At 71.6% G+C, this 57671-nt stretch carries 42 protein-coding genes and 1 pseudogene (1 of these 43 running past the window's edge); 18 read left to right on the forward strand and 25 right to left on the reverse strand.

The genetic code is table 11. The features are described 5' to 3' along the window. The coding region (locus Ato02nite_RS45660) for a copper amine oxidase (RefSeq protein ID WP_498371297.1) at positions 1 to 1024 on the reverse strand (1024 nt) is incomplete at its 3' end. Between the two features lie 163 nt (positions 1025 to 1187). Here Ato02nite_RS45660 and Ato02nite_RS45665 point away from each other — a divergent pair. Further along, entirely contained in the window at positions 1188 to 1874 is a 687-nt protein-coding gene (locus tag Ato02nite_RS45665) for a GntR family transcriptional regulator (protein WP_213012989.1), read from the forward strand. Positions 1875 to 1884: 10 nt separating this feature from the next. Here Ato02nite_RS45665 and Ato02nite_RS45670 read toward each other — a convergent pair whose 3' ends face one another. The 5 genes from Ato02nite_RS45670 to Ato02nite_RS45690 all read right to left on the reverse strand — a co-directional run bounded on the left by Ato02nite_RS45670 (position 1885) and on the right by Ato02nite_RS45690 (position 9113). Next, on the reverse strand, positions 1885 to 4161 hold the full coding sequence (locus Ato02nite_RS45670; protein ID WP_213012990.1) for an FAD-dependent oxidoreductase: 2277 nt from the start codon (positions 4159 to 4161) through the stop codon (positions 1885 to 1887). A gap of 26 nt (positions 4162 to 4187) precedes the next feature. Further along, the gene (locus Ato02nite_RS45675; RefSeq protein WP_213012991.1) at positions 4188 to 5603 is read right to left on the reverse strand and encodes an aldehyde dehydrogenase family protein; all 1416 of its coding nucleotides are present in this window, start codon (positions 5601 to 5603) and stop codon (positions 4188 to 4190) included. A 12-nt stretch (positions 5604 to 5615) separates the two neighbouring features. After that, the gene (locus tag Ato02nite_RS45680; protein WP_213012992.1) at positions 5616 to 7130 is read right to left on the reverse strand and encodes a glutamine synthetase family protein; all 1515 of its coding nucleotides are present in this window, start codon (positions 7128 to 7130) and stop codon (positions 5616 to 5618) included. After that, a complete protein-coding gene (locus Ato02nite_RS45685; protein ID WP_213012993.1) occupies positions 7123 to 8421 on the reverse strand; it encodes a Rieske 2Fe-2S domain-containing protein in 1299 nt (432 codons plus the stop codon). Before Ato02nite_RS45685 ends, Ato02nite_RS45680 begins: the two co-directional genes overlap by 8 nt. A gap of 107 nt (positions 8422 to 8528) precedes the next feature. Beyond that, positions 8529 to 9113, reverse strand: a complete 585-nt coding sequence (locus Ato02nite_RS45690; RefSeq protein WP_213012994.1) for a TetR/AcrR family transcriptional regulator — start codon at positions 9111 to 9113, stop codon at positions 8529 to 8531. A gap of 162 nt (positions 9114 to 9275) precedes the next feature. On the opposite strand from Ato02nite_RS45690, the gene Ato02nite_RS45695 reads away from it, so the two are divergent. Genes Ato02nite_RS45695 through Ato02nite_RS45725 form a run of 7 tightly spaced genes read left to right on the forward strand, consistent with a single transcriptional unit; the run spans position 9276 to position 18213 of the window. Further along, entirely contained in the window at positions 9276 to 10823 is a 1548-nt protein-coding gene (locus Ato02nite_RS45695; protein ID WP_246608134.1) for an amino acid permease, read from the forward strand. Beyond that, complete coding sequence (locus Ato02nite_RS45700) at positions 10820 to 11617, forward strand: urea amidolyase associated protein UAAP1 (RefSeq protein WP_213012996.1); 798 nt, start codon at positions 10820 to 10822, stop codon at positions 11615 to 11617. The genes Ato02nite_RS45695 and Ato02nite_RS45700 overlap by 4 nt, the downstream gene beginning before the upstream one ends. Continuing rightward, a complete protein-coding gene (locus tag Ato02nite_RS45705) occupies positions 11614 to 12216 on the forward strand; it encodes an urea amidolyase associated protein UAAP2 (RefSeq protein WP_213012997.1) in 603 nt (200 codons plus the stop codon). The genes Ato02nite_RS45700 and Ato02nite_RS45705 overlap by 4 nt, the downstream gene beginning before the upstream one ends. A 15-nt stretch (positions 12217 to 12231) precedes the next feature. Then, positions 12232 to 15723 (forward strand): 5-oxoprolinase/urea amidolyase family protein, encoded by a 3492-nt coding sequence (locus Ato02nite_RS45710; protein WP_213012998.1) that lies wholly within the window; start codon positions 12232 to 12234, stop codon positions 15721 to 15723. Further along, positions 15723 to 17360 carry an allophanate hydrolase gene (gene atzF, locus Ato02nite_RS45715; RefSeq protein ID WP_213012999.1) on the forward strand — a complete coding sequence of 546 codons (1638 nt, stop codon included), beginning with the start codon at positions 15723 to 15725 and terminating at the stop codon, positions 17358 to 17360. Before Ato02nite_RS45710 ends, atzF begins: the two co-directional genes overlap by 1 nt. Then, entirely contained in the window at positions 17360 to 17509 is a 150-nt protein-coding gene (locus tag Ato02nite_RS45720; protein ID WP_213013000.1) for a hypothetical protein, read from the forward strand. The genes atzF and Ato02nite_RS45720 overlap by 1 nt, the downstream gene beginning before the upstream one ends. Positions 17510 to 17562: 53 nt before the next feature. Continuing rightward, complete coding sequence (locus tag Ato02nite_RS45725) at positions 17563 to 18213, forward strand: adenylate kinase (RefSeq protein ID WP_213013001.1); 651 nt, start codon at positions 17563 to 17565, stop codon at positions 18211 to 18213. On the opposite strand, the gene Ato02nite_RS45730 is transcribed toward Ato02nite_RS45725, so the two are convergent. The 4 genes from Ato02nite_RS45730 to Ato02nite_RS45745 all read right to left on the reverse strand — a co-directional run bounded on the left by Ato02nite_RS45730 (position 18214) and on the right by Ato02nite_RS45745 (position 24744). Continuing rightward, a complete protein-coding gene (locus Ato02nite_RS45730; protein WP_213013002.1) occupies positions 18214 to 18540 on the reverse strand; it encodes an STAS domain-containing protein in 327 nt (108 codons plus the stop codon). It abuts the gene before it with no gap. A gap of 11 nt (positions 18541 to 18551) precedes the next feature. Further along, positions 18552 to 19013, reverse strand: a complete 462-nt coding sequence (locus Ato02nite_RS45735; protein WP_213013003.1) for an ATP-binding protein — start codon at positions 19011 to 19013, stop codon at positions 18552 to 18554. 132 nt (positions 19014 to 19145) lie between these two features. Further along, positions 19146 to 20984: a bifunctional sugar phosphate isomerase/epimerase/4-hydroxyphenylpyruvate dioxygenase family protein gene (locus Ato02nite_RS45740; protein ID WP_246608135.1), complete on the reverse strand. Its 1839-nt coding sequence runs from the start codon at positions 20982 to 20984 to the stop codon at positions 19146 to 19148. 187 nt (positions 20985 to 21171) lie between these two features. After that, positions 21172 to 24744 (reverse strand): alpha-L-rhamnosidase, encoded by a 3573-nt coding sequence (locus Ato02nite_RS45745; protein ID WP_213013004.1) that lies wholly within the window; start codon positions 24742 to 24744, stop codon positions 21172 to 21174. A gap of 166 nt (positions 24745 to 24910) precedes the next feature. On the opposite strand from Ato02nite_RS45745, the gene Ato02nite_RS45750 reads away from it, so the two are divergent. Together Ato02nite_RS45750 and Ato02nite_RS45755 are read left to right on the forward strand one after the other, a co-directional pair. Next, positions 24911 to 25414 carry a SigE family RNA polymerase sigma factor gene (locus tag Ato02nite_RS45750; protein WP_213013005.1) on the forward strand — a complete coding sequence of 168 codons (504 nt, stop codon included), beginning with the start codon at positions 24911 to 24913 and terminating at the stop codon, positions 25412 to 25414. Beyond that, positions 25411 to 26628, forward strand: a complete 1218-nt coding sequence (locus tag Ato02nite_RS45755) for a WD40 repeat domain-containing protein (protein WP_213013006.1) — start codon at positions 25411 to 25413, stop codon at positions 26626 to 26628. The genes Ato02nite_RS45750 and Ato02nite_RS45755 overlap by 4 nt, the downstream gene beginning before the upstream one ends. Before the next feature lie 29 nt (positions 26629 to 26657). On the opposite strand, the pseudogene Ato02nite_RS45760 reads toward Ato02nite_RS45755, so the two are convergent. The 15 genes and pseudogenes from Ato02nite_RS45760 to Ato02nite_RS45830 form a co-directional block, all read right to left on the reverse strand. Then, positions 26658 to 28333: pseudogene (locus Ato02nite_RS45760) on the reverse strand (S8 family serine peptidase); the annotation flags it as partial. A gap of 178 nt (positions 28334 to 28511) precedes the next feature. Further along, positions 28512 to 30314: a glycosyltransferase family 4 protein gene (locus Ato02nite_RS45765; protein ID WP_213013008.1), complete on the reverse strand. Its 1803-nt coding sequence runs from the start codon at positions 30312 to 30314 to the stop codon at positions 28512 to 28514. 40 nt (positions 30315 to 30354) lie between these two features. Beyond that, on the reverse strand, positions 30355 to 30966 hold the full coding sequence (locus Ato02nite_RS45770; protein ID WP_213013009.1) for an RBBP9/YdeN family alpha/beta hydrolase: 612 nt from the start codon (positions 30964 to 30966) through the stop codon (positions 30355 to 30357). A gap of 62 nt (positions 30967 to 31028) precedes the next feature. Next, positions 31029 to 31409 (reverse strand): hypothetical protein, encoded by a 381-nt coding sequence (locus tag Ato02nite_RS45775; protein WP_213013010.1) that lies wholly within the window; start codon positions 31407 to 31409, stop codon positions 31029 to 31031. Continuing rightward, a complete protein-coding gene (locus Ato02nite_RS45780) occupies positions 31406 to 34210 on the reverse strand; it encodes a hypothetical protein (protein ID WP_213013011.1) in 2805 nt (934 codons plus the stop codon). The genes Ato02nite_RS45775 and Ato02nite_RS45780 overlap by 4 nt, the downstream gene beginning before the upstream one ends. A gap of 56 nt (positions 34211 to 34266) precedes the next feature. Next, complete coding sequence (locus Ato02nite_RS45785) at positions 34267 to 35808, reverse strand: polyamine aminopropyltransferase (protein WP_213013012.1); 1542 nt, start codon at positions 35806 to 35808, stop codon at positions 34267 to 34269. Further along, positions 35805 to 36881 (reverse strand): L-histidine N(alpha)-methyltransferase, encoded by a 1077-nt coding sequence (locus Ato02nite_RS45790; RefSeq protein ID WP_213013013.1) that lies wholly within the window; start codon positions 36879 to 36881, stop codon positions 35805 to 35807. The genes Ato02nite_RS45785 and Ato02nite_RS45790 overlap by 4 nt, the downstream gene beginning before the upstream one ends. Positions 36882 to 36976: 95 nt before the next feature. Beyond that, positions 36977 to 37507 (reverse strand): hypothetical protein, encoded by a 531-nt coding sequence (locus Ato02nite_RS45795; protein WP_213013014.1) that lies wholly within the window; start codon positions 37505 to 37507, stop codon positions 36977 to 36979. Positions 37508 to 37585: 78 nt separating this feature from the next. Beyond that, positions 37586 to 38917 (reverse strand): lipase family protein, encoded by a 1332-nt coding sequence (locus Ato02nite_RS45800; protein ID WP_213013015.1) that lies wholly within the window; start codon positions 38915 to 38917, stop codon positions 37586 to 37588. Between the two features lie 94 nt (positions 38918 to 39011). Beyond that, on the reverse strand, positions 39012 to 39752 hold the full coding sequence (locus tag Ato02nite_RS45805) for a cellulose binding domain-containing protein (protein ID WP_213013016.1): 741 nt from the start codon (positions 39750 to 39752) through the stop codon (positions 39012 to 39014). 17 nt (positions 39753 to 39769) lie between these two features. Next, positions 39770 to 40141, reverse strand: coding sequence for a DUF742 domain-containing protein (locus tag Ato02nite_RS45810; protein ID WP_213013017.1), 372 nt, complete (start codon positions 40139 to 40141; stop codon positions 39770 to 39772). Further along, complete coding sequence (locus Ato02nite_RS45815) at positions 40138 to 40545, reverse strand: roadblock/LC7 domain-containing protein (protein WP_213013018.1); 408 nt, start codon at positions 40543 to 40545, stop codon at positions 40138 to 40140. Before Ato02nite_RS45815 ends, Ato02nite_RS45810 begins: the two co-directional genes overlap by 4 nt. Then, the gene (locus tag Ato02nite_RS45820) at positions 40542 to 42308 is read right to left on the reverse strand and encodes a sensor histidine kinase (protein WP_213013019.1); all 1767 of its coding nucleotides are present in this window, start codon (positions 42306 to 42308) and stop codon (positions 40542 to 40544) included. The genes Ato02nite_RS45815 and Ato02nite_RS45820 overlap by 4 nt, the downstream gene beginning before the upstream one ends. 76 nt (positions 42309 to 42384) lie before the next feature. Beyond that, a complete protein-coding gene (locus Ato02nite_RS45825; protein ID WP_213013020.1) occupies positions 42385 to 45156 on the reverse strand; it encodes a helix-turn-helix transcriptional regulator in 2772 nt (923 codons plus the stop codon). Next, the gene (locus Ato02nite_RS45830; RefSeq protein ID WP_213013021.1) at positions 45153 to 46346 is read right to left on the reverse strand and encodes a hypothetical protein; all 1194 of its coding nucleotides are present in this window, start codon (positions 46344 to 46346) and stop codon (positions 45153 to 45155) included. The genes Ato02nite_RS45825 and Ato02nite_RS45830 overlap by 4 nt, the downstream gene beginning before the upstream one ends. Before the next feature lie 271 nt (positions 46347 to 46617). Here Ato02nite_RS45830 and Ato02nite_RS45835 point away from each other — a divergent pair, with 271 nt between their 5' ends. The 8 genes from Ato02nite_RS45835 to Ato02nite_RS45870 form a co-directional block, all read left to right on the forward strand. Beyond that, complete coding sequence (locus Ato02nite_RS45835; RefSeq protein ID WP_213013022.1) at positions 46618 to 47550, forward strand: IniB N-terminal domain-containing protein; 933 nt, start codon at positions 46618 to 46620, stop codon at positions 47548 to 47550. A gap of 247 nt (positions 47551 to 47797) precedes the next feature. Next, positions 47798 to 49741, forward strand: coding sequence for a dynamin family protein (locus Ato02nite_RS45840; RefSeq protein WP_213013023.1), 1944 nt, complete (start codon positions 47798 to 47800; stop codon positions 49739 to 49741). Next, positions 49738 to 51147, forward strand: a complete 1410-nt coding sequence (locus Ato02nite_RS45845) for a hypothetical protein (protein WP_213013024.1) — start codon at positions 49738 to 49740, stop codon at positions 51145 to 51147. The genes Ato02nite_RS45840 and Ato02nite_RS45845 overlap by 4 nt, the downstream gene beginning before the upstream one ends. Before the next feature lie 77 nt (positions 51148 to 51224). Then, a complete protein-coding gene (locus tag Ato02nite_RS45850; protein WP_246608136.1) occupies positions 51225 to 52664 on the forward strand; it encodes a sigma-70 family RNA polymerase sigma factor in 1440 nt (479 codons plus the stop codon). 113 nt (positions 52665 to 52777) lie between these two features. Then, on the forward strand, positions 52778 to 54406 hold the full coding sequence (locus Ato02nite_RS45855; RefSeq protein WP_213013025.1) for a glycoside hydrolase family 27 protein: 1629 nt from the start codon (positions 52778 to 52780) through the stop codon (positions 54404 to 54406). Between the two features lie 88 nt (positions 54407 to 54494). Further along, positions 54495 to 55805 carry a CE1 family esterase gene (locus Ato02nite_RS45860; protein ID WP_246608137.1) on the forward strand — a complete coding sequence of 437 codons (1311 nt, stop codon included), beginning with the start codon at positions 54495 to 54497 and terminating at the stop codon, positions 55803 to 55805. 100 nt (positions 55806 to 55905) lie between these two features. Beyond that, entirely contained in the window at positions 55906 to 57639 is a 1734-nt protein-coding gene (locus Ato02nite_RS45865; protein ID WP_246608138.1) for a family 43 glycosylhydrolase, read from the forward strand. Between the two features lie 19 nt (positions 57640 to 57658). Next, positions 57659 to 57671, forward strand: partial view of a cellulose binding domain-containing protein gene (locus Ato02nite_RS45870; protein WP_213013026.1) — the 5' end (the start) only. 1061 nt of this gene lie beyond the right edge of the window; 13 of the gene's 1074 nt are visible here — the first part of the coding sequence; the start codon lies at positions 57659 to 57661; the stop codon falls past the right edge of the window.

The following is a 57671-nucleotide window of genomic DNA, read 5'->3' on the forward strand; positions in this document are numbered from 1 at the left end:
CGTGCATGCAGATCGCGTTGCCGATGGTGACCGGCTCGCCGAAACCGCCGAGGTGCACGCCGTCGAAGTAGTGGATGGTGCCGAGGCAGTCGCAGCCCAGGGCGAGGGAGTTGGTCAGCGGGCCGGCGCCGTACTCGCCCCAGTCGAAGAAGTTCTTGCGGTACTGGGTGGAGTTGGAGTCGAGGTAGGGCACGTACATCTCGTTGCAGGCGGCGCGCTTGAGCACCGACCGGCCGAGGAACTCCAGGTCGTAGAGGACCAGGCCCTCGCGGTGGGTGAAGCCGACCCGGAACGTCCAGCCCTGCCACTCGACCTTCCAGCCGTCCACGGTGAAGCTCGGGCCGTCGGCCTGCACCACCTCGAGCGGCTTGAGCCCGGTGCGGTCCGGGCCGAGCGCGCCGGTGGCCAGCGAGCCGGCCTCGTCGGAGACCGGGATGACCCCGTGGTCCTCGACCTCGAGCACCTCCATGGTGTGCATGTCGATGATCGGCACCACGCCCTGGACCGGCCGGGCGTAACCGTTGTCGTCCTCGGTGGTGCGGTGCCAGACGGTGCCCCAGGTGACCCGCCGGTTGCGGTACTTCTCCTCGAAGCCGCCCATCGACTCGGCGTCGATCATCACGAGCGAGACGTCGTGGATGCCGCGGCGGGCCAGCGCTTGCCGGAACAGCGGGCTGTCCCGGCACGCCTGGGCGGCGGCGCGGGCCTCGTCGGAGGTGATGCCGGGCCGGCGCGGGTCGACCGGCCGCCAGCCGGTGCACTCGGCCGTCCCGCCGGTGATCAGCACGTCGATCTCCCAGGCGGCGGCGCCGCCCGCGGACATGGCCACCAATCCGAGGCGTACGCCGGGGGCGTCCCGGCGGGCGTGCGCCTCGTCGAGGGTGGCACCCCAGAAGCGGGGGCGCTCCCCGAGCCGGCCGTCGGCCCGGGCGGCCGCGACGGCGAGGGTGATCTCGTCGGCGGTCGGCGGGTCGAGGGGGTGCGAGCGGACGGCCCGGTGGGGGGAGGGGTGGCACGCACTCATCGGCGGCTCCTGTTCATCGGCATACTCGGGACGACATTACGGCAGTTCGGGATACCTTTATAGTGTCGGTGGATCCAATCTTGAGGAGTCTGGCTCCCATATTCGACCGAAGGCTTGCTATCGTTTCTCCCCATCCCCACCCCCTGGATCGAACGAGGGCACTATGGACACCAGCTCGCCCGCATCGGGCAGCGCACTCGTCGACGAGACGGCCGCCGCCATCCGGGCGCGGATCATGTCCGGGGAGATCCCGATCGGGGCCCAGCTGCGGCAGGCCGAGCTGGCCAAGACCCTCGGCGTCAGCCGCACCCCGGTCCGCGAGGCGCTGCGCCAGCTGCAGACCGGCGGCCTCATCGAGGTGGTGCCCAACCGCGGCGCGGTGGTCCGGGTGCCGGCCCCCTGGGAGGTCCGGGAGGCGTACGAGGTGCGCGCCGAGTTGGAGGGCCTGTCCTGCGTGCGGGCGGTCCGCCGGATCACCCGGGACGGGTTCGAGGAGTTGCGGGCCACCAACGAGCTGCTGCGTCCCGGCGACGCCCCGCCGAACGCGGCGTCGCACGCGGCCAACGACCGCTTCCACACGCTGATCCACGAGATCTCCGGCAACGACCGGCTGGCGCGGGTGATCAAGGAGATCAACGAGGCGTTCCCGCGCAACGTCTCGGCGCTGGTGCTGCAGGAGCACCCCCGGCACCGGGACGACAACTTCGCCGAGCACGAGCGGATCCTGGCCGCGCTGCAGGCCGAGGACAGCGAGCTGGCCCGGCGCGAGATGCAGGCGCACGTGATCAGCGCCGGCGAGCAGCTGGCCCGCTGGTACGAGCGCCGCTCCGGCACCGTCTTCCGCGGCTGACGGCGGCGGCTCATCCCAGTTCGCCCGGGCTGAGGAAGTCCAGGTCGGGCCGCTGCTTGCCGAGCGCGAGGTCGGCCAGGCCGGCGCCGATCGCCGGGCCGAACTTGAACCCGTGCCCGGAGCAGGCCGCCGCCACCAGCACCTGCGGTGTCCCGGCCAGTGCTCCGACCGCGAACCGGTTGCGCGGCGCCATCGTGTACCGGCACGCCACCGAGTCGACCACGTCGCCGTTCGCGGCGGGCAGGAACCGGCGAGCGAGACCCAGCAGGGTGGCCGCCTCGGCCGCGGTGACCGGCGTCTGCGGCCGCTCCGGGTCGTCGGCCGGCCCGTGGTCCAGGCCGATCTTCACAGCGCTGCCGTCGAAGGCCGGCAGCCCGTAGAGCAGGCCCACCCCGGGAACCTCGACCGAGAACGGGCCGAGCGCGGGCGCCGACACCGCGGCCGGATCGGAGGCGCCGATGTGGATGTTGACGATCCGCACCACCCGGAGCAGATCGGCCAGCTCCGGCACCAGCGCGCCGGTCCACGGGCCGGCCGTGATCACCAGGCGGTCGGCCCGCAGCAGGCCGTCGGCGGTGCGGACCGTGACGCCCTCGCCGTCCGCGCTCCACCCCTCGACCCGGCAGCCGGTGCGCCGGTCCACCCCGTGCGCCAGGCCCAGCTCGCGCAGCGACCGCATCGCGGCGGCGGCGTCGAGCACCCCGGCGGCGGGGTCGTAGATCGCGCCGAACTCGTCGCCGAGCCGGAGGCCCGGGAAGATCTCGGCGGCGCGGGCCGCGTCGACCGGGATGCAGCCGGGGCCGCGCAGGCCCGGAGTCGTTGAGACGGCCGGGCGGGCGTAGAGGCCGCCGGTGGTGATCAGCAGCCGCTCGCCGGCCGCCGCCGACAGTTCGGCCCACGCCAGGTAGGCGCGGTCGACCAGGTCGTCCCAGATCGGGTTCGGGTAGGCCCGGCGGATCATCCGGATGTGCCCGTGCGACGAGCCCTCGGTGTGCCCGTCGGGGAAGCGGTCCAGCTGAACGACGCTCGCCCCCCGCTGGGCCAGCTGCCAGGCCGTGGACGAGCCGTGCACGCCGGCCCCGACCACGATCACGTCGGTCCGGGCGGCGGAGCTGACAAAGGCCGGAGCGGATCGGCGGCCGAGTGCGGTCACCAGCGCGTCCACGTCGGAGTCGTCGTTGTAGACGTGCACCGACGCGCGGACCACCGCGTCGAGGCCGCGTCGTTCCAGGTCCCAGCGGCCGTGGTGGGCCGGGACGGCGACCAGGTGCACCCCGGCGGCGCGCAGACGGCGTACGGTCTCGGCCGGTTTCTCGTCGTCGCGGACGAAGGTGACGATCGCCCCGCCGCCGGCCGGCGGATCGGTCAGCCGGACCCCCGGCATCTCGCCCAGGGCGGCCCGCAGCCGGCCGGCGAGCCCGGCCGTGTACCGGCCGATGGTGTCGACGCCCAGCGTGAGGGTCTCCTGGAGGGCCGCGCCCAGGCCGAGCCGCAGGGCGTGCGCGTTCTCCCAGGTCTCGAAGCGGCGCGCGCCGGCCGCCAGCTCGACCGCGTCCCCGCTCTGCCAGGTCGCGCCGCGGACGTCCGGGTGCGGTGGGTGCAGGCGTTCGCGCATCCGCGGCGAGACGTAGAGCAGGCCGGTGCCGCGGGGGCCGCGCAGGAACTTGCGGCCGGTGCCGACGACCAGATCGATGCCGGCGACATCGAGCGGCAACTGGCCCAGGGACTGGGTGGCGTCCAGCAGCAGCGGCACCCGGGCCGCCCCGGCCAGGGCGGCGATCTCGGCCACCGGTTCGATCAGCGCCGAGGAGGTCGGCACGTGCGCCACCGTGACCAGCGCGGCCGGCCGGCGCAGCGCCTCCGCCAGGAACGAAAGGTCGACCGTGCCGTCGGCGGCGCAGGGCAGCACCTCCACCTCGATGCCCCGGGAGCGGCGCAGTTCGAACAGGTGCAGGGCCGAGCTGACGTAGCTGGACGCGGCGGCGAGGATCCGGTCGCCCGGCCGCAACGGCATCGCGTCGATCGCCCGGTGCCAGGCCACGGTGGCGCTCTCGGTCAGCGCGATGTCCTCGGCCTCGGCCCCGATCAGCCGAGCCGCCAGCTCGTAGACCCGCTCCGACCGCTCCCGGGCCGCCTCGGCCGCCTCGTAGCCGCCGATCCGCGCTTCCAGGCGCAGATGCTCGATCACCGTGCCGAGGACGGTCTCGCTCGGTAGCGCGGCGCCGGCCGCATTGAGATGCCGGGCATACCGAGCGCCCGGGGTGGCATCTCTGGATGTTAAAGGCACGAAATTGGATCCCATCTGGGTAAAACTCATAGCGCGATCACGACGCCCTTCGACTCGCAGAACGAGTGCAGCGCCTCGTCGCCGAGGTCGCGGCCGAGCCCGGAGTCGCCGACGCCGCCGAAGGCGAGCGCCGGATCGAAGATGTTGTAGGTGTTCACCCAGATCGTGCCGGTGTGCAGCGCGGCGGCCATCCGGTGGGCCCGGGAGAGGTCACGGGTCCACACGCCGGCGGCCAGGCCGTACCCGGTGTCGTTGGCGATCGCGATCGCCTCCGCCTCGTCGGAGAAGGCGATCACCCCGGCCACCGGCCCGAAGATCTCCTCGCGGGCGATCACCATGTCGTTGGTGACCCCGGTGAACAGCGTCGGCTCGACGAAGTAACCCGGCCGGTCCGGCACCGTGCCACCGGCCCGCAATTCCGCGCCTTCGGCGACACCCTTCCCGATGTACGAGAGAACGATCTGCCGCTGCTCCTCGGAGACCAGTGGCCCGACCGAGATGCCGCCGTCCAGCCCGTTGCCGACCGGCACCTTGCGGGTCGCCGCGGTCAGCCGCTCGACCATCTCGTCCAGGATCGACCGCTGCACCAGGATCCGGCTGCCGGCCGTGCACATCTGCCCGGAGTGCCCGAACGAGGCGCGCATCGCGGTCGCGGTGGCCGCGTCCAGGTCGGCGTCCGCGAAGATGATGTTCGGGCTCTTGCCGCCCAGCTCCAGCGTGACCCGCTTGGTGGTGGCCGCCGCCGACGCCATCACCCGGCGGCCGACCTCGGTGGACCCGGTGAACGACACCTTCGCCACGCCGGGGTGCGCGACCAGCGCCGCGCCGACCCGCCCGTCGCCGGTGAGCACGTTGAGCACCCCGTCCGGCAGGCCCGCCTCGGCGCAGAGCGCGGCCAGCCGCAGCATGGTCAGCGGCGTCTGCTCGGCCGGCTTGACCACGACCGTGCAGCCGGCCGCGAGGGCCGGGGCGAGCTTGTGCGCGGCCGTCATGATCGGGAAGTTCCAGGGCAGGATCAGCGCCGCCACCCCGACCGGTTCGAGCACGGTGTAGACGTGGTGCCCCCCGCCGTCGATCGGGACGACCGTGCCGGTGAGCCGGCCCGGGGCACCCGCGAAGTGCCGGAAGTCCTTCGCCGAGAAGGCGGTGTCGGCCCGGGAGCGTTCGATCGGCTTGCCGTTGTCCCGGGTCTCCAGGACGGCCAGTTCCTCGAGGTTCTCCTCGATCAGGTCGGCGATCCGGCTGAGGACGCGGGTGCGTTCGATCGGCGGTAGCCCGGACCAGCGGCGGTCGGCGTGCGCCCGGCCCGCGGCGCGCACGGCGGCGTCGACGTCCGCGTCGGTGGCCTGGGCGACCGAGGTGATCAGTTCGCCGCTGGCCGGGTCGAGCACGGGGATCGTCTCGCGGGGGCCCGGGTCGATCCATTCGCCGTCGATGAGCATGGGTGTCCTCTTTCAGAACAGGTCGAAGTACTCGCGCTGCTCCCAATCGGAGACGTGCGCCAGGTAACGGGCGAACTCGTCGCGTTTGATCCGGCAGTACCAGTCGACGACGTTCGCGCCGAACGCGTCGGCGAACGCCGGATCCTGCGCCAAAGCGGTGATCGCCTCGCCCAGGGATCGGGGCAGACGGGTGGCCTCGGCGGCGTACGGGTTCTCGGTGGGCGGCCCCGGATCGGTGCCGCGGGCGAGTCCGTCCAGGCCGCTCACGATCTGCGAGGCGATGTAGAGGTACGGGTTGGCGGCCGGCTCGCCGGACCGGTTCTCCAGCCGCGCGCCGGTGTCCGAGCCGCCACCGACCACCCGGACCATCGCGCCCTTGTTGTCGGCACCCCACAGCACCCGGTCCGGCGCCAGGGAGAACGGCAGGTACCGCTTGTAGCCGTTGACCGTCGGCGTGGTGAATGCGGCGGCCGCCGAAGCGTGCGCGAGCAGCCCACCCAGCCAGTGCCGGGCCGTGCTGGACATCAGCGCCTCGTCCGGCCCGGGGTCGAACGCCGCCCGCACGGGTTCCCGAGCTCGCAGCGACTGGTGCAGGTGCCAGCCTGTGGAGGCGGTCGCCGTCCCGGCCGGACGGGACATGAACGTGGCGTGATAACCGGCCCGGTGGCACAGCTGCCGGATCGCCGACCGGGTCAGGGTCACGTGATCGGCGGCCGCCGCGGCGCCGGTGGCCTGCAGGGTGATCTCCAGCTGACTCGGCCCGAATTCCAGCTCGATCGAGCGCAGTGGCAGGTCGAGCCGCTGCAGGCCGTGCTGGAGCAGCTGGACCAGGTCGTCGACCCGGTCCAGGCCCTCCTCGTGCAGCAGTTGGGCGCCGCTGCTGACCGGGCCCACCCGCGGCGGGCGGCCGGGCGCGCCGGGAGCGCCGACCCGGTCGGCGGCCATCGCGACCTCCTCGGCCCGGAAGACGTGGAACTCCAGCTCGACGCCGACGGTCAGGTCGTAGCCGGCGTCGGCGAGCCGGCCGAGCTGCCCGCGCAGCAGGCTCCGGGTGCAGTACGGCACCGCCGAGCCGTCCGGGAAACGCAGGTCGCAGAGCACCCAGCCGGTTTTCGGGGCCCACGGCAGCACCCGGAACGTGGTCGGGTCGGGGACCAGCACCACGTCACCGGCACCGGCGAATCCCTTCTCGGCGTCCGCGGTGAACACCGGCAGGACGGACCGGCCGGAGGAGTCCTTGAGCAGCAGCGAACTGGGCGCGGTCACCCCGGAGCGCAGTGCGGACGGCACCGCGGCCCGGGTCAGGGTCTTGCCGTGCAGCACGCCGTGCTGGTCGGCGAAGGAGAACCGGACCAGCTCCAGGCCGAGCTCGTCGATCACCCGGCGCATCTGGCCGGCGGCGGCGTACTGCTCCTGGCTCCAGATGCCGTGCCGGTCGATGAAACCGCCGCGCTCGGCGGCGAGCATCGGCCGGGCGTCCCAGCCCTCGCCGCCCTCGGCGACCGGGCGTTCGTCGACGCTACGCATGCGGGCACGCCCAGGGGGACGCGGCGCGGCGCTCGGCCTCGCGGCGGCGCCAGGTCGCCTCCCAGTCGGCGGTCGGCGCGATGGTGTCGACCGCGAGCGGGCCGGTCAGCTCGGCGCCGCGGGCCGGCAGCGGGCCACCGGTGGCGAACGCGTCGATCGCGCGCAGCAGCTTGCGCCGGTTGGCGGTCACCGCCCGGTCGGAGACGCCGAGCCGTTCGGTGCTGCGGTCCTGGATGCGGCCCATGCTCTCGACCGCCCACTGGTCGTGGACGTTGATGTCCAGGCCCATCCCGGTGTAGGTGAGATCGCGCTGCTCGGCCGGGTCGTACCCCCAGTTGTTGGCCCTGTTCCGCAGCGGGCGGTAATCGGGGAGGCTGACCTCGGACAGGCGCTGCGCCAGCAGCGTCTCCTTGTCGGTCCGCTCGGCGAAGTCGTAGAAGATCATGTACCAGTAGTGGTTCTCGTCGTCGATCGGCACGTGCCACTGGATGAAGACCTTGCTGTTGCCGAACGGCACCACGAACGCGTTGGGGAACACCAGGTTGGTGATCCGCACGTGCTTGATCTCCTCGGTGAGCTGCCGCAGGGCGTACACCCGCAGGCCGTACTCGGTGTCCTCGACCTCGATGTCCGGCCGGAACGCGTCACCGACCAGCTTGGACAGCTTCTGCCCGGTGCCCTCGACGATCTCGCTGAACTGCCGGCCGTACACCTCGCGCGGGTCCTCGTCGATGAACCGGTGCAGGAAGGACACGTGGCTCGGGTCGATGCCGCCCTCCAGGCCCTGCAGCCAGTTGCACTCCCAGAGGCCCTTGAAGGCGAACGTGTACTCGTCGGGGGCCTCGAGCGCGTCGTAGCCGGGCAGCGGGGGCGGGTCGCCCTCGCCGAGGTAGGCGAACACGATGCCGTTGCGTTCCACGCAGGGGTAGCTGGGGATGCGCACCTTCTCGGCGAAGCGGCTGTGCGCCGGTTCGGCCGGCTGCTCCCGGCAGCGGCCGTCCGGCCCGTAGAGCCAGCCGTGGTAGAGGCAGCGCAGACCGCCGTCCTCGTGCCGGGCGAAGGCCAGGTCGACCCCGCGGTGGGCGCAGAACCGGCCGACCAGGGCCCAGCCGCCGTCGGCCCGGCGGAACAGCACCAGGTCCTCGCCGAGCAGGCGGACCGGCTTGACCGGCCGGTCCGGGGCCAGCTCGGAGACGAGCGCGGCGGGCTGCCAGTAGGCGCGCATCAGCCGGCCGAGCGGCGTGCCGGGCCCGCTGCGGGTGACCCGTTCGTTCTCGTCGTGCTTGAGCACGCGCCCTCCTCGTCGTCATCGGCATCCGATCCAGCCAAGATTGGATCCAATCCTGGCACGGCTTTGATCACGGGGAAAGGGCTGTCGTGTTTCCGGCCGGTGTCGGCTCAGGCGAGCAGGCGCAGGGCCGCCGCCGCCACCGCACCCTGCAGGACCTCGGTGGGCGGGAGCGACGGGATGTCGCGGCGCATCCCGATGACGCTCTCCACCAGCCCGAAGACGAGTTCGCCGGTGATCTCGGAGCAGCCGACGGCGGTGGTCAGCGACCGGTAGACCGCGCGCAGTTCCGCGCGCTCACGGCGGAACCGGGCGAACGGCTCGGACGCGATCTCCGGCAGGGCGTAGAGGATGCCGATGTTCCACCGCGCGCCGAGCAGCACCCCGACGTCGTACCGGACCAGGGCGTGCAGGGCCGCGGCCGGGGTGAGTTCGGAGAGCGACTCGGCGTAGGTGAGCGACGGTCGCACCGTCGCCTCGAGCAGCTCGGCGAGGATCTGCTCCTTGGTGGCGAAGTGGTAGTAGAGCGACGCCTGCCGGATGCCGACCCGCTCGGCGATCAGCCGGGTGGAGGTGGCCGCGTAACCGCGCTGGGCGAACAGTTCGGCGGCGGCATCCAGGATCTCCTCGCGGGCGGTGGCGGACGGCAGCCGCCGGGCGCCGGAGCGGGGCCGGCCGACCGGTGCGGAACTCACGCGTGAATGGTGCCACGGCGCCCGCGACGTAACGCCGCCGATACATCCGGCAACTCAAGGTTTACGACCGGGAAACCGCCGCCGCGCTCCTCGCCGGAAATCTGTCAACTGACAGAAATTGATTCTGAGGAGGCGGTCGTGTCCCCAACCTCTGCTCCGCCAGTGCCTGTGAAGACCGATGCCGACGCCGCGGACCTGCGCGGTTTCGGATACGAGCCGCAGCTGCACCGCAGCATCGGCAGCTACGCGTCGTTCGCCGCCGGATTCTCCTTCGTCTCCATCCTCACCACCGTCTTTCAGCTGTTCGCCTTCGGCTTCTCGTTCGGCGGCCCGGCCTTCTTCTGGACCTGGCCGCTCGTCTTCGCCGGCCAGTTCATGGTCGCCCTCAACTTCGCCGAACTGGCCGCCCGCTACCCGATCTCGGGCTGCATCTACCAGTGGTCGCGGCGGCTCGCCAACGCCACGGTCGGCTGGTTCGCGGGCTGGGTCATGATCGTCGCGCAGATCGCCACGGTCGCCGCGGCCGCGATCGCGCTGCAGGTGGTGCTCCCGTCGATCTGGTCCGGCTTCCAGCTCGTCGGCGGCGACCCGGCGCTCACCTCGACCACCGGCGCCACCAACGCGGTCATCCTCGGCTCCGCGCTGATCGCGATCACCACGGTGATCAACGTGATCGGTGTCCGGCTGACCTCGATCGTCAACAGCACCGGCGTCACCCTGGAGATCATCGGGGTGGCCACGGTGGTCATCCTGCTGCTCACCCACGCTGAGCGCGGGCCGGGCGTCGTCTTCGACACCGGCGGCACCGGTACCGGGCTCGGCTACGTCGGCCCGTTCCTGGTGTCGGCACTGATGGCGGCGTACGTGGTGGTCGGTTTCGACTCGGCCGGCGAGCTGAGCGAGGAGACCCGCGACCCCCGGCACACCGCCCCGCGGACCATCCTGCGGGCGCTCGCCGCGGCCGGGATCGGCGGCGGCCTGATGCTGATCGCGGCGCTGATGGCCGCACCCAGCCTGACCGACGGCCGGCTGGCCACCGAGGGCCTGCCCTACGTCCTGACCAGCCGGCTCGGCGAGACCGGCGGCCGGATCCTGCTGATCGACGTGGCCATCGCCATCGCGGTCTGCACGCTGGCCATCCAGACCGCCGGCAGCCGGATGGTCTTCTCGATGGCCCGCGACGACGTGCTGCCGTTCTCGGCCGCGCTGCGCCGGGTGTCGACCCGGACCGGAACCCCGATCCTGCCGTCCATCGTCGTCGGGGCCGGCGCCGCCGCCGTTCTGCTGGTCAACATCGGCCAGCCCGCCCTGTTCACCGCGATCACCAGCGTCTGCATCGTCATGCTCTACATCGCCTACGCCCTCGTGACCATCCCGCTGCTGGCTCGCCGGCTGAAGGGCTGGCCCGGCAACGAGGAAGCGGCCGGCACCGAACGCGGCGGGAAGCTGTTCTCGCTCGGCCGGTTCGGGATCGTCGTCAACGCGCTCGCCGTGGTCTACGGCATCGGCATGATCGTCAACCTCGGCTGGCCCCGCGCGGAGGTCTACGACCCGGCCGGCGCGCACTGGTACCTGCACTACTTCTCGCTGCTGTTCGTCGGCGGCGCCCTGCTCGCCGGTGGCCTGGCCTTCCTGCGCTACCGCACCCGCGCGATGTCGCTGCACCTCCCGCTGCCGGCCACGGTCGTCCCGGAGGGTGAGGCCGCATGAGCACCGCCACCACCGCCGGGGCCCGGGCGCACGCCCGCGCCCAGGGCGGAACCGTCGTCGAGTGCATGCCCACCCTGCCCGCCGGGGACGGCCTCACCTGGGCCGAGACCGTCCCGGGCGGCGGCTACGCCGGCAAGCGGCTGGCCCGCGGGACCACCCTGCAACTGACCGATGTGTACGGCGACGCCTGCGTCTCGGTGCTGCTGTTCAACGCGGACGAACCGTGGGAGCGGCTCAACGTCGCCGACACCGTGAAGGTGCTCTGGCAGGCCTACGTCGGGCAGGGCCACCTGCTGCTGTCCGACCAGGGCCGGGTGCTCGCCTCGGTGACCGCCGGGGCACCCGACCGGTCGGACGCCTTCTGCGGCACGTCCACGCTGCTGTCCAACACCGAACGGTACGGCGACGGCAGCCCGCAGGGCCCGACGCCGGCCGGCCGGGAGCTGTTCACGCTGGCCGCCGCCAAGCACGGCCTGACCCGCCGGGACCTGCCGCCGAGCATCTCGTTCTTCCAGGGCGTGCGGGTCGGCGACGACGGCGGGTTCAGCTGGCTCGGCTCGGCCGGGGCCGGGGCGACCGTGGAGTTGCGGGCCGAGATGCCGGTGACGGTGCTGCTCGCCAACGTGCCGCATCCGCTCGACCCGCGGGAGGCGTACACCTGCTCCGCCGTACGCCTCAAAGCCTGGACCGGGGAACCGGCCGCGCCCACCGATGATCTTTGGTCGCGGTCGCCGGAAGGCGAACGCGCCTTCCTCAACACCGCCGACTATCTCGCCGCCCGGGGGCTCGCATGACGACCGTGCTCGACCAGATCGTGGAGGCGCGCGCGCCGTGGTCGGCGATCGTCCGGCGCGGCCAGGTGCTCACCATCGAGGACCTGAAGGGCAACCAGGCGGTCGACTGCCTGCTCTACAACGCCGACGACACCGCCGAGCGTTACTCGGCGCCGGACACCATCGCCGCGCAGGGCAACATCTTCCTGACCACCGGAAGTGTGCTGCGCTCCAGCGAGGGCCGGCCGCTGATGACCGTGACCGCCGACGAGGTCGGCCGGCACGACACGGTGGGCGGTGCGTGCAGCCGGGAATCCAACACCCTGCGGTACGGCCACCACACCAAGCACCAGCACGCCTGCGTGGAGAACTTCCTGCTCGAGGGGAGCCGCTGGGGCCTGGGCAAACGCGACCTGGTCAGCAACATCAACTGGTACATGAACGTGCCGGTCGACCCGGACGGCAGCCTCGGCATCGTCGACGGGATCTCGGCGCCCGGCCGGACCGTGTCGCTGCGGGCCGAGATGGATGTCCTCGTCCTCGTCTCGAACTGCCCGCAGATCAACAACCCGTGCAACGGCTTCGACCCCACGCCGGTCCGCATGGTCGTGACGCAGTAAAGAGAGGCCGCTTCCATGTTCGACACCCTGCTCGTCGCGAACCGCGGCGAGATCGCCTGCCGGATCATCCGCACCGCCGCGCGGATGGGCCTCAAGACGGTGGCCGTCTACTCCGACGCCGACCGGGCCGCCCCGCACGTCGCGATGGCGGACGCGGCGGTCCGGCTCGGGCCCGCCCCGGCCCGGGAGAGCTACCTGCTGGCCGACCGGGTGATCGACGCGGCGCTGTCCACCGGCGCCGGCGCCGTCCACCCGGGCTACGGCTTCCTCTCCGAGGACGCCGGGTTCGCCACCGCGGTCGAGCAGGCCGGGCTGATCTTTGCCGGGCCGACCCCGGCCCAGCTCGCCGCGTTCGGCGCCAAGCACACCGCCCGGGAGCTGGCGTCCGCGGCCGGCGTCCCGATGATCGAGGGGACCGGGCTGCTGTCCGGGCTGGACGAGGCGCTGGAGGCGGCCGAGCGGATCGGCTATCCGGTGATGGTCAAGGCCACCGGCGGGGGCGGTGGCATCGGCCTGCAGGCCTGCTTCGACGCCACCGAACTGGCGGCCGCCTTCGACCGGGTGGAGCGGATGGCCGTCGCCAGTTTCGGCAGCGGGGGAGTGTTCCTGGAGCGGTACATCCAGCGGGCCCGGCACGTCGAGGTGCAGGTCTTCGGGGACGGTGCCGGGAGAGTGGTCGTCCTCGGCGACCGGGACTGCAGCCTCCAGCGCCGGAACCAGAAGGTGATCGAGGAGGCACCGGCGCCGGGCCTCCCCTCTGCGGTGCGGGAGCGGATGCACTCGTCGGCGGCCGCGCTCTGTTCCTCGGTGAACTACCGATCGGCCGGAACGGTCGAGTTCGTCTACGACGCTTTTTCCGCCCAGGCCTCGTTCCTCGAGGTCAACGCTCGGTTGCAGGTCGAGCACCCGGTCACCGAGGCGATCTACGGTATCGACCTGGTGGAGTGGATGCTGCGCCTGGCCCAGGGCGACACCGACATGCCGGCCGCGCCTCCCGCGGCCTCCGGCGCCGCGGTCGAGGCCCGCGTCTACGCGGAGGACCCCACCCAAGGTCACCGGCCCAGCGCCGGCTTGATCACGCAGGCAAGCTTTCCTTCCGGCGTACGGGTGGACGGCTGGGTCTCCGCCGGCACCGAGGTGTCCACCGCCTACGACCCGATGCTGGCCAAGGTGATCGTCTCCGCGCCTACCCGCGCGCTGGCCTTCGCCGCACTTGACGAAGCGCTGTCGGCCACCCGGATCGACGGCATCGAGACCAACCTCGGACTGCTGCGGGCCGCCGCCCGGCAGCCCGACGTGCTTGCCGCCACCCACTCGACGGCGACGCTCGCCGACGTGCACGACGACGAGCCGCGCATCGTCGTGGAGCGGGCCGGCACGATGACCACGGTGCAGGACTGGCCCGGCCGGACCGGGCTGTGGGAGGTCGGCGTGCCGCCGTCCGGGCCGATGGACGACCTGTCGTTCCGGCTGGGCAACGAGGCGCTCGGCAACCCGTCCGGCGCGCCGGGCCTGGAATGCACGGTCGACGGGCCGGCGCTGCGCTTCACCGCGCCGGCCACGATCTGCGTGACCGGCGCGGCGGTCCCGGTCACCGTCGACGGCGTCCGGGTGCCGCGCTGGGAGCCGGTGTCGGTGCCGGCCGGGGCGGTCCTCGACGTGGGCAAGGCAACCGACGGCGGACTGCGGGCCTATGTGCTTTTTGCCGGTGGCCTCGACGTGCCGCTCTATCTGGGCAGTGCGTCCACCTTCACGCTCGGTCAATTCGGCGGCCACGGCGGCCGGGCGCTGCGGGTCGGTGACGTACTGCGGTGTTTCAAGAGTGCGGCCGTCCGGGGACCGGTGCCGGTCGAGCAGCGGCCGGTGATCCGCCGCGACTGGCGGATCCGGGTCACCGAGGGCCCGCACGCCGCTCCGGAGTTCTTCCTGCGTGAAGACATCGACGAGTTCTACGCCGCCGAGTGGACGGTGCACTTCAACTCCGCCCGCACCGGCGTCCGCCTGGTCGGCCCGAAGCCCCGCTGGGCGCGCACCGACGGCGGCGAGGCCGGCCTGCACCCGTCCAACATCCACGACACCCCGTACTCGGTCGGTGCCGTCGACTTCACCGGGGACGTGCCGATCCTGCTCGGCCCGGACGGCCCCAGCCTCGGCGGTTTCGTCTGCCCGGCCACCGTCATCACCGCCGAGCGGTGGAAGCTCGGGCAGCTCGGCCCGGGCGACACGGTGCGCTTCGTGCCGGTCTCCGACCTCGACTTCACCCCGCTGATCAGCACCGTCGACGACGGCGTGCTGGCCCGCGGCGAGGACGTGACCTACCGCCGGTCCGGCGACGACAACCTGCTCATCGAGTACGGCGCGATGACGCTGGACCTGGGCCTGCGGATGCGGGCGCACGCCCTGATGGACCGGCTGCGCGCCGAGGGCCTGGCCGGCGTGGTCGACCTGACCCCCGGCATCCGGTCGCTGCAGGTGCACGTGGACCCTTCGCTCCTCCCGGTGCGCAAGCTGCTCGACGCGGTGCGCTCGGCCGAGGAGTCGCTGCCGCGCGACCTGGAGGTGCCGAGCCGGGTCGTACACCTGCCGCTGAGCTGGGACGATCCGGCCACCCGGGAGGCGATCGCCCGCTACATGGCCGGGGTCCGCGACGACGCGCCGTGGTGCCCGTGGAACATCGAGTTCATCCGCCGGGTCAACGGCCTGGACAGCGTCGACGACGTGTACCGGACCGTGCACGACGCCAGCTACCTGGTGCTCGGGCTCGGCGACGTCTACCTGGGCGCGCCGGTGGCCACCCCGCTCGACCCGCGGCACCGCCTGGTCACCACCAAGTACAACCCGGCCCGCACCTGGACGCCGGAGAACGCGGTCGGGATCGGCGGCGCCTACCTGTGCATCTACGGCATGGAGGGTCCGGGCGGCTACCAGTTCGTAGGGCGGACCGTGCAGGTGTGGTCGCGCTGGCGCGAGGCCGGTGATCCGTGGCTGCTGCAGCACTTCGACCGGATCCAGTGGTACCCGGTCGGCGCCGAGGAACTGCTCGATCTGCGGGCCGACGTGGCGGCCGGGCGGCACCGGCCGCGGATCGACGAGGGCACCTTCCGGCTCGCCGACCACCAGGCCTTCCTCGCCGAGAACGCCGCGTCCATCGCCGACTTCCGGGCCCGGCAGTCGGCGGCGTTCGCCCAGGAACGGGCGGACTGGGCGGCCGCCGGGGAGTTCGATCCGCGGCCCGAGCCGCCGGCACCGCCCGCCGCGACCGAGGTCACCGTCCCGGACGGCGGCGTGCTCGTCGAGGCGCCGTTCGTGTCCAGCGTGTGGCGGATCGACGTACGGCCCGGCGACCGGGTCGAAGCCGGGCAGCCGCTGCTCGCCCTGGAAGCGATGAAGCTCGAGACCGTGGTGACCGCGCCGCGCGCCGGGCTCGTCGCCGACATCCTGGTCAGCCCGGGCGCGCAGGTCGCGCCGGGGAACCCCCTGGTCGTACTCGCCGGAAGGACCCTTTGATGACCCCGCAGGACCGCGTCCGCGCCGCCTACGCCCAGCTCGCCCTCGGCGAGCGCCCCGAAGCGTGGATCACCCTGCGCGCCGAACCCGATGTCCTGGCCGAGGCGGCGGCGGTGGAGGCCCGCCTCGCGGCGGGTGAGACGCTGCCGCTGGCCGGGAAACTGCTGGCGGTCAAGGACAACATCGACGTCGCCGGCCTGCCCACCACGGCCGGCTGCCCCTCGTACGCCTACCGGCCGGCCGTCAGCGCCGCGGCCGTCCAGCGGCTCGTCGACGCCGGTGCCATCGTGCTCGGCAAGACCAACCTCGATCAGTTCGCGACGGGGCTCGTCGGCACCCGCAGTCCCTACGGCGCGGTGCGGGACGTCCGCGACCCTTCGCGCGTCTCCGGCGGGTCCAGCTCCGGCTCGGCGGTGGCCGTCGCCCTGGGCATCGCCGACCTGGCCCTCGGCACCGACACCGCCGGATCGGGGCGGGTGCCGGCCGCGTTCCAGCAGATCGTCGGCCTCAAACCGACCTACGGCGTGGTCCCCGTCCAGGGCGTGGTGCCCGCCTCCCGCAGCCTCGACTGCGTGACGGTCTTCGCCCGTACCCTCGCCGAAGGCCGCTCGGCCGTAGCGATCATGAGTGACCCCTTCCCGGCGGACGCGCCGCTCGCGGCGCCGCCGCAGCCGGTCATCGCGGTGCCCGACCGGGGCGACCTGCCGCACATGTCCGAGGAATGGCTGGACCTGTTCGAGCGGGCCGGGAAAACCCTGGAGAGCGCCGGGGCCCGGCTGCGGACCATCCGGCTCGCGCCGTTCCTCGCGGCCGCCAAGCTGCTGTACGAGGGTGGTTTCGTCGCCGAACGGTACGCGGCGGTCGGCGCGTTCCTCGACTCGCTCCCGGACGACGCCGACCCGACCGTCGCCGCGATCATCGGGAAGGCCCGGGACATCCCGGCGCACGTGCTGGTCGCCGACACCGAACGCCTCGAACGGCTGCGGACCGACGCGATGGCCGAGTGGGGCGACGCCGACGCGCTGCTGCTGCCGACCGCCCCGTTCCACCCGACGATCGCCGAGGTCACCGCCGACCCGATCGGCGTCAACGCGCGGGTGGGCACGTTCACCAACTTCTGCAATCTCTTCGGGCTGGCCGCGGTCGCCGTGCCCGCCGGGATCGGCGTCCAGGTCATCACCCGGGGCTTCGCCGACGCGGTCGCCGCCGACATCGCGGCCATGCTGGTCGGCGCGGAACCGGCGGTGCCCTACTCGGCCGGGCTGCCGCTGCTGGTGATCGGCGCCCACCTGAGCGGGCAGCCGCTCAACCACCAGCTCACCTCGGCCGGCGGGCGGCTGGCCGGCCCGGTCCGCACCGCGGCCGAATACCGGATGCACGCCCTGCCCACCACCCCGCCGAAACCCGGGCTGCTCCGGGTCGCGCTCGGCGGCGCCGCGATCGCCGGCGAACTGTGGGAGCTGCCGCCCGCGGCCCTCGGCCCGTTCCTGGCCGCCCTGCCCGCGCCGATGGCACTCGGCAAGGTGCGGCTCGCCGACGGCACCTCGGTGACCGGTTTCCTGTGCGAACCGGCCGCCCTCACCGACGCCCCCGACATCACCGCCCACGGCGGCTGGCTCGCCTACCTGGAGTCCTGATGAACGGTGTTGCCCTGCACGCCCCGCGGTTCGTCCTCGGTGACCTGCTGCTGACCCGGCTGACCCGGCACCGCGCGACCGCCGCCCTGGTCAAGGTCGCCAACGCGGCGGGTCTGCTGCCCGCAGTGTGGCACCTGTTCAGACGCTGAAAGATCTCACACCGTAATGTCGACGTCAGCTCCACGACGAAAGGACATCCGTGATGCGGGTCTTGCTGGTCGCGCCGCCCGGGGCGGGCAAGGGCACGCAGGGTGCCCTGATCGCCACGCACTTCGGCATCCCGCACATCGCGACCGGTGATCTGCTGCGCGACCACGTCGCCCAGGGCACCGAACTGGGTCGTGCCGTCCGAGACCACCTCAGCCGGGGCGAGCTGGTTCCGGACGAGATCGTGCTGGACATGGTGCGCACCGCGTTCGCCGACGCGAAGGCCGCCGGCGGCGGGTATGTCCTGGACGGCATGCCGCGCAACATGGCCCAGGCGCGGGCGCTGTACGAGATCGGCCGCAGCCTGGAGATGACCGCGAACGTGGCGTTGCATCTGAAGGCCGACGACGAGGAACTGACCCGCCGGTTGCTGGCGCGGGCGGCGCTGGAGGGACGGTCGGACGACACCGAGGAGGTCATCCGCCGGCGGCTCGCCCTCTATCACGAGGTCACCCACCCGATCGTCGGCTGGTACGCCTCGCGGGGCATCCTGGTCACGGTGGACGCCATGCCGCCGATGGAACGGGTCGCTCGGCAGGTTCTGACCGCCCTGGAAGCCATGAGCTCGCTGGTCGACCACGTCCCGGAGCACGCCCGGCGACCGATCGATCTCACCGATCTGGGCGCCGCGTTCGGCCACGACTGATCACGACCGGCCGCAGAGCACCTCGGACAGCCCGGTGACGTCGAGGACCTGCTGGACCAGACCCCGGCCGTTGACCACGGCGAAACCCCGGCCGGCCGAGGTCGCCGCGTCATAGCCGGCGACCAGGCCGGCGATGGCGTGCGAATCGATCAGCATCGTGTCCTCCAGGTCGACCACCACCCGGGTGACACCGGGCCGGTGGGCGGCCGCCCGCAGCGCGTCGGCGAGGGCGTCGCCGACACTCATGTCGAACTCGCCGGACAGACTCACCCGCACGGCGTCGGGCGGCTCGGCCAGCAGGGAGATGCTGAAGTGAGGGGTAGGCACAACCGGAATGTCTAACACAGGGGTACGACATCCGGAGGTGGTGACGGGGCCGGGAAGGATGCCCAGATGTGTTTGGCAGGTCCGGCCGGATACCAGCACACCTCCCGGGCCAGCGTGCGTGCGATGACCAGCCCTCGGCCGCCGACGCGGATCTGTTCTTGCGGCCGGGGCAGGTCGGGCGGTTTGTCCGGGCTGTGGTCGCTCACGTCGAGGATGTAGCAGTCGGCGTCGCGCAGAAGCGTCACGACGTACGGCGGCCGGCCGTGCCGCAGCGCGTTGCCGGCCAGTTCGGTGACGACCAGGGCCATCCGGTCCGCGACGTCGTCCGGCCCGGCCCGGTCTCCGGGCAGGCCGGCGCCGACGTGCCGGTGCAGTCCGGCCCGAATTCTCCGGAGGTCGTCGCTGCTCGTCAGATCCCAGCTGAGCAGCTGCCGGGCGTGCGCGGGTGGCGCGAGCAGACGCAGCGAGCTCATGGCACGGCTCATTGCCCCGATCGCTCGATCGGAAACTTGACACCTCCCGGCCGCGGGTTCGACAGCACCCCGAGCCGGCCTCCCACTGCCCGGAAGCCGCCGTTCCACCGGCTCGCGATGTGGCGGTTCTTCTCAGCGCGGAAGCTCCCGCGCGGCCGATAGCCGCAGGTGGCGGTGGGCGGCCATGCGTACCGGGGCGTTCAGCTCGCCGAACCCGTCGTGCCCGCCGCGGCGCTGCAGGATCTCGAAGAACACGCGTCCGCCGTAGACCGGGGTGTACATGTGCAGCAGTTCGCCGCCGTCGGGGTCGCGGTCGTAGAGGATGCCGTGCCGGCGCAGCCGGTCCACCTCGTTGCCGGGCAGCGCGAACCGGGCGATCAGGTCGTCGTAGTAGTTGTTCGACACCTGCAGGGTGGTGCCGCCGAGCCGGTCGATGGCCGCGGCGGTGGCGAAGATGTCGTCGGTGGCGAACGCGACGTGCTGCGGGTCGGCCACGGCCGGGGCCCAGTCGCCGCGGCGCAGCAGGGCGACGGTGAGGGCGAGCCGGATGCCCCGGTCCGGGGTGGTGAAGGCCCGGGACCGCATGAGGCCGAGCGGCGCGGCGAACTCCCCGCTGGTGGAGTGGGTGAGCCCGAGCACGGAGTGGTAGAAGAGCCCGGCCTCGTCGAAGTGGTCGAACGGCTGGGCGAGACCCAGATGATCGGTACGGGTCAGGCCGGCCCCGTCGGTCAGGACCGGGCCGGTGGGCAGGAAGTCGGCCCGCCAGTCGTTGTCGTCGCGGCTCAGGAAGATCGAGGTGCCGTCCGGCGCAGCGATCGCGGTGAGGTCGGCCTCGTGCGGGCCGCGCGCCCGGGGGAGTTCCGGTGCGAGCAGCGCCTCGGCCCGTGCCCGGGACTTGTCCGGATCGGCGCTGGTCAGGGCGAACGCGCTGAGCGCCGCCGTGCCCGCGGCCTGGGGCCGCACCACCGCGCTGTTCAGGACCACCCGGCAGGCGCCCTGCTCCCACAGCTGCACCGGCTTGGACCGGTGCTGACCGGTGTGCGCGAAGCCGAGGCCGCGCAGCGCGTCCTGCAGCGCCGGGCCGGACCGGCCGTCCACCGCGAACTCGGTGAAGGCGTGCACGGACAGGGCCGGCGCGGCCGGCAGTGGGCGGCCCCCGATGCCGTCCTCCAGGGCGATCAGCGAACGCATGGCGTCGACCGCGGTCCGGACCGGATCGGCCTGCCGGAAGACGTCGTTGAACACCTCCAGCGACAGCGGCCCGGCGTAACCGGTGTCGAGCACCCGGCGCACGAAGCCGGTCAGGTCGAAGTCGCCCTGGCCCGGGAACAGCCGATGGTGGCGGCTCCACTGCAGCACGTCCATGCCGAGCCGGGGCGCGTCGGCCAGTTGCAGGAAGAAGACCTTCCCGTCGGTGATGCCGCTGATGCCGTCCGGGCTGACCTCGCGGGACAGCACGTGGAAGGAGTCCAGGCAGAGGCCCAGCGCCGGGTGGCCGGCCCGCTGGACGATCCGCCACGAGTGGTCCCAGGTGGACACGTTCCGTCCCCACGCCAGGGCCTCGTAGGCGATCCGCATCCCGCGGGCCTGGGCCCGTTCGGCCAGCAGCGCGAGCTGCTCGGCGGCGAGGTCGTCATCGTCGATCGTGGCCGGCGAGACCGATGAGCACACCAGCACCAGATCCGTGCCGAGCGCGGCCATCACGTCGAACTTGTGCTCGGCCCGGGCCAGATTGGCCGCCAGCTGCTCCGGTTTCACCCCCTCGAAGTCCCGGAACGGCTGGTAGAGGTCGATGGTGAGGCCCAGATCGGCGCAGCGGGCCCGGACCTCGGCCGGCGACCAGGGCGACACCAGCAGGTCGTTCTCGAACAGCTCGATGCCGTCGAACCCGGCCGCGGCGGCCGCCGCGATCTTCTCGTCCAGCGCGCCCGAGACGCACACGGTCGCCATCGCGCGCCGCAGACTGCTCATCGTGGTCATCCTCGATCTGTGAGACGGCACCTTGCCGACGAACGTGGTAGGTGCGACCCGGGCCATGCCGACCGGTAACGGGTCGCCCTCCTTCATACCCAGCGGCGTGGCGTGACCACCACGTCGTACCCGTCGCGCCGGCCCGGCAGTGATCACCACCGGGCCGGTGCGGAGCCGCCGCTGATTCTCAGCCCATGGTGAACCGGTAACTTCCGGACGGGACCAGGTACGAGGATCCGTCCTGCGGGACCGCCTCGGCGGGCAGGCCGGTAGCCGCCGCCGGCAAGCGCACCAGCGCGGTCGCGTTCGGCGGCACGACCACGTCGAGGGTGAGCGTCGAGCCGGTCTTCGTCCACGCCGAGCGCGTCACGCCGTACGCCGTCGAAAGCGTTGCCGTCGCGGCCGTGAGCGAGCCGCCGGGTTCGGGGGCGATGAGCACCTGGCGGTAGCCCGGCGTGGCCGGGCCGACGCCGCCGACCGAGCGGTAGAGCCAGTCACCCACCGAGCCGAGGCCGTAGTGGTTGAAGGAGTTCATCCCCGGGTCCTGCAGCGAGCCGTCGGCCCGGATGCCGTCCCAGCGTTCCCAGATCGTCGTCGCCCCGCGCGCGTTCATGTAACCCCAGCCGGGATAGTCCGGTTGCTGGAGGATCCGGTACGCGGTGGCCAGGTGCCCGTGGTCGGCGAGCACCGGTAGCAGGTTCTCCACGCCCATGAACCCGACCGACAGGTGCCCGTTGCGGGCGTCCACCTTGGCGGCGAGCTTGTCCGCGACCGCCTGCGCCCGGTCGTCCGGCACCAGCCCGAAGGCCAGCGCCAGAACGTACCCGGTCTGGCTGTTGCTGCCCACGGTCCCGTCCGCGGCGACGAAGCGGGCGGTGAACGCGGCGCCGATCCGGTCGGCCAGGGTGCCGTAATCCTGGGCCGCCGCGGTCCGTCCGGTGGCCGCCGCCATTCGCGAGAGCAGCCGGGCCGACCAGCCGAAGAACGCCGTACTGCTCAGGTCGTTCGGGGTGTTGTCGTCGACGTTGAGCCAGTCGCCGAACGTTTCGTGGTCGCGGACCAGGTCGGCGCCGGCCGTCGACCGCAGGTAGTCGACGTATTTCGCCATCGCCGCGAAGTGCTCGTCCGCGACGGACAGATCGCCGTAGCGCTGCCAGATGGTGTACGGCACGACCACCCCCGCGTCCGCCCAGCCGGCCTTGCCCGCGCCGTCGATCACGGCCGGCGCCACGTCGGTGAACGCCCCGTCGGCCCGCTGCGCGTCCACCAGGTCGTCGGCGAACTTGGCGAGCAGCCCGTGGGTGTCGAAGTTGAAGGTGGAGGTGGCCGCGAATGCCGCGATGTCCCCGGTCCAGCCCAGCCGCTCGTCGCGCTGGGGGCAGTCGGTCGGGATCGACAGCATGTTCGACCGGGCACCCCAGACGATGTTGTGCTGGAGCTGGTTGACCAGCGGGTCGCTGGTGGTGAGCGTGCCGGTCTCGGCGCCGTCGGTCCAGGCGGCCAGCCCGGTCAGGTTGTCCGCGGTCGGGGTGCCGGGGAACCCGGTCAGCTCGACGTAGCGGTAGCCGTGCACGGTGAAGTGCGGTTCGAACACCTCCGGCGCACCGGTGCCGGCCAGCGTGAAGGTGTCGGTGGCCTGGGCCGCCCGGAGGTTGGTGGTGTAGAGCGTGCCGTCCGGGTTCAGGATCTCGCCGTGCCGCAGCGTGACCTTCGTGCCGGCCGGCCCGGTCACCCGCAGCCGGTTCCAGCCCGCGAAGTTCTGCCCGAGATCGGCGATCCACACGCCCGGCTTCGGCTGGGTGATGCTGGTGGGGCGGAACTCCTGCCGCACCGTCACGCCCGGGTCGACCTGGGCGACCAGCGTCGGCTGCGCCTGGCCGCGGACGGTGACGGGCACACTGGCGCCACCCCGGATCCGGGCGTCCTGATCCTCGCCGTGGTAGAGATCGTCGCTCACGATCGTGCTGCTCGTGGCGGTCCAGGAGGCGTCGGTCCGCACGTCGGCGCGGGTCCCGTCGGCGTACTCGATGACCAGCCGGGCCGAGTACCAGGGCGACGTGCCGTACCGCTGACTGCCGGCGAAGCCGATGTTCCCGGAGTACCAGCCGTTGCCGACCAGGGCGCCGATCGTGTTGCCGCCCTGCGCGAGGCGGCCGGTCACGTCGTAGACGCGGTACTGCAGCCGCTTCGTGTAGTCGGTCCAGCCGGGTGCGAGCCGCTCGTCGCTGACCCGTGCACCGTTCAGATAGGTCTCGTGCAGGCCGAGTGCCGTCGCGAACAGCCGCGCCCGCGCGACCGGCTTACCGACATCGAAACCCTTGCTGAGGTACGGCGTGGGATTCGGCACCGAGACCTGGTTGCCCCAGTCGCCGCCGCCGAGCGCGGCGGTCACCCGGGCGGCGGGCCAGGCCGCGTCGTCGAAGCCCGGTTGCTCCCAGCCGGCCGGGCCGGTCGGCGACGCCTTCCACGATCCGTCGGTGACCACGGTCGTGCTACCCGCGGTGAACTTGGCGATGACGCTCGCCGGGCCGGGTGAGGTGTTGGTCGCCGCGATCGCGATGGTGTTGGCGCCGGCCCGGACCTGCCCGGTCACGTCGACCGTGGTGGCCCGCTTCCAGGAGTCGGTGACCCGGCGCGAGGAGCTGACCTTGATGCCGTTGAGCCACACGTCGGCGGTGTCGTCGCCGGTCACCACGAGGGTCGCCGGTCCGCCGGCCGGCAGGGTGGCGGTGCGCCGCAGGTAGCGGGTCGCGGCCGGGGCGGGGTCGCCCTCCGGGTACCAGATCCAGGAGGCGCCGGTCAGGTCGGCGGTGGCGGGCGCACCGATGAACGAGGCCTGCCACTCGGTGGCCGGGTCGAACAGCCCGGTGTCGAACCGGGCCGGGGTGCTCCACGGGCTCGGGCGGCCCTGCGCGTCCCAGACCCGCACCCGCCAGTGGTAGGTGCGGTTGCTCGCCAGGGCCGGTCCGCCGTAGGGCACGTCGACACTCTGCCCGGACGCGACCTGGCCGCTGTCCCAGACGTCCGCGCCGTTCGGCGTGGTGCCGACGGTGACCTGGTAGCGGCCCTGGATCTGGCCGCCGGCCGTCGAGACCAGCCGCCAGCCGAAGCGTGGCTCGGCCGCGTCGAGGCCGACCGGATCGGTGCGGCGCTCGGTGGTCAGGCCGGCCAGGGTCACCGGTGATCCGGCGCCGTTGTTCGGTGCGGCCACGTCGCGGTTCCACGGACCTCGCCCGTACGCTCCGAGGTCCTTCGCGGTGACCCAGGTCTGCGGCGTGCCGTTCGCGGCCTGCCAGGCGCCGTCGGTGACCAGGTCGACGGAGCCGGCCGCGGCGGCGATCCGGACCCGGCCGAGCAGGCCGGCCGGGCCGGCGCCGGTGTTGCGCACGGCGATTCGCAGGGTGTTGGTGCCGGCCCGGAGCGCGCCGGCCAGATCGACGTACCGCGCCTGTTTCCACGCGTCGGTGGTGCGCGCGGAGCCGGCCAGATACGTGTCGTTGAGCCAGACATCTACCGTGTCGTCACCGGTCACCACGAGCTGGGCATCGGTGTAGGGACCGGCCGGGGCGGTGAAGGTGCGACGGAGGTAACGGGTGGCGGCGGGCGCGGTCTGGGTCGGGTCACCCTCGGGGTACCAGATCCAGTGGGCCGGATCGAGGCTCACCGGGGAAGTGACGAGGGCCTGTTGCGGGGGAGAGGCGGTTGCCGGGGGAGCGGTGACGGTTATCGCCAGCAGGGCCGCGACGGCGAGTTTGAGCATCCGGTCTCCTCGTTAAAACGTTTCAAGACGCTTTGTTACAGATTAGTTTCGGCGGGAGATCCACTCAAGAAACATCGATGATCGTGCACGTTTGGGCAGGCGTTGCGGCTCGGCCCCCAACCATCGGGCAGCACTTCGGCGTTGGTAGGGGAGAAGGGGGTGGCGAATGGCCGAGGTCGACGGGTTCCGGGAGTTCGTCCGGGAACGCTCGCCGGTTCTGTCGCGCCATGCGTACCTGCTGACCGGGGACCATCAGCTCGCCGAGGACCTGCTGCAGAGCGCACTCGCGAGCACCTACCGGCACTGGCGGCGCATCAGCGGGGACAACCCCGAGGGGTACGTCCGCCGAGCCATGTATCACCAGCACATCAGCTGGTGGCGGCGCCGGCGCGTACCGGAACAGCTGTCCGCGGCGCCGCGCGAGACCGCCCACGCCGACCCGGCCGAGGCGACCGCCCTGCGCCTGAGCCTGGCGCAAGCGCTGTCCCGGCTGAGCGCCAAGCAGCGGGCCGTGGTCGTCCTGCGGTTCTACGCCGACCTGACCGAGGCCCAGGCGGCCGACGTGCTGGGCGTCCGGGTGGGCACGGTCAAACGGCACGCGCACGACGCGCTCAAGCGCCTGCGCGAGATCGCCCCCGACCTGATCGCCGGCGAGAGGAGTCCGCGATGAGCGCCAACCTGCGCGAGGAACTACGGCGAACGGCAGATCAAGCCCAAACCTATGACGTGTACGCCGGGAGCGTGGCGAAGGCGCGACGGGGCCGGCGCCGCTCCGTGGCGGCCTGGGTGCTGCTGGTGGCCGCGCTCGCGCTGGCCGTGCCGTTCGTGTCCCGGTCCCGGCCGGCGATCCCGCCCGCCGGCAGCGCCACCAGCACCTTGCCGGACCGCCTGGGCCTGCCCGCCTTCGGGTCGCGCGGCGTCGCCGGGCTCGGCGCGGCCTCGGTGGTCTATTCCGGCTACGGCGGCCGGTTCGGCCCGTTCTTCGACGACGCCGACACGTTCGCGCTGGTCGGGGCGGCCACCGAGGACTACCGCACGCTGCACACCGGCCTCATCGAGGACGGGGTGCTGCTGTCCCCGGACGGGACCGTGGTGGCCATCCCGGAGCAGTTGGTCGACCTGCGCACCGGCGATCAGCGCCCGCTGCCGGGCGTGCCGGTCGCCTGGTCACCGGACGGGCGCCGGATCGTGGTCCAGGGCACCCGCCTGCGGATCGTCGACGTCACCACCGACGCGACGATCGACCTCGGACCGGCGGACGAGTGGACCTCGGCCGCGTGGTCGCCCGACGGCCGGCGACTGGCCTACGAGCAGGACCACCGGATCATCGTGGCCGACGAGTCGGGCCGGGCCCTCGGCTCGTTCGTGCCGCCCGGCGGCTCGGTGCTGGCCGGCAAGGGGGCCTGGGCGCCGGACGGCCGCGCGCTGGCCCTGCTGCCGTCCGAGACGCGATCCTGGGCGCTGCGCTGGTTCGACCCGGCCGACGGCCGCGAGGTGAGCGGCCCGGACCTGCCCGCGATCGACGGCGAGATCTTCGGCGGCAGCCTGCTCGGCTGGCGGCCGGACGGTTCGGCGCTCGCCTTCGTCGCCGCCAACCAGCCCCGGCTGCTGGCCCTGACACCGGGCACGGCGGAACCGGTGAGCGCGATGGCGCTGCCCTCGGAGGTGTACTACCTCGACATCGCCGACCGGGCGATCGAGTCCGGCCAGGTCCGCGCGGGCGACCCACCGTTCTTCATCGGCCCGCTGATGTGGCCCCGGCTGATCGTCGGCGCGGCCGGCGTACTCGTGCTGTGGTGGTTGATCCGGCGCGCGCGAGAGCGTGCCCGGCTACGCCGCGTCGTGGCCACCCCGTGGGAGACCACCCACGGCCCGCTGGTCTGAGGCCGGGCGGCCCGGTTCACGCTCGTGACCGGGCCGCCCGGGTTCGTCAGCGGCCGCCGACCGCCGCGTAGGCGTCCACGATGCCGTACCCGTAGAAGCCGTTGAAGTTCTTGTCGCCGACGCAGAGGGCGTCGAACTCGGTGGAGCGGCCCTCCTGCGCGTACGACTGCAGGCGGGGTTCCGGGCAGGCGTGCTCGGCCGCGGTGCGGTAGAGCTGACGCTCGACCAGGCTCGGCAGCAGCGTCTTGCCGCCGTTGCGGAAGTCCGGGACGCCGTAACGGCTCACGATCAGCGCGCCCACACCGGCCGCGTGCGGCGACGCCATCGAGGTGCCCTGGAGGTAGGTGTAGTAGCCGCAGACGCCGGCCTTCGTGCAGTCCTTGAAGACCGAGCCGGTGCCGGCCGCCGTGATGTTGCCGTCGGCGTCGACCAGGCCCTCCTCCTTGAGAACCTTGACCGGGTAGGTGGAGAGGATCTCGTTACCCAAGGTCTGGAAGGTCGGGGTGCCGAAACCGTCCCGGTACCAACCGCCCGGGGCCGCCACCGAGATCTGCTCGGTGCCGTAGTTGGAGAAGTCCGACTTCTTGCCGGACGGGCCGAGCGACGCGACCCCGATCACGTGCGGGCCCTCGACCGGCAGGTCCCAGCAGGAGGTGTTGTCGATCGGCCGGCTGTACGGGTCGGCGCCGTAGTCCGGGCTGGAGATGTCCGTACGCGGGGAACCGAGGTCTTCGTGGTTGTTGCCGAGTGCGCCGAACAGGGTCACGCCCTTGCGGTTCGCGTACTCGAGGGCCCTCCGCATGCCCGCGATGATGGCTCGCTGGCCGGCCTGGTCGGCGGCGCTGTCGGCCGGGTTGGCGGTGCAGTTGTAGAGCCACGGGTCGACGTAGAACGACATGTTGACCACGTCGAGGCCGTGGTCGCCCGCGTAGGTGAGCGCGTTGACCACCGGGTCGAGGAAGAAGTACCCGGAGTCCTGGCCGCCCTTGAGCTCGACCAGCGTGACCTTGGGGGCGATGCCGGACAGGCCGACCCCGTTGGCGGCGGCGGCGATGGTGCCGGCGGTGTGCGTGCCGTGCCCGTTGTCGTCGGTGCCGGTCGGGTCGAGGCAGCTCGTCACCTCGCACGGGCCGTCGACGTCGGTCAGGTCGGGCGCGAAGTTGCGGGACAGGCGCGAGCTGTAGTTGGGCGCCAGGTCCGGGTTGGAGGCGTCCAGGCCGGTGTCGAGGATGCCGACCGTGACACCACGGTCACCGGCCTCGATCCGGCGGGACTTGTCCGCCCGGATCATCGACAGGCCCCACAGCTTGTCGTCGAGCGGGTCCATCTTGGCCGGACCGTGCTGGCCCGGACCGCCGGTGTGCCGGTTCAAGCCGGTCTCGACCCGCTCGACCTTGTTCGGCGCGTAACCGACGGCCTTGCGGACGGTGGCCCCGATCAGCTTGCCGGAGGCGGCCGCCCGGTTCTCGAACCGGGCGTCGGCCGAGGTGACCCGGTAGACCCCGATGGCGTCGTTGCTGCTCACTATCTTGCCGCCGGCGGCCGCGATGGCCGCCGTCGCGTCCGCCGCGGAGACTCCGTCGGCGGACACGACGGTGTAGTCGACCGGGGCCGACGGTGCCGCCGTGGCGGTGGACGGCACCGTGGTCAGGAAAGCCAGCCCCGTTGCGGTAACAACGGCCCCGGCGGTGAGGCGTCTTCTCATGGAGTGCGCTCCTCCTGGAGTTGTTTGATGAATCCCATCGGAAAAGATCTCCGATAGCCAGGCGAACCGCTGTCAACTTCTGTCTCGGTCATCCACCGATGCGCTCTTACCAGGGAAGACTTGTAAAGGTCTGACTTAAGGACAGACCATTCGGCCATTTCTGTATTGCCGGTCGTCGCTACGCGGGCCGATTTCCCGTGGTGGCTGACGAGGGGACTTCGATGCCGAGCCTGCCGAGCAACTCCGCGACTGTCCGGTCCCAACTGACCTCCGCCAGGGTCTGCTGGCGGAGGGCAGCCGCCCGCGCGAAGGCCTCCTGGGGCCGGGTGAGAACCTCCTCGATCTTGTCCGCCCACCGTTTCGCGACATCCTCCGCGGTGCCCTGGACCGAGACGACCTCCCGGGGTGGATCCAGGCGATTCGCCCGGGCCAGGTCGGTGAGCATCATCGCCAGACCGCTCTCCTGGGTGATCAGAACCGGAACGCCGACCGCGATCGCCTCATAGGCGGCGAGGCCGAAGCCCTCGTGGCGAGACGGCATGATGACCAGCCGGGAGCCCCAAAGATCGTCGCGGAGCCTCTTTTGCGAGGTGGTGTACCGGCGCAGAAGGACAGTGAGTGACTCCTCCGCGATCTCCTCGACCCGTTTCCGCACCTGCGTGGCCTCGTCATCGGGCACGCCACGGATCACCAGCGTGGGCCGGGTGGTCAGATCGTCACGCTTGTCGACGATGGCCTTCACGGCGCCCACCGCGATGTCGATGCCTTTCGACCGGATGTCCTCGGCCCGGGCGACCAGCAGCACCTGCCGGAATTCGGGCGGGTCGGCCGCGTTGACCTGCTCACCCCAGTTCCGCAGCCCGGGCCTGAGATTGAAGACCGGCGGAACCGGGTCCGGACCGCGCATGTGATGCGAGATCAGCATGCTGAGCAGCGGCCCGACCCCGACGACCAGATCGGCCGACCGGGCCAGGGCAAGCTCGATCATGCCTCGTTCGTCGGCCTCGATCATCCGGGAGTCGCCGTCGGGTTCCTCCTTCGCCTGTTCCAGAAGTTCGGCGTCGGTGTGTACGACGTGCACCCGGCGGGCATCCCGGAAGATCCGCTGGTGGAGCCCGTACGCGTACGGTCCGGTGTGCCGGCCGTGCCCGACGATGACGTCCGGTCGATAGTCCTCACCCTCGACCACCCGCGGCCCGGCGAGCAGGAGCGCGTCGCCCTCGATTCCCGGGATGGGGTCGGGTGCCACCAGTTTCACCGTGGCGGACTCCCATACCTGCGTGACATCGGCCGGGTTCGCTTCGGGTACGCAGACCCGTACGTCGACCCCGATGGCGGCCAGCGCGGTGGCGAGGTCGCGGTTGAAGGTGGAGAGACCGCCGTACTTCGAGCCCCACTCCGTCGCCATCAGCAGGAACCGCGGTCGCCGGTCGGCGTCGACCACCGGCTTCTCCTCGGCCGGGTCGGCCGCCCCCGGCGCCGCCGTCAGGTGGGCGAGCGCCGCGTCGAGACCGGCCAGCTCGATCGGCTCGGCACCGGCGCGCAGGCCGAGCCACCGCTCCCGGCCGTTGATCAGTCCCAGTACGACGTTGTCGTACTCGGTCAGCAGGTCGTCGAGACCCGGGACCAGGTCGAAATCTTCCGGTACGCCGACCACCACCGCGAACAGCGCCACGCGCCCGAGGTCCGGATCGTCCTGGCGACGCCGCATCGCGACGTGCGCCAGCGACGCGACCCACGAGCTTACGATCTGGGCGAACTCGTCCGGCCGCCAAGCGGCGATCTCGATGTCCGCCGGGCGATCGGTGCCCCGTTCCACCCGGATGTGCGGTGAGCGCAGGCGATCGCTGGGCGACTGCACCACCTCACCCCGGAGCCGTGCAGCGACCGCGTCGGCGAGGTCCGCGACCCGATCCGCCCACGCCTCCCCGCTCATTCCGCCGGTGGCAGCGGCGACGAGCTGTGCGAGTGAGTTGTCCATGGGCGGATGCTAGGTAGCCGGATGCACCCACCGCATGACGCTAATCCGTCATAAAGCGCCGGCTGCCGTCCTCGCACCAGCGCAGGGCGGACTGCCATCGTCCGTAGCCGGCGACCATGTCCAGGTGGCTGCCGCCGGGAATGACGTCCACGTCGAACTTGTCGCCGTAGAGGACGGACGCAGGCGGGTCGCAGTACGGGTCGTCCACGGCACAGACCAGGCGCGTTGCGGCGATCGAGGTCGCCGGCACCGCCTCGTGCGCGCCGTCGGCGAACGAGAACTCGCGCAGCTCCGGCGTCTCCGCGAGGAACTTCGGGCTGGGCGGCGCGACCAGCGCGAGGCGGTCGACGGGCAACCGCACACTGCCGATCCCGGCGAGCTGGATCCAGGCGGCACAGCTGAGGCTGTGCGCGATGACGACCAGCTCATCGGCATGATCACGGTCGAGCGACGCCTCGATCACCTCGAGCCATTCCTTCAACGCGGGGCGGCCGGGATTCGGCAACTGGGGGTAGACCACCTCATGGCCGCGTTCGGTGAGGCGCTCCGCGAGCCACCACTGCCAGTGCCCGATCGGGCGCTCGTTCTGCCATCCGTGAAGGATCACGAAACGCCGGGAGACGTCTCCGGGCGCGGGTGGCGTCAGGGCCATCGTCGGGTTCTCCTCAGGAACGGATCCGGCATTCACGCGTTTACGTGGTGAACGAACGACCACTAGAGCAGGGCACTCCACGGAATGAACCTCGGCAGCAGCGCGACGGAGCCGATCACGAACACCACGGTAAGGATGATCGGCAACCGGGCGCGGCGCCACGACCGGCGCTCCAGGTGGTCGCGGATCTCCTCCTTCTCCTCCTGCGTCAGCCGTCCCTGGACCTCCACGTCCGCGTCACGCTCACCGCGCTGCACCACCTGCGCGGCCCAGGTGAGGCAGGCGGCGGCGGCCACCCAGAGCACCGAGTCCAGGGCGATCTTCGTACTGGACACCTCGGCCTCGGGACCGGTGGCCACCGAGGTGATCAGGTTGATGCCGGCGCCTGCGAAGATCCCGGCCAGGAAGTTCAGCGACGACGAGGCCGGAAGGGCGGCCCTCACGCCGGAGCCTCGTCACGGTAGTGATCGGGGTAAGGCAGCGTCGGCCAACTGGGGCCGCACACTTCCTGGCCCAGTTCGTCGAGTGCTCTCAGGGTCTCCACGGTCGCCTGGCTGTCCAGCATTCCGAGCAGTTCGTTGTACAGGCGCTGTTGCCGATAGTTCTCCGCGAGCAACGTCTGGACCAAGGCCACTCCGGCCTTGCCGGGGCTGCTCCGGTCGCTGATCAGGTCGTTCAGTGTCCGACGGAGCTGGCTGGCTGCCGCCTGCCATACGCGCAGCTGACCCGCAGTGAGCCCCTTGTCGGGTTCCGGGAGGAAGGCGGGGTCCGGTTCGGGCCGTGGCCGGGGCATCGCGGACCGGCCGTTCGACGACGCCTGCGGCCGGTCGGACGTGCCCATCACATCGCGCAGCAGGCGCTTGAACTGTGACTGCACGGTCCGCCAGACGATCTCGGTGAGCTGCGCCGCGAGGAACGGCAGCCGGAGGCGCTCCTCGGGGCGATCGGCCACCGGCGCCTTGCGGAGTTCGTTCCGGGTGCGCTGGAGCAACGTGCTCAGGTGCTGGTTCACCAGCATCTCGGTCTGCTCACCCGGTACATATGATTCGGTGCAGAACGCGAACGCCTCGATCACCTGAGCCAGATCGATCTCCTGGCCTTCCCGCCCCCATTCCGCGCTTCGGCCGGTCAGCCAGCTGAGCGCGGCGTCGATCACGTCCCCGGCCCGGTACCGCTGCTGCGCCGAGACGAGGGCGATGACGCACATCGCCGTCGCCTCCTCATTGGTGTTCCAGGTGCCCGTTCCGCTGAGCCATCGTCCGACGACCTGGCCCGGGTCACTGCCGGAGGCGAGGTCGATGAGCCATTTGGATGCCCGCGCCACGACGCGGTTCTCCCGGGGCTCGGTGTCGGCGTGGCAGATGCCCATCAGCACGCGGGCGGTCACCCACGGCACCCGGACGGGATAGAAGTACCCGTCGAGCGAGTCGGCCGCAATCTTCGTCATGTCGAGCAGCATGCGAATGCGCTCGGCGTCGCGGTAGGCCAGCGGCGCCGTCGCCTCGAAGCAGAGCAGCAGACCGAGTGCCCAGGTCCGGTACGCCTCCTGCGGGTCGAACTGCGCGGCGGGCATCCCCGAGGGGTGACCGTCCTCGCCGTACGCCAGGTCCTCCTCGGCCATCTCCCGGCCGATTTGCTGGAAATCCTTGAAGTCGGTGGTGTTACCACCGACCGGTTCGGGCAACTGCAGTTCCGGGTCGGCGTAGGTCCAGCGGGCCCGGACGTGTTCGGCGATCTTGAGCCACTGCTCCGGCCGGTCCAGCCGGGCGAGGGCCATTGCGGCGAACACCGAGGATCCGAGGTTGTCCTCCCAGGCAGGCCCGTGGTTTGTCTGTTTCTCCAGCCATCGCGCAAGCTGTTCGGAGATGTCCCATGCGCTGATCAGGTAGGAGCTCGCCGGGCGCAGTGTCTCCGGCGACACGACGTTGTCGATCTGGCTCAGGGTCGCTCGGATCAGCCGGTCGCTACGCTGCAGATGGGTCCAGACCACGTCCTCGGGCTGGCCCTCACTCCCGATCTCCGGCCAGTGTTCGAGCGCGAAGTTCATGACCAGCACCGCCCGGCGCTGAGTCGCGACGGTGAAGGCCTCGTCCGTGCGGTGCACGAGATCGCGGTCGAGAAGTTCGGTGATCGTCGGCCGGCCGAACATCTCCACGGCCTGGACTTCCGACATGACGAGGCCGAGCACGCCCAGACAGGACAGGTGGTAGAGCGCGCGCCTCTCCGCCGGAGCGTCAGTGTCCCGGGTGAACTCCTGCTGCAGTTCGCCCACGTCCGGAACCCGGCCGTGGGCGTGGAAGATGTCGATGGCACTCAGTGCGATGTGGACGTCGTCGCCGGCCAGCGTCTCGATCTTCTGCCGGTCTTCGCCGAAGATCGACTCGTCGTCCAGCATCTGCTTGATCAATTTTTCGGCCGACACGCCGATCGGGCTGGCGTCGAAATGGGGGTCGCCGCCGGTCACCTTGTCGGCGACCGACTTCCAGGTGGTCGCGAGGATCAAGATCTGCAACCCGAACATCATCTGCAGCAGAGGGGCGCAGGACAGCAACGGGTCGACCACCGGGATGTTCGCCTGCAGGCCGTCGGCGACGAGCAGATAGTGCTCCTGCTTCGGCAGCTTCAGCAACTCGGCGACCACCGACTCCGGACCGTCGGCGGGGTCGGTCAGGTCGAGCCAGATCTGGCCGTAACCCTGCCCTCCGAGCACCTGAGCGACCACTGCGGCCAGCGCGGTCCGGCCCGATCCGTGCTTGCCGACGATCATCACGTTCTTGCCGGCCTTGATGGCCCTCTCGATATCCCCGGTGACCATCGGGAGGCGAGCGACCCGGCGATGCCGGCGCATCTGCGCCTCGGTCGGCCCATTGGCCCGGCCGACCCGCTTGGGACGCCAGTTGCCGTCCAGGATCACGCAGGGTTTGCCATCAACGTCGGCCGACTGCTCATACACGACGGCGGAGGCGATGAGGTCGATCGGGCCGAGACCCTTTCGCCGGGCGTTCTGCAGCGCGCCGTCGGTGAACTCGCAGCGCAGTTTCTCGCCGACGAGGACCACCACGCGCGGCTCGTCCGGGTTCTTGAAGTCCCTCGACAGCAGCCGGAAGGGCAGCGCGACGTCGAACTTCTCCCGCAGGGCCGTGGCGGCCTTCTCGAGGTCGTTCCGTGCCGCGCTGATCACGCGCTGGCCGTCTTCGTCCGATGGGACCGTGGTCAACGCATCCCAGTCGAAGGGGAGAGGCACTGCCGGGACACTCCCTTCTCGCAGCGGACAGCACCGCGGGGAGGGGGCCGGCGGTGTCAGTCCGGGACGGCCTCGGCCGAGGACCGGTCCGGCCGGCGAGCAACGACCCGGAGATATTCCGTGCCGAACAACTCGCCGCGCACCGGCGCTGCCGTCTCTTCCATCAGTGCGAACTGATGATCTTCGAACGTTTTCCTGACAGCGTCCGCATCGCCCAGATCATTACTGATCATACGTTTTGCGTATGTGCGGCCGAGGTGTGAGAGCGTTTCTAGATCGATCGGCAGCATATCCTGCCAGGCCGCCGCACGCTCACGCAGGCGCAACTCGAAATCGTCGACCGGGTCGCTGAGACGATGATCAGCGTCATCATCAAGATCGAAATTCTGGCCACGATACTTGTTGCGCGGATGCAGTCGTACGGTCGTGACCACGGTGCCGCCGTCACGGAGAAGCTCAAACCAGCGGGAGAGCACCATTCCCGCACCGGCAATATCGAATCGGGTCAGGAAGGCGTCCGCGACCACAAGATCGAATGGCTCGGAGGGGTCGAATCCTTCGCTTCCGTCGTCACTCTTTCGAGTGATGTCCGCCTGGTGAATATTGATCTTTATGCCGAGGCGTTCGGCGTACCACCGGCAGGCCAGCAGCGGGGTCCGGCAGAGATCCACCACGTGCACGTCCAGCTCGACCGGGGAGGCATCATTCGAGGGGCGAGCCGCCCGCAGGACGAAGGCAAGCGTCGTGTAGTCGGCGGATCCGCTGATCAGGATGCGCCGCGCCGTGCGCTCGTGGATCTCCGTGCGGATCTGCTGGGCGTAAAACTCGGTATGCCAGGTGGGGCTGCTGACCATGTTGAAGAACCGCAGGAACTGCCAGGCCCCGTGATACCAGGCGCAGTCGTCCTCGCCGATCAGGCGGTTCTCGGTGCAGGACATCTGGGCGACGTGATGCAGCATCTGAGCCGACCGCAACAGCCAGGCGGTGAGATCGGGCCCGGCCGGTTCCTCGTCCTCGGTGTCCTCCGCGCGGCGAGTGACCCGGTCACGAAGGGCCTGGATCATCGTCCGTGCCCGGGCGACCTCGGCCGGCCGGCCGGTCACCAGCCAGGGCCCGCTGCCATGAGGTCCTGGTTCCTGGCGGACGACCACCCGGTCGTCGATCAGCCAGAGCGTGTTCATCGGGGCCTGGGCGCTGTCGCCGGTGACCTCCACCGGCTCCGACTGGAGGTCGTGGCGTCGATCCTCGGTGATCTGCAGCTGCACGCGTCGCTGGTTGTCCTCGCTGGACGGCACCAGATAGAAGCGGTGGACGGCGCGTCGCCTCGCCACGTGCTGCCAGATCAGGCCCGAGAACGCGTTCGCCGTGGGGGAGTGCGGCGCGAACGGCACGATCTGCTCGACACAGTTCTCGACCCGCGCGCTGAGGTTCAGCACGAGTTCCTCGACGGCATCCGACGGCACCCGGACGCTGAACGGATCCGTCCCCTCGGACGACACCCGATGCATCCGGAGGGCCTGCCTCGCCCCTTTGACCAGATCGCCGGCCAGCGCCATCGCATCGACGCAGGGATCAACTTGCGGGGGATCCGTGTTCATAGCGGCTCCTCGTCGCGAGATGCGACCACTGTTATGTGGTCACTGTCGGGCTCCACGTCGGTCTTGTAAATCGACCATCCGGCTTTTTCGAGTAAGCCCACGAATTCTCCGGGATCGAAACGCCGTGATACGAAACACCGGAAGCTGTAGCCGCGCGGCAATCGAAGAAAACCCAGGTGGGCATCTTTTCGCAAGGTTACCTCACCGACGAATATCCCGTCCTGATAGGCGATCGACAGATCGAGGTCACTCGCGTTCATTCCCACCGCAAGCATGGGCTCCAGGGCAGCCCGACGAAATTCATCGGTGCGATATGCCGACATTGATGAATTGATCGCGCCGGAATTCGGCCGTAAGAATGCGCTCGTCAGAAGAAGGTCGCCGGGGTGGAGCATGCGGGCAATGTTCCGCAACCCGTGCAAGGGATTCTCGAAATTGCCGAGAGTGCCCCCGACCAGGCAGACCAGGACCGGACCGGCCGCCGGCCGCCATTGCTCGATCACCGGAGCCGGGCTGCTCTCGGCATCCCACTGCGCGGTGTCGATCGCGAGGTCGCCCTCGAATCGGTCGTCGAGCGTGCGCCGCGAGATGTCCAGCAGGGTCGAGCTGAAGTCGACACCCAGATAGCGCCGGATCGGCAGGCCCTTCGCGCGGAGCGCAGCCAGAAGCGCGGCGCTGTGCTCGCCGTTGCCGGGCCCGATCTCGGCGAGATCCGCGACGGTCGGATCGCAGCAGCGGGATCGGAGGAACGCGTCGGATTCACGCTCGGCGGATGCCATCATCCCGGCATAGTCGTCGGTCCGGGCGTATCGATCGTGGGTATACGCCGCGCTGCCCACGTAGGCGAACTTCAGCGGAACCTGGCCCGCGGCGATCGACCTCAGCAGTGTGTGGCGGTGCAGGACGTTCTCGTCGTGTACGGACATGGTCGATGTCGCCCTTGGTAACCGAGGATTCGGCACCGGGCCACTCCCTCTGATCGAATCGTCCGGGCAGTACGTTTCCACCACGACAGAACCGTCGCAGGAAGTTAGCCGGAACACATCGGCCGTTCGCATCGCATCGATGGACATCTCTTTATCTCTGGCTGAAGAACGGGTAGCCAGCGGTCCACCCGCGGCAACCTGCGGGTCTGTGGCGGCCGACCGAACGATGTAACCGGATCGGGTCACGCGCGGGCCGCGCACACCGCACATCGGTCCCGATCGGTCCAGTCCGGCCGGTGCAGATCTTCCGGGGCGAGGCTCGGTTCGTGCAGGTCCTCCCGCACGGCCATGCGAAATCGCCACAGGGCGTCGGCGAACGAGTGATAGGCGTCGTGATACTCCACCGAGTCGAGTTCCGCGCCCGCTCGCACCGCGTCGCGGACGTCCACCAGCCGGTGAAAGGCGACCTCGCCGGCCACCACGATCGGTCCGGATCCGGACAGGAGCAGCTGTTCCCGCGCCACGTACGTGGCATTCATCGCCTCGCCGACGGCGGTGCGGAGCTCCGTCGCCGCCAGACGCCGAGCCGCTACTGAGCGTAGTGCACCGAGCGCCTCGGTCAACGTGACGGTGAAGGCCACGCAGTACTTCCGGCGCTCGGTGCCGAGGTCGCGGCCCCGCTGCTGACGATCGCGGCGTACGTCCGCCAGCAGCGTGCCGGAAAGGGCGATCACCGCACCGATTGCCGCACTGGGCAATGCTTCCCAAGCCATGGCCGCATGTTGTCATGTCTTCCCAAGATTCGGGGGAAGCCTGTGGATAACCGGTGCTCGGCCGGATGGGGGCGTGGCTCAGGGCTGGATCGGCATGGTCACGCAATTGGTGACCGCCGGCCATCCGGCCAGCCGGTCATTGAGCCAGGCCACGGCCGTTCCCTGGTCGGCGAGCAGCGGTCCGAAGTGGTTCAGCAGCGGGTCGCCGACGCTCGGCAGCAGGATCGGGGCGTAGACGACATTGGCCCCCAGGCGGCACCAATCGACCGCCATCGTCCGGGCCTGGCCGTGCGGCACCAGGTTGTCGGCCACCCCGGTGGCCACCCGGACCACGCCGGTCGGCTTCCGGGCACCGATGAACTGCTGATCGATGAAGCTACGCAGGCTCGGTTCGGCCTCGATGACGTCGGCCAGCGACTGCCCGGTCCTCGTCCACGAGGTGCTGCGCTTGAAGGCGTACCCGAAGAGCGCATCCCCGACGCACATGGTGGACAGGTCCTTCAGGGCCGCCTGGCCGGCGTCGCTGAGGTACCTGTCGGCAACCGCCTGAAGGTCCGGATCGGTCTGCAGGAACCCGTTCACCGACCAGCCCAGCGCGCCGACCAGCTCGGTGCCGTCGATCGCCTCGGTGACCTTCACCAGGTCGGCCGGCGGCGCCCCGGAGTAGGTGGCCTTCAGCGCGACGTCCGGGGCGTACGACGACTGGAGCTCCGCCGCCGAGGCGACCGCGCCGCCGCCCTGGCTGTACCCGTAGAGACCGACCACGGACTTGGCGGTGATCGAGGTGTTCGGGAGTGCCTTGGCGGCCCGGGCGGCGTCCAGCACCGCGTGCCCCTCGTCGACCCGGTTGACGTACGGGTGCAGCCGGTCCGTCGTTCCGAGGCCCGGATAGTCGGTCTGGACGACCGCGAGGCCCTTGGCGAGAAGCTGGTACATGGCCAGGATCTCGTAGCCGATCGACACCGTCGTCTGGCCGCCGTTCGCGCCCAGGACCAGCGGATACTGCAGGGCCAGGGAGGTCGAGCACTGGTCACCCTGGCCCATCGTGCCGGGCGCCAGGACCACGAGCGGCCGTGAACCGGGCCCCGTCCAGTCCGCCGCCGGTTCGAGGTAGGCGCCGGTGACGGCGACCGGGTTCCCGTTCGAGTCGGTCGACCGGTACATGATCCGGGTGGCGCTGCCCGGCAGGCTGGAGTTGATGCCGGGCAGCGAGAGCGCCAGCGGCAGGGGCTCGGTGCGGACCAGCGCGCCGTTGGCCGTGGGCAGTGCGGCCGGCGGCGTGTAGAAGTCCGGGATGGTGACGCCGCGGGACGTCACGGCGGCCGCCGCCGGGGCGGCGGCTACGCCGAACCCCGCGATCGAGACGGCCAGGGCGAGCAGGGCGGCGGGGATTCGGGAGCGTACGGGCATGTCCAGCCTCCGTCGGCGGAACTGCGAGCCCGGTGATGGCCGCAGTTACCGGACGGTAACTTCCCGAAACGAGACATTAAAGATGGTCGAACTCTCACTCCGCCGTGGCGCACGCCTCCCCGTTGATGCTGCACGCGGTGGGTTTGCCGTCCACCAGGGTGGCACCGCGCACGTCGAAGACGACCGTCACCGACGCGCCCGCGGCGACCTGGCGGGTCTCGGCGGTCGGGGTGAAGGTCCACACCGTGCCGGACTGCGCGACGGTGGCCCCGCTGACCGCCGCCAGCTGCAGGGTGGCCCGCGGCATGGTGATGGTCAGCTGCCAGCCGTCGGCCGTGCCCGGACCCTCGCCCGTCACGGCCACCTGCGCCCGGTAACCGAGCAGGCCGTCGGCGGCCGTGTAGACGGCGGCCAGTCGCGCCTCGCCGGCCGGGCTCGACGGAACCACCGAGGTGCCCTTCTCGGGCGAGCGGGACACGGCCGGCGCGGAGGACTTCGAGGGTGTGGGGCTGGTCGTCGTCGGCGTCGCCGACGACGGACGGACGGTCACCGAGGCCGGGGCGGCCGAGGTGGTGGGTGCGAGCGCGGCGATGCCGCCGCCCGGCGGCAGATCGGCCAGGCCATCCGGGGTACGCAGGACGGCGCTCACCAGCAGCGCGGTGCCACCGGCCGCGGCCAGCACCCCGGCGACCAGCCAGATGACGATGGCTCGGCCACGCCGGCGGCCACCCCCGGAACCGGGCAGGTTGGCGGTCTGCAAAGTCGTGGCCAGGCCCAGCATCGCGTCCAGCAGCACCACCATGGGGGAGCGGCGGGGCCGGGACGGCTGGCTCATCGGTGGGTCCTCCGGGTTCACAGGGCGTTGAGGCCGTTCAGCAGCTGCTGGAGCTGAAGCATGGTGGGCGCCTCGGCGGCGTCGCGGGAGCGGGGGACGGCGACCAGGCCGTCGTCGCGCAGGTCGCTGAGGAGCACCCGGACCGTGCCCAGCGGCAGGCCGAGGCGGGCCGCGATCTCGGACACCGACACCGGCTTCTCGGTGAGCTCCAGGATGGTTCGCTGCTCGTGCGACAGCTCGCCGCCCGGCTGGCTGCCGGGAACCCGCTGCACGATCGCGTTGAGCGTGAAGTCGCCCTGCGCGGCCTCGGTGCGGCCACCGGTGATCGCGTAGAGGCGGACCAGCGGCCCGGCCTCGGCGTCGTACCAGACGTCCTCGGTCGTCGTCATGGTGTCTGAACCAGGTCGACCGAGGACAGTCGCAGGCTGAGCCGATCGGAGTACCAGGCGATCTTCTCCTGGGTGCCGACCAGATCGTTGACCGCGTCGAACAGCACCGCGAGCAGGGCGCCGGGCGCCACCGGAAGCACCACCAGCATGCGGAAGTCGGTCTCCACCAGCGTCTGGTCCACCCGATGGCCGCCGTTGTTGCGGTCGGCCGCCTCGGCGACGGCGTGCAGACCGGCCGCGACGGCGGACAGGTTGGTGGCCGACACCGGGTTGGTGGAGGCCGACATCGCCAGCTCCAGGCCGTCGGTGGACAGCAGGACGACACCCTCGGTGCCGGGCAGCGCCGCGGCCAGCTCGTTGAGGAGCGGAACGATTCCCGTCGCGGCGACGAAACTGTGGTTCACAATGCCTCCGTCTGTCGACTGCCCACCACGGGTAGATCTACGGTTGCCGAGTTCGCATCGCTCACCTCACCGAACCGTGCCCGCATTCGCTCGACCCGGTTGAGTGGCGGTGCGTCCGGTCCGGGCCCATCCTCCCCGGGATCGGCGACCAGCTCGCGGGGCAGAGTGACGGTGGCGGCCAGGCCGCCGGCCGTGCCCGGCTCGAGCCGTACGGTGATGTCGTGCCGGGCCGCGAACCGGCCGATCGCGTGGAAACCCCACCAGAGGCCGTCCGCCGGCGGCTCCGGATCGGCCATCACTTCCTCGGCGGTCGCCAGGTCGAGATCGCTCATCCCGGGCCCCACGTCCGTGACGACGAACGTGTAACCGCCATGGACGTCCCGGGCGCCGCTCACCCGCACCCGGGTGTCCGGCGAGGAGTAGGTGGTCGCGTTGTCGATCAGCTCGGCGAGCAGGTGCATGACGTCGGTGACCGCGTTGCCGGCCAGCGCGGCCGGCTCCACCTGGGTCGCGACCCGCGTGTAGTCGGCGACCTCGGCGGCCGCCCCGCGGGCCACCTCGACCAGCGGCATCGGCCGCCGCCAGCGCCGCCCCGGGGTGCCGCCGGCCAGCGTGATGGCCTTCTCCACGTTGCGCCGGATCCGGGTGGCCAGATTGTCGGCCCGGAACAGATCGCCCAGGGTGTCGTCGTCGGACTGCCGGCGCTCCATGGCGTCGAGCAGCCGCAACTGCCGGTGCACCAGACGCTGACTGCGCCGGTGCAGGTCCAGCAGCAGTTCCTGGCGGGCCTGGCCGGCGTCGGGCCGGGCGTCCGGCGCGGCGGCCGGTGAGCGCCGGTCCGGCCCGCTCCGGCGGGCCAGCAGGAACACACCGATCACCGCGACCAGCCCGACGCCCGCGATCAGCCCGGCATAGACGATGGCCGCGACCGTGCCCGAGGTCGCCGCCGTCATCCGCTGGTCGGCCGCGGTCTCGGCGGCGCGCAGGCGGGCGATGGCCGGGTCGGCCACCGCGGTCCACGCCGCCCCGGTGACCACGGCCCCGTCGGAGGCCAGGAGTCGCTGCTCCACACCCGCCAGCTGCCGGTAACGCGCCGGGTCGGTGCTCGCGGCGGTGGCGGGATCGGCGCCGGCGTCGGCCAGGCGGGCCTGGCGAACGCCGATCAGCGTGCCGACCAGCAACCGGTCGGCGTCGGTGACCCCGGCGGTCGTCGCCAGCGCGCCGGTCAGCAGAGCGTCCTCCTCGGCCAGGGCCTCCCGGGCCCGGCCGAGCGCGGCCAGCGTGTCGCCGGCCGGCAACCACGGCGCACCCAGACCGGCCTCGATGACCCGGGTGTAACCGGTGACGATCTCGGCCCGCCCGGAATCGCCGGCGTCCACGTCGGAGCGCAGCCGGCCCAGACCGTCGAGCCGGCGCTGCAACTCGTCCGCCGAGCGAGCCGCGTCGGCCGTAATCAGGCGGTTCCGCCAGCCCGTCCGGGTCGCGTCCAGCGCCGCCCGGGCCCGATCGGTCCGGACCCGCTGCTCGGCCAGCCGCGCGGTGTCGACATCGGGCCGGAACGCCGCGGACAGCCGGCGCTCGGCCTGCAACTCGACCACCACACCGTCCACCGCGTGCCCGAACCGGTCGGCGGTGCCGCGCTCCCGGATCAGGTCGGCGGCCGCGCTCACCGCCGGTCCGGCGGCGGCCAGCCACAACAGCACGAGCAGGATGAGGCCCACGCCCAGGCGCGGGTCGACCCGCCACCGCAGCCACCGGCTCATGCCAGGTCCTCGCTTCGCTCCGACCTGCCACGAGCAAATTCCGCACTGAGCTTGCTGATGCGCTCGCTTCGCTCGCTCATGCCACCGCTCCATCCACCGCTGTCGGACTATCCGCCAGCAACTCGCGCAGGCGGGCCAGCATCTCCCGCCGGTCCGTGCAGCCCAGCCGTTGACGGATGCGAGCGATGTGGTGCTCGACCGTCTTGGCCGAGAGGTACAGCCGATCGGCGACCTGTTTATAGGTCATGCCCGCAAGCACCAGCGCGGCCACCTCCCGCTCCCGGTCGCTGAGCAGTTGCTCAGCCGGTTCCTTGGACTCGGCCGGCCCGGGCCGGCCCTGCAGGGTCCGGGCACAGTCGAGCAGCGCCGACATCGCCTTGCGGTCGGTCGTCCGGATCGCCGCCTGACCGGCCAGCCGCGCGCCGTCCCAGGCCAGCCCGAGCGCGGCCAGCCCGCGAGCGGCCACCTCGACCTGATCGGCATCGATCCGGTCGGTGAGAACAGCGAGCCAGCTCTGCGCCGCCGCGGCCAGCGCCGCCGGGTACGGCCCGGCGCCGCGCAGCCGATCGAGGGCGGCGGCATGCCGGTCGGCCTCGGCCCGATCCTCGGCCAGGATGGCCGCGTGCAGCCTGCTCCAGTGCAGCGGCGCACTCCACAGCGGCACGTCACCCAGCCGGTCCAGCAGCCGATCGGCGTCGGCCAGGTGAGCGGCGACCCGGTGACGCTCGCCCAGCCGGGCCGCGGCGACGGCCATCTCACCGAGCGGCAGCAGCATGAACAGGTCGACCGGCTGACCGATCAGCACCTGGCAGGCGTCCGGCCAGATGGCGCGCAGGTCGACCAGGTCGCTGTCCCGCCGGGCCAGGCCCACCCGCAGCGCGGCGGCGAAGAGCCGGTCGCGTCCACCCTGCGCGGCCGCCTCGGTGACCAGCCGGCCGGCCGACGCCAACTGCCCGCGCAGCATCCGGCTCCAGGCCTGCAACAGCCGGTGCCGCGGGGCGAGCAGCGGCCCGCCCAGCCCCGCGCGGACCGCACGCTCCAGCGTGGCCTCGGCGATGTCGAGGTCGGCACTGTGCAGGCCGACGAGCGCGGCCAGCGCCGCCGGACTGTCCGGCAGCAGCACTCCGGTGCCCACCGGCTCCAGCAGCGACGACGCCTGCACCAGCGTGGACAGCGCGGCCGCCGGCGCATCGGTGAGCGACTCCCGCACGCCGCGGGCCATCAGGGTGGCGGTGGCCTGCAGCAGCGTGGGCGGCCCGTCGTCGGGCGCGGTCTCGGCCGCACCGACCTGGCCGGTGCCGGCCAGAGCCGCGGCGCGGAAGCCCGCGCCGGGTCCGGACCCGGCCCAGCGCAGCAGGTCGGCGGCCCGGTCGAGCTGCCCACGATGGGCCATGGCGACGGCGGCGACGTACGCCGCCTCGGCACGCTGGTCCGGCGAGCCGGTGGCCACCGTCCGATCAGCGAGCCGGGCGGCCTGATCCAGGTCACCGGTGAGCGCGGTAGCCAGCGCACGCCGCGCGACCGCCGGCCGCCCCGCACCCGCCGCCGCCGCGAACAGCCGCGCGGCGAGCGCCGGGTCGTCCCGCAGCGCTTCTTCAGCAGCAGCCTCGAACGCCGGCCCCAACCCGGCCACGGTGTCCCCACCAAGACCGAATTCGAACCGGCCACCGGCCGCCGTGTCGCCACCAAGACTGAATTCGGACCGGGCGCCGGCCGCGGTGTCGCCGTCAAGGCCGTACGTGGGCCGGGCGCCGGCCGTCGTGTCGCCGCCAAGGCCGAACCCGGGCCGGGTACCGGCCGTTGTGTCGCTGCCAAGGCCGAATTCGGACCGGGCGCCGGCCGCGGTGTCGCCGCCAAGGCCGTACGTGGGCCGGGCGCCGGCCGTCGTGTCGCCGCCGGGGACAGACGCGGATCTGCCGCCGGCGACCGAGCCGCCGTCCGGGACCGACACGGTGCCCGTCTCGACGACCGGGCCCGGGTTGGGCACCGGCGCGGCGGGGTCGGGGAACAGGTGCCGCACCAGCGGCAGCACCGGACCCCCGCGGGCCATCTGCAACTCGGTGAGGCGCTGCCGCACACTGACGCGCTGGGCGATCGGGCCGAGTGCGGCGATGGCGTACCGGGCCAGCGGGACCAGCGTGCCGTCGGCGGTGAGCAGGCCGGTCGCCTGGCCCGCCGCGACCAGGTCGCCGACCTCGTGCGGGCCGCGGCCGAGCAGCGCCGCGGTCAGATCGAAGGAGCCGCCGGCCTCGACGGCCAGTAGCAGGGTGCGCAGCTCGGCGCCGAGGTCGTCGAGCTCCGGCGCGAACGGCGCCAGCGCGGCGGCCGGGATGCGGGCCGGCGGTTCCGCGCCGGTGAGGGTGGGCACCAGGCGGGACACGTATCGCGGAACACCGCGGGTGAGCGTGACGACGAACTCCGCGAGTGCGGGAGCCACGCCGCCGATCTGGCCGGGCAGCAGCGCGGGCAGCGTTACCGCCGGCCGGGCGCGGCCCAGCACCTCGGTCAGCCGGGCCAGCGCGGCCGGGCGGGGCCAGGGGCGGTAGGCCACGATCAACCGGGTGTCCGGCCGCTCGGCGACGGCGAGCAGCTCGGCCAGGCGGTGGTCGTCGAGGCGGTGCGCGTCGTCGACCAGCAGCACCGAGCCGGCCGGGCCGGCGCCGGGCCGCCAGGGCGTGCTGACCGGCACGCCGGCCTCGGCCCACACCTTGGCCAGCTCGCCGAGCAGGGCGGTCTTGCCGAAGCCACCCGGCGCGCAGACGGCGGCGCCGATCGGTGCGGTGGGATCGGCGCGGACATCGCGCAGCAGGTCGCCGGCGTCGGCGCCGATCGTCAACGGAAGGCTCATCGGCGCGGCACCTGCGGTCCGGCAATGTCCAGCGACGGCCGCGGCGGCGGCAGACCGGGCCCGGCGACGACGTCGTCCGGCCCGGTCGTCACCGGCATCAGCGCGGCCGGCACCAGGGCGTCTTGCGTCTGACCGCCCGGCATCTCGCCGCCCGGCATCTGGCCGCCGGGCAATCGGCCGCCCAGTATCTGATCGCCGGGCGTCTGGCCGCCGGGCAACCGGCTGCCCAGTATCTGATCGCCGGGGATCCGGCCGCTCGGCGTCAGGTCGGCTGGCATTTGGGTGGCGAATGTCTGGCCGACCGGTGCCTGGGCGGCTGGCATTTGAGTGGGTGGCATCTGGGCTGGCTGCCGGGGTGGTGGCGCGAGGGCGGCGCGGCCGGTGGGCGGCACCTCGGACGGGGGCCGCAACGAGACCGCGGCGCCGCAGGCGATGGTGTGCCGGGGGTCGTCGTCTCGGATCACCGGTGCCGCGATCACCTCGGCCAGCGTCTCGGCCACGATCGGGCGGGTAGTGCCGCCGCCGGCCAGCAGCACCGCGGCCAGGTCATCGAGTGTCACGCCGGCGGCTCGCGCGGTGCGCCGGAACAGGTCGAGGATCGCCGCCATGGTCGCCCGGCACTCCGCCGGGCCGCCCTCGGCCAGATCGTCGCCGCCGACCTCGCCGTCCTCGGTCGAGGTGAGCAGCTCGAGCCGGCCGGGCTCGCCCGGGATGACCAGCGACACCTCGGTGCCGAGCCCGCCGATGCGGCAGACCGCGACCACCCGGCCCTCGGCGGTGTGCCGGCCGAGAGCGCGGTGCCGCTCCACTACGGCGCGGGCGCGGGTCACCAGCACCGCGTTGCTCATGTGGACGTCGTCGAGCGCGGACCGCAGCAGGCCCACCCGGCCGGGGCCCCAGGTCGTCGGATAGGCCAGGGCGATCCGGTCGGGACCCTCCTCCTCGCGCACCCACACCGCGTCAGCCGCGCCGCGAGCCTGCTCGACCAGCAGCGCCTGGGGCGTGACGAACAGGTCCTCGCTGTAGACCGGCACCTCGTCGCCGCATCGCCGGAACAGGCCGCTGACGGCGGGCAGCACGTCGGACGGCACCGGCTCGGGCGGACCCCAGCCGGCCAGATCGGAGGCGCGCCGGCACAGCGCGGTCCGGGCGGTGCCGGATCCGATGTCGACGCCCAGCAGGTACGGCACGTAGTTGCTCCTCACCATCGGACAGTCGCCGATGGGATGACGATTGGACCCCATGTTCGTACCAGACCGGACATCGGGGGGTCTTCCCCCAAAATCATGCCGCTCGATCCCCTAAACCCCCAACGCCGGGGGCGCTTTCCCACCGATCCCCTAATCCGCGATGGGGGAGCGTTCCCCCATCCGCCGCACCACCGCCGGCGCCTAGCGTCGTTCTCACGCCGGGCTACCCATCGCCTGGCGTGACCACAAATGCAGTCAGGAGACGCTGCTCATGGATTCATCCCCCACGTTGCAGGACTTCGTCCTCAACCTGATCTACGACCCGAGTGCCCGGAGCGCGTTCGAGGTCGACCCGCACGGCAGCCTGCAGCAGGCCGGGCTCGGTGACGTTACCGCCGCCGACGTGCAGGACGTTCTTCCGCTCGTGCTCGACTTCGCCCCGCTCAGCGGTCTGACCACCACCGACCCGGTCGCTCAGGTGGACAGTCTGACCATGGGTGTGGCCAACCTCGACATCGCCGGCGCGGCGGCGCACCTGCAGAGCATCACGGCGCAGCTCGGCGGCAACACGTCACACTTCACCGGCGACCTGAACGTCGCGGCGGCCGGTGCGGTGACGGTCTCGGTTGATCATCTGATCTCCGGCGCGCTGGACAATGGTCTCGTCCTGCACGACGGCGGTCTCTTCGGCCACACGGGGCTCGGCGTGACCGGCGCGGGCGGCCTGGTCAGCGACGTGACCGGCGCGGCCGGGCTGACCGCCGACTACGACCCGGGCACCGGCCTGGACGCCGGCGCCGATGTCGACCTCCACGCGGGTGTGACCGCACCGGTGCAGCAGACCGTGACCGACGTGACCTACGGTGCGGACGGTCTCGTCTCGCACCTGACGCCCGGCCTGACCGGTTCGCTGGACGGCACCATCAGCGCCGTCACCGGCATCACCGGATCGATCGGCGTCGGTGGCGCCCACGACCTTGACGTCTCGGGGGTGCACGGGGCAACCTCTTCGATCGTCGGCTCCGTCATCGGCTCCGACCCGGCGGGCGGCCTGCTGCCCGACGGCACCGGGGTGGCCGGGGTGGACAGCACGGTCAGCGGCATCGAGCACTCGGTCTCCGGCGTGGTCGGCGGCGTGACCGGCGCGGTCGAGCCCGACCACGGGCACGGCCTGCTCGGCGGACTGACCGGTCTGGATTTCTGACCGGCCACTGACGACCGGCCACTGACGACCGTCCGCCCGCGGACGACCGGCCGCTGAGGACGAGCTGCTGAGGACGAGCTGCAGAGGACGAGCTGCAGAGGAGGGTCGGCCGCCGAGGACCGGTTGCCGAGGACGGGTCGATCAGGTCGGTGTGGCCCTGCGTGTTGAGGACCGCGCCGAGGATGTAGAGGACTGCCAGGACGGCGCTGCCGGACCCGGCCGGACGGAAGGAACGGCGAGCGCCCCGATGGAGAGTTGGGAAGCTGGACCCACGGCCTATGCGGGTCCAGCTTCCCCCGTCCGGCCGGGCCGGACGGAACTCGGTGCCCTCGCCACGTCCGGCGCTCCGGCGTCGCTGTGGCTGGACGTCCTCGATGCGACGATCCGGACCTGCCAGGAACACGGGCGGACCGACCTGGTGTCCTGGCTCTGGCAGCGCCGGGCGCAGCTGCTGCACCCGCATCTGCGGGTGCTTGTGGTCGGCGCCGCCAAACAGGGCAAGAGCCAGCTTATCAACGCCCTGATCAATGCCCCGGTCTGCGTTGTCGGCGAGGACCGGGGCACCATGGTTCCCACCGTGGTGCGGCACACCGCGGCGCCCACCGCCCAGCTCATCGTGCGGGCCGCGCCGGACACCGCGTGGACGCCCGATGCCGCTCGGCAGGACAGCATTCCGCTGGCGCTGGATCGGCTGGCCGACGCGCTGGCCGAGACCGTGGCGATCCAGCCCGCCGCTACGGTCGGGCGGTTGCACGCCGACGTGGGTGTGCCCCGATCGTTGCTCGCGTCGGGCCTGCAGCTCATCGACACCCCGCCGCTGCCGGGGTTGCCCGCCGTCGCGCCCGCCGCGGTCGGGCGGTTGCGCGAGCTGGCCACGGACGGGCGGGCCGACCTGGTGCTGTTCGTCTGCGAGGCGGGCCGCGAGCTCAGCGACGCCGAGGTGGCCGTGCTGGCCGACCTGGGCCGGCTGTTCCCGAGCCTGGTGGTCGCCTACACCAAGACCGACTACGCGGCGCACTGGCGGCGTGACCTGGAGGCCAGCCGGATGCGGCTGGTGCAGGCGGGGGTGCCGGCCACGGTCCTTCCGCTCTCCGCCACGCTGCGGGTCCGCGCCGTGCAGACCGGCGACGCGGCGCTCAACGGCGAGTCCGGTTTCCCGGCGCTGATCAGCCTGCTCGAGGCGACCGTGGCGGCCAAGCCCGACCGGCTGGCCCGGGCCACCGTCGGCGTGCTCGGCCGCACCGTCACCGAGCGGCTCGCCGTGACGTTGCGCGACGACCTCGACGCGCAGCGCGCCGAGAGCGAGACGTCGCACGCCGTCAAGCGTCTGCACGAGACCCAGCGGCGCATGGACGAGCTGCGCAAGTGTGCCACCCGCTGGCAGACCCGGCTGTCCGACGAGGTGGGCGACCTGATGTCGGACATCGAGCACGACCTGCGCGAGCGCACCCGCGCGGTGATCGCCCGGGCCGACGAGACGTTCACCGAGGCCGACCCGGTGCGGGTGTGGGACGAGTTCGAGCAGTGGCTGCGGGAGGCGCTGCTGGAGGTCGCGCAGACCAGCCTGGGCTGGCTCGGCGACCGCGCCGAATGGCTGGCCCGGGCGGTGGCCGCCGAGTTCCCGGCCGAGCTCGGCGACGTGCTGCCGAACTGGGTGCCCGGCGTTCAGGGCGATGTGAGCGAGCGGGTCACCGAGCTCGAGTCGCCGCAGGTCGAGCGGTTCACGATGACCCAGAAACTGTTCACCGGACTGCGCGGCTCCTACGGCGGTGTGCTGATGGTCGGCCTGGTCACCAGCCTCACCGGCATGTCGCTGATCAACCCGATCTCGCTGGGCGGCGGTGCCGTCTTCGGCGGCAAGAGCATTCGCGAGGAGGGCAAGTCGCTGCTCCGGCGCCGCCAGGCGGTGGCTCGCGCCACCGTGCGGCAACACGTCGACGAGATCTACGTGGGTCTGGCCAAGGACGCCAAGGATTCGGTACGCCGGATCCAGCGCGCCCTGCGTGACCATTTCACCGCCGTCACCGAGGATCTGCAGGAAGCGATCATCGAGTCGCTGCGCAGTGCCAAGGCCGACGCGGAGCGTGAGGCGTCGGTCCGCGAGGGCCGGGCTCGCCGTACCGAACAGGAGTTGATCCGTCTCGCCGGCCTGCAGAAGCAGGCCTTGGCGCTGATGGCGGGTCCGGGGTGAGCGGGGCCGGATTGGCCGAGCGGGCCGGTCGGCTGCTCGACGACGCGGCGCAGGTGTTCCGGGGGCACGAGCGGGCCGAGACGTGGCTGCGCCGGCACCGGGAGCGGCTGGTCGAGCCGTTGCGGCTGGCCGTTGCCGGGCCACCTGGATCGGGCAAATCCACCCTGGTCAACGCCCTGATCGGGGAGGACGTGGCGCCGGTCGTGGTGGAGGGGGCGGGTGGCGCGCCGGTCTGGTTCCAGGACGGTCCCCGCCCGGTCGCTCACGTCTTTCCGCCCGACGCGCCGGCCTGGACCGCGCCGATGCGGCGGGCGAAGGAGGCGGGGCACGCCGTCGACTGGGCTCTGGGCGGGGTCTCGCGGGTGGTGGTGGACTGGCCGTGCCGGGCGCTGCGGCACACCCGCCTGCTCGACGCGGCCGGCGTCGAGGGGGACACCGAGGTGCCGGCCGACGCGTTGCTCTACGTCACCCGGCATCTCGGCGACGACCTGACCCCGCTGCAGGAGTCGCAGTCCGGCCGGGGTGCGGGCGCGTTCCCCGTACACGTCATGGTGGTTCTCTCCCGGGCCGATGAAACCGCCGGCGGCCGGCCGGACGCCATCCTCGGCGCCCGCCAGATCGCCCGCCGGCGCCGGCGGGAGCCGCGCGTCGCGGCCCTCTGCCAGGACGTTCTCGCGCTGTCCGGGCAACTGGCGCTGGCCGGGCGCGGCCTGCGGGAGGAGGAGTACGCGTCGGTCGCCGCGGTGGCTGCCCTGCCCAAGGCCGACGCGGACGCGCGCCTGCTGTCCACCGACCGCTTCACCGCCGCCGGTTTCGGAGTCGATGTGCCGGTGCAGCGCCGGGAGGCCCTGTTGCGGCGGTTCGGGATCGGCGGCCTGCGGCTGGCGGTCACCCTGGTGCGCAGCGGTGCGCGGAGCCGGGCCGAGCTCGGTGCTCAGCTGATGCGGCAGAGTGGACTGACCGAGTTGCAGGCGTCGATCAGCGACCTGTTCACGGCGCGGCGCGACGCGCTCAAGGCGCGGACCGCGCTGATCGCCCTCGACCACCTGCTGCGGGCCGAGAGCCGACCGCAGGCCGCCCATCTGGTGGCCGAGCTCGACCGGCTGGTGGCCGGCGCGCACGAGTTCCGCGAGTTGCGGCTGCTGGCCGCGCTGCGCACCGGCCGGGTCACGCTGCCGGCCGAGCTGGCGGTGGAGGCGCGGCGACTGGCCGGGGGCGAGGGCACCGCACACGCCGAACGGCTCGGCCTTCCGGCCGAGAGCCCGCCCGAGCAGTTGTGGCCGGTCGCCGAGGACGCCGCGGGCCGGTGGCACCAGCAGACCCGGGCGGCCACCACCGCGGGCGGCCGGCGGGCCGCCGAGGTCGTGCTGCGCAGCTGCACCGCGATCCTCGACGACCTGGGCTGACCACGCGGCTCATTGATTGTTTTGATGGGCTCTCGTAACATCCCGAACACATTTTCAACGTTCACAAGGATCCTTGGTTGACGGGCAGGCTCGCGACGGAACCGCGGGCGCGACGGGACCGTGAGGCCGACGACGCGCTCGCCGCTGCCGCGCGTGCCGGCGACCGCGAGGCACTGGACGTGCTCGTTCGCCGGCATCTGCCGATGGTCTACAACCTCGTCCGGCAGGTGCTCGGGGCCGACCCGGACGTCGACGACGTGGTGCAGGACGTCGTGTTGCGCGCACTGCGTCAGCTGCGCGGTCTGCGCCGGCCGGAGAGCTTCCGCCCGTGGCTCGCGGCGATCGCCGTGCACGAGGTCGGCACCTACCTGGCCCGCGCCGGCCGGGTCGCCGGCCGGACCGCCGCCCTCGAGGAGGCGGCCTGGCGGCCGGACGCCTCCGCCGAGCTGGAGGGCCCGGCGCTGTTGCGGGTCGAGATCGCCGGCCAGCGGCGGCAGGTGCGGCACGCCAGCCGGTGGCTGTCCGCCGAGGACCGGGCGGTACTGGCGCTGTGGTGGCTCGAGTCGGTCGGTGAGCTCTCCCGAACCGAGGTGGCCGCGTCGCTCGGGCTCACCGTCGGACACGCGGGAGTGCGGCTGCAACGGATGCGGGAGCAGCTCGACCTGAGCCGCGCGATCGTGGCGGCGCTGGAGGCGATGCCGGGGTGCCCGGACCTGGCCGACGTGGTGGCCGAGTGGGACGGTGTGCCGAATCCGTTCTGGCGCAAGCGGATCGCGCGGCATACCCGATCGTGTCCGGCCTGCACCGGCACCGCCGCCGGCATGATTCCGACGGAACGCCTGCTCCTCGGCTTCGTGCTGCTCCCGGTGCCGCAGGCGGTCGGCGCCGCGACGTCCACCACCGTAGCGACTGGAACGACCCCGTCGCTTCTCAGCCGCGTCCTGCATGCTCCGGGGCCGCGCGGCTGGGCCGTCGCCGCCGCGGTCGCGGCCCTGGCCGTCGCCGGCGCCTGGGTGACCACGACCGACCGGGCTGATCGACCGCCATCGGTCACCCCGGTGGTCGCGGCACCGTCGTCGGCGGCCGGGACGATCCGGACCGGGCGGTTGTCGCTGGAATCGGCCAACTCCGGCGGCCGGTTCGTCGCGATCGACGGCGACCGGGGTGAGCTCGACGCGGTCACGACCGGCGCGGCCCGGCGCCGCGCGACCTTCGAGGCGGTCCCGGGCCTGGCCGATCGAGGCTGCTTCACGTTCCGGACGGCGGACGGCCGGCATCTGCGTCACCAGGAGTGGCGGCTGCGGACCAGCAAGGACCAGAAGACCTCGCTGGCCCGCGGAGACGCCACGTTCTGCGTGCAGGCCGGCGGGATCGCCGGTTCGGTGTCGCTGGAGTCGGCCAACTATCCCGGCTTCTTCCTCCGCCACGTGGGTACCGAATTGTGGGTCGATCAGTACGACGGCACCGACGGGTTCCGCGCCGACAGTTCGTTCCTGGTCCGCGCCCCGCTGATCTGAGAACGCTCAATTGTGTCGCTGAAAAATTGTTACCCGCGTTATATGCATACACGGCCTTGAATGCCACGAAACCTGGTGGCAACGTGCTCCTTCCAAGCCGAGAAGGAGAAACGATGAAACTGGCGAAAGCCGTACTGGCCGCTGCCCTGGTCTTCGGGGGCGCAGCGGCCGCTCTGCCGGCCCCCGCGGCCCACGCCCTGGAGAACGGCGTCGGCCGCACCCCGCCGATGGGATGGAACAGTTGGAACACGTTCGGTTGCAACATCAACGAGACGTTGATCCGGCAGATGGCCGACTCGATCGTCAACTCCGGTCTGCGCGATCTGGGCTACCAGTACGTCGTGGTCGACGACTGCTGGTTCAACCCCAACCGGGACTCGGCCGGCAACCTGCAGGGCGACCCCACCCGTTTCCCCAGCGGCATGAAAGCCCTCGGCGACTACCTGCACGGCAAAGGGCTCAAATTCGGCCTGTACGAGGTGCCGCTGGACAAGACCTGTGCGCAGTACTTCAGCTCCTATCCGGGTGCCACCGGTAGCCAGGGTCACGAGGCCCAGGACGCACGGCAGTTCGCCGCCTGGGGCGTCGACTACCTGAAGTACGACTGGTGTTCGCCCACCGGCACCATCAACGACCAGGTCAGCACGTTCGCCAAGATGCGCGACGCGCTCGCCGCCACCGGGCGGCCGATCCTCTACAGCATCAACTCGAACAGCATCCACGCGAAGACCGGGCCGCAGCGCAACTGGGGCGACGTGGCGAACATCTGGCGTACCACCGAGGACATCACCAACGCCTGGGACACCGGCCAGAGCAACGGCTATCCGATGGGCATCAAGAACATCGTCGACGTCACCGTGCCCCTCGCCGGGTATGCCAAGCCGGGTGCCTTCAACGATCCGGACATGATGGAGGTCGGCCGGGGCGGCATGACCGACACCGAGATGCGTTCGCACTTCGCTCTCTGGGCGATGATGGCCTCGCCGCTGATCGCCGGCAACGACATCCGCAACATGGACACGGCCACCCAGACGATCCTGAAGAACGCCCGCCTGATCGCGATCAACCAGGACACCCTGGGCCGGCAGGCAAGCTCGGTGGTCGCCGACACCAACCAGCGGGTGCTCGCCAAGCGCCTGGCCAACGACGATGTCGCGGTGGCTCTGTTCAACCAGAGCGGTGCCACCCGGACGGTCTCCACCACCGCCGCCGCGATCGGGAAGACCGGCTCGGCGTTCACCCTGGTCGATGCCTGGACCGGTGCCACCACGAGCAGCGGCGGCACGATCAGCGCGAGCGTGCCCGCGCACGGAACCGTCGTCTACCGGGTCAGCGGTGGCACTTCCGGCGAGCCGCCGGTGCCCACGTCGACCACGCTGGTCAGCACCTCCTCCGGGCGCTGCCTCGACGTGCCGAACAGCAGTACCGCCAACGGCACCCAGCCGGTCATCTGGGACTGCGGCGGTGCGGCCAACCAGCAGTGGACCGTCTCCGGTCAGGCCCTGCAGGCCCTGGGCAAGTGCCTCGACGCGCCGATCGGGGCAGCCGCCGGGGCCAAGGTGCAGCTCTGGGACTGCAACGGCGGCACCAACCAGCAGTGGACGTTCCAGGCCGACGGCACGATCCGCGGCAACCAGTCCGGCCTCTGCCTCGACGTCGACCACAACCTGACCGCGAACGGCACCGTGACCCTGCTGTGGACCTGCACGGCCGCCGCGAATCAGCGGTGGACCCGCCGCTGACCGGAAAAATTGCACTGAAAATCTGTTATGGATACGGTGCAAGTCATTTTTATTGATGCTTTGGGAGCGCTCCCGTAATGTGCCCGTCATGGGTATTAACGCTCCCCGTAATGACCGGTATGAATGGTGGTGGCGTCCGGTCGCGGCGGTTCTCGTCCTTATGCTCGGCGCGGCGATCTCGGCCGGTGTGCTGAGCGGGACGGCATCCGCCGCGGCCGGGACGACCGCCGGATGCGGCAAGGCGCCGACACTGACCAGCGGCACCCGCTCCATCTCGAGCGGCGGCCAGAACCGCACCTACATCCTCCGGGTTCCGGACAACTACGACCGCAATCGGCCGTACAAGCTGATCTTCGCCTTTCATTGGTTGAACGGCACGGCCGGCAACGTGGTGAGCGGCGGCTACTACGGACTCCAGGGGCTCTCCGACAACTCGGCGATCCTGGTCGCGCCGCAGGGCATCGACAACGGCTGGGCCAACACCGGCAATCGGGATCTGACCTTGGTCGACAACCTGACCGCCCTGATCGAGGGTGACCTGTGCGTCGACACCAGCCAGCTGTTCGCGCTCGGCTGGAGTTACGGCGGCTCGATGAGCTATGCCGTCGCGTGTGCCCGGCCGGCCGTGTTCCGGGCGGTCGCCGTTCTGTCCGGGGCCAACCTCAGCGGTTGCAGCCCGGGTACGCAGCCGGTGGCCTACCTGGGTATCCACGGTACGCACGACAGCGTGCTGAACATCTCGATGGGCCGGTCGATCCGGGACACCTTCGTCCGGAACAACGGATGTACGGCGCAGAGCCCGCGCGAGCCGGCGCAGGGCAGTCTCACCCACATCGTGACGGTGTATTCGGGTTGCCGTGCCGGGTACCCGGTGGAGTGGGCCGCGTTCGACGGTGACCACACCCCGGAGCCGGTGGACGGCTCGACATCGACCAGCGGTGCGCGGACCTGGGTGGGCGGCGAGGTCTGGAAGTTCTTCACCCAGCTGCCCAGCACCACCCCGACCTCGGGTCCGACGACCCCGCCGACGACCCCGCCGACGACTCCGCCGACGACTCCGCCGACGACTCCGCCGACGACTCCGCCGACCGGGTCGCCCTCCTCCTGCGGTGCCACCTGGAAGGTGGTCAGCACCTGGACGGGCGGCTATCAGGTGGATGTTGCCGTGTCCGCCACCGGTTCGGCGAGCACCACCGGCTGGCGGGTGAACTGGACGATGCCGTCCGGCCAGTCGGTCAGCCAGGTCTGGAACGGCACGCTCACCGCCGACGGCAGCTCCGCCACCGTGGCCAATGCCGCCTACAACGGGGCACTCACCCCGGGTTCCGGCACCAGTTTCGGCATGATCGTTTCCGGGACTGCGGGCCCGGTACCGACGCTGACCTGCAACCGGACCTGACCGGCGCGGGGGCTCCACGAGGACGGTCGGGAGCCCCCGCGCCTTCATCCTGACTGTCGAGCTCCCCCTCGGACGGCCGCTACCCCTGGAGGAGAAAATCGTGAGAACAACTGGCGTGCGAGCCTGGCTCATCGCGCTGCTGTGCGTCCTGTCGCTGGGCGTGGCCCCGACGCCCGCCCGGGCCGACAACCCGATCGTGCAGACGATCTACACGGCCGATCCGGCGCCACTGGTCCATAACGGGCGGGTCTACCTCTACACCGGGCACGACGAGGACGGCTCGACCTACTTCACGATGAAGGACTGGCGGGTCTGGTCGTCGGCCGACATGGTCAACTGGACCGATCACGGCTCCCCGCTCAGCGTGGCGACCTTCAGCTGGGCGAGCGCCAACGCCTGGGCCGGCCAGACCGTCTACCGCAACGGCAAGTTCTACTGGTACGTGCCGACGACGGTACGGGCGACCGGTCAGATGGGTATCGGTGTGGCGGTGTCGTCCAGCCCGACCGGCCCGTTCACCGACGCAATCGGGAAGCCGCTGGTCAGCAACGGTCAGATCGACCCGACCGTGTTCGTCGACGACGACGGGCAGGCGTATCTCTACTGGGGCAACCCCGATCTCTGGTACGTCCGGCTCAACGCGGACATGACCTCCTACTCGGGCAGCCCCACCAAGATCACGCTGACCACGGCCGGGTTCGGCACCCGCACCGGCGACGCGAACCGGCCGACGCTGTTCGAGGAAGGACCGTGGGTCTACAAGCGCGGCGGCCTGTACTACATCGTCTTCGCCGCGAAATGCTGCTCGGAGTTCATCGCTTACTCCACCGGGACCAGCCCGACCGGGCCGTGGACCTACCGCGGCACGATCATGCCGACCCAGGGGAGCAGCTTCACCAACCATCCCGGCGTGATCGATTTCGCCGGTGGGTCGTACTTCTTCTACCACAACGGCGCGCTGCCGGGTGGCGGCGGATACACCCGCTCGGTCGCCGTGGAGAAGTTCAGCTACAACGCGGACGGCACCATCCCGACGATCACCATGACCACCACCGGGGCACCCCAGATCGGCACGCTCGATCCGTACGTCCGGCAGGAAGCCGAGACCATCGCCTGGGAGTCGGGAGTGGAGACCGAGCCCGCGTCCGAGGGCGGCATGAACGTCGGCTTCATCGAGAACGGCGACTACCTCAAGGTCAAGGGCGTGGGCTTCGGCGCCGGGGCGTCGTCCTTCACCGCCCGGGTGGCGTCCGGCACCAGCGGCGGGTCGATCGAGCTGCGGCTCGGCAGTTCCACCGGCACCCTGGTCGGCACCTGCACCGTCCCTGGGACCGGCGGCTGGCAGACCTGGACGTCGGTGACCTGTCCGGTCAGCGGCGCGACCGGAACCCGGGACCTGTACCTGCGGTACACCGGCGGCAGCGGCTACCTGATGAACATGAACTGGTGGCAGTTCAGCCCGGCCGGTGGCACCACGACCCCGCCGACCACGCCACCGACCACGCCGCCGACGACCCCGCCCACCACACCCCCGGCCGGTGCCGGTTGCAGCGCGACCTATGCCACCACCGGCACCTGGTCCGGTGGCTTCCAGGGCGAGGTGACGGTGACGGCCGGCGCCTCCGCGATCACCGGCTGGAACGTCGGCTGGACGCTCGGCAGCGGGCAGTCGATCAGCCAGATCTGGAACGGGTCGCTGACCACGAGCGGCTCGGCCGCCACGGTGCGCAACGTGTCGTGGAACGGCGCTCTCGGCGCGGGCGGCACGGCCACGTTCGGGTTCCTGGCCTCCGGCACGCCGGCCACCCCGGCCTTGACCTGCACCCCCGCCTGACGAGACCCCCGGAGCGAACGTGAAGAGCAAGC

This window comes from Paractinoplanes toevensis (genome assembly GCF_018332695.1).
In the GTDB taxonomy this organism is placed as follows: domain Bacteria; phylum Actinomycetota; class Actinomycetes; order Mycobacteriales; family Micromonosporaceae; genus Actinoplanes; species Actinoplanes toevensis.

What these genes read in the sequence shown, in the direction of transcription:
- Ato02nite_RS45665 (WP_213012989.1), top strand. Translation starts at nt 1,188, where the DNA reads ATGGACACCAGCTCGCCCGCATCGGGCAGCGCACTCGTCGACGAGACG.
- Ato02nite_RS45675 (WP_213012991.1), bottom strand. Translation starts at nt 5,603, where the DNA reads ATGCTCATCGACGGCGAATGGATCGACCCGGGCCCCCGCGAGACGATC.
- Ato02nite_RS45680 (WP_213012992.1), bottom strand. Translation starts at nt 7,130, where the DNA reads ATGCGTAGCGTCGACGAACGCCCGGTCGCCGAGGGCGGCGAGGGCTGG.
- Ato02nite_RS45700 (WP_213012996.1), top strand. Translation starts at nt 10,820, where the DNA reads ATGAGCACCGCCACCACCGCCGGGGCCCGGGCGCACGCCCGCGCCCAG.
- Ato02nite_RS45705 (WP_213012997.1), top strand. Translation starts at nt 11,614, where the DNA reads ATGACGACCGTGCTCGACCAGATCGTGGAGGCGCGCGCGCCGTGGTCG.
- Ato02nite_RS45710 (WP_213012998.1), top strand. Translation starts at nt 12,232, where the DNA reads ATGTTCGACACCCTGCTCGTCGCGAACCGCGGCGAGATCGCCTGCCGG.
- atzF (WP_213012999.1), top strand. Translation starts at nt 15,723, where the DNA reads ATGACCCCGCAGGACCGCGTCCGCGCCGCCTACGCCCAGCTCGCCCTC.
- Ato02nite_RS45720 (WP_213013000.1), top strand. Translation starts at nt 17,360, where the DNA reads ATGAACGGTGTTGCCCTGCACGCCCCGCGGTTCGTCCTCGGTGACCTG.
- Ato02nite_RS45725 (WP_213013001.1), top strand. Translation starts at nt 17,563, where the DNA reads ATGCGGGTCTTGCTGGTCGCGCCGCCCGGGGCGGGCAAGGGCACGCAG.
- Ato02nite_RS45735 (WP_213013003.1), bottom strand. Translation starts at nt 19,013, where the DNA reads ATGAGCTCGCTGCGTCTGCTCGCGCCACCCGCGCACGCCCGGCAGCTG.
- Ato02nite_RS45740 (WP_246608135.1), bottom strand. Translation starts at nt 20,984, where the DNA reads ATGAGCAGTCTGCGGCGCGCGATGGCGACCGTGTGCGTCTCGGGCGCG.
- Ato02nite_RS45745 (WP_213013004.1), bottom strand. Translation starts at nt 24,744, where the DNA reads ATGCTCAAACTCGCCGTCGCGGCCCTGCTGGCGATAACCGTCACCGCT.
- Ato02nite_RS45750 (WP_213013005.1), top strand. Translation starts at nt 24,911, where the DNA reads ATGGCCGAGGTCGACGGGTTCCGGGAGTTCGTCCGGGAACGCTCGCCG.
- Ato02nite_RS45755 (WP_213013006.1), top strand. Translation starts at nt 25,411, where the DNA reads ATGAGCGCCAACCTGCGCGAGGAACTACGGCGAACGGCAGATCAAGCC.
- Ato02nite_RS45765 (WP_213013008.1), bottom strand. Translation starts at nt 30,314, where the DNA reads ATGGACAACTCACTCGCACAGCTCGTCGCCGCTGCCACCGGCGGAATG.
- Ato02nite_RS45770 (WP_213013009.1), bottom strand. Translation starts at nt 30,966, where the DNA reads ATGGCCCTGACGCCACCCGCGCCCGGAGACGTCTCCCGGCGTTTCGTG.
- Ato02nite_RS45785 (WP_213013012.1), bottom strand. Translation starts at nt 35,808, where the DNA reads ATGAACACGGATCCCCCGCAAGTTGATCCCTGCGTCGATGCGATGGCG.
- Ato02nite_RS45790 (WP_213013013.1), bottom strand. Translation starts at nt 36,881, where the DNA reads ATGTCCATCGATGCGATGCGAACGGCCGATGTGTTCCGGCTAACTTCC.
- Ato02nite_RS45795 (WP_213013014.1), bottom strand. Translation starts at nt 37,507, where the DNA reads ATGGCTTGGGAAGCATTGCCCAGTGCGGCAATCGGTGCGGTGATCGCC.
- Ato02nite_RS45800 (WP_213013015.1), bottom strand. Translation starts at nt 38,917, where the DNA reads ATGCCCGTACGCTCCCGAATCCCCGCCGCCCTGCTCGCCCTGGCCGTC.
- Ato02nite_RS45805 (WP_213013016.1), bottom strand. Translation starts at nt 39,752, where the DNA reads ATGAGCCAGCCGTCCCGGCCCCGCCGCTCCCCCATGGTGGTGCTGCTG.
- Ato02nite_RS45810 (WP_213013017.1), bottom strand. Translation starts at nt 40,141, where the DNA reads ATGACGACGACCGAGGACGTCTGGTACGACGCCGAGGCCGGGCCGCTG.
- Ato02nite_RS45820 (WP_213013019.1), bottom strand. Translation starts at nt 42,308, where the DNA reads ATGAGCCGGTGGCTGCGGTGGCGGGTCGACCCGCGCCTGGGCGTGGGC.
- Ato02nite_RS45825 (WP_213013020.1), bottom strand. Translation starts at nt 45,156, where the DNA reads ATGAGCCTTCCGTTGACGATCGGCGCCGACGCCGGCGACCTGCTGCGC.
- Ato02nite_RS45835 (WP_213013022.1), top strand. Translation starts at nt 46,618, where the DNA reads ATGGATTCATCCCCCACGTTGCAGGACTTCGTCCTCAACCTGATCTAC.
- Ato02nite_RS45840 (WP_213013023.1), top strand. Translation starts at nt 47,798, where the DNA reads ATGGAGAGTTGGGAAGCTGGACCCACGGCCTATGCGGGTCCAGCTTCC.
- Ato02nite_RS45855 (WP_213013025.1), top strand. Translation starts at nt 52,778, where the DNA reads ATGAAACTGGCGAAAGCCGTACTGGCCGCTGCCCTGGTCTTCGGGGGC.
- Ato02nite_RS45860 (WP_246608137.1), top strand. Translation starts at nt 54,495, where the DNA reads ATGGGTATTAACGCTCCCCGTAATGACCGGTATGAATGGTGGTGGCGT.